At 71.7% G+C, this 57,671-nt stretch carries 49 protein-coding genes and 1 riboswitch (1 of these 50 running past the window's edge); of the genes, 27 read left to right on the forward strand and 22 right to left on the reverse strand.

Annotated features, from left to right (window positions below; translation table 11 throughout):
- The first annotated feature begins 139 nt into the window (after nt 1-139).
- From MSA03_RS06750 to MSA03_RS06770, 5 genes are read left to right on the forward strand one after another with little or no spacing between them, the layout of a single operon-like run.
- Nucleotides 140-481: a hypothetical protein gene (locus MSA03_RS06750; RefSeq protein ID WP_028496904.1), complete on the forward strand. Its 342-nt coding sequence runs from the start codon at nt 140-142 to the stop codon at nt 479-481.
- Between the two features lie 19 nt (nt 482-500).
- Nucleotides 501-1,721 carry a hypothetical protein gene (locus MSA03_RS06755; RefSeq protein ID WP_147050123.1) on the forward strand — a complete coding sequence of 407 codons (1,221 nt, stop codon included), beginning with the start codon at nt 501-503 and terminating at the stop codon, nt 1,719-1,721.
- Nucleotides 1,718-2,380, forward strand: coding sequence for a hypothetical protein (locus MSA03_RS06760; protein ID WP_147050124.1), 663 nt, complete (start codon nt 1,718-1,720; stop codon nt 2,378-2,380). The genes MSA03_RS06755 and MSA03_RS06760 overlap by 4 nt, the downstream gene beginning before the upstream one ends.
- Entirely contained in the window at nt 2,377-3,183 is an 807-nt protein-coding gene (locus MSA03_RS06765; protein WP_028496901.1) for a hypothetical protein, read from the forward strand. The genes MSA03_RS06760 and MSA03_RS06765 overlap by 4 nt, the downstream gene beginning before the upstream one ends.
- A 10-nt stretch (nt 3,184-3,193) precedes the next feature.
- On the forward strand, nt 3,194-3,868 hold the full coding sequence (locus MSA03_RS06770; protein WP_147050125.1) for a protein TPRXL: 675 nt from the start codon (nt 3,194-3,196) through the stop codon (nt 3,866-3,868).
- Here the strand turns inward: MSA03_RS06770 and MSA03_RS06775 are convergent.
- The gene (locus MSA03_RS06775) at nt 3,847-5,271 is read right to left on the reverse strand and encodes a dihydrolipoyl dehydrogenase family protein (protein WP_147050126.1); all 1,425 of its coding nucleotides are present in this window, start codon (nt 5,269-5,271) and stop codon (nt 3,847-3,849) included. The genes MSA03_RS06770 and MSA03_RS06775 overlap by 22 nt on opposite strands.
- Before the next feature lie 200 nt (nt 5,272-5,471).
- Here MSA03_RS06775 and MSA03_RS06780 point away from each other — a divergent pair, with 200 nt between their 5' ends.
- From MSA03_RS06780 to MSA03_RS06820, 9 genes are all read left to right on the forward strand, one after another.
- The gene (locus MSA03_RS06780) at nt 5,472-6,758 is read left to right on the forward strand and encodes an extracellular solute-binding protein (RefSeq protein ID WP_147050127.1); all 1,287 of its coding nucleotides are present in this window, start codon (nt 5,472-5,474) and stop codon (nt 6,756-6,758) included.
- Between the two features lies 1 nt (nt 6,759).
- Nucleotides 6,760-7,743 (forward strand): carbohydrate ABC transporter permease, encoded by a 984-nt coding sequence (locus MSA03_RS06785; protein WP_147050128.1) that lies wholly within the window; start codon nt 6,760-6,762, stop codon nt 7,741-7,743.
- Complete coding sequence (locus MSA03_RS06790; protein ID WP_147050129.1) at nt 7,740-8,579, forward strand: carbohydrate ABC transporter permease; 840 nt, start codon at nt 7,740-7,742, stop codon at nt 8,577-8,579. The genes MSA03_RS06785 and MSA03_RS06790 overlap by 4 nt, the downstream gene beginning before the upstream one ends.
- 1 nt (nt 8,580) lies before the next feature.
- Nucleotides 8,581-9,645 (forward strand): glycoside hydrolase family 130 protein, encoded by a 1,065-nt coding sequence (locus MSA03_RS06795; RefSeq protein WP_147050130.1) that lies wholly within the window; start codon nt 8,581-8,583, stop codon nt 9,643-9,645.
- 34 nt (nt 9,646-9,679) lie between these two features.
- On the forward strand, nt 9,680-11,737 hold the full coding sequence (locus MSA03_RS06800) for a hypothetical protein (RefSeq protein ID WP_147050131.1): 2,058 nt from the start codon (nt 9,680-9,682) through the stop codon (nt 11,735-11,737).
- A 102-nt stretch (nt 11,738-11,839) separates the two neighbouring features.
- The gene (locus tag MSA03_RS06805) at nt 11,840-13,363 is read left to right on the forward strand and encodes an AlkA N-terminal domain-containing protein (RefSeq protein WP_147050132.1); all 1,524 of its coding nucleotides are present in this window, start codon (nt 11,840-11,842) and stop codon (nt 13,361-13,363) included.
- Complete coding sequence (locus MSA03_RS06810) at nt 13,360-13,842, forward strand: methylated-DNA--[protein]-cysteine S-methyltransferase (protein ID WP_147050133.1); 483 nt, start codon at nt 13,360-13,362, stop codon at nt 13,840-13,842. The genes MSA03_RS06805 and MSA03_RS06810 overlap by 4 nt, the downstream gene beginning before the upstream one ends.
- Nucleotides 13,843-14,155: 313 nt before the next feature.
- On the forward strand, nt 14,156-15,964 hold the full coding sequence (locus MSA03_RS06815) for an ABC transporter ATP-binding protein (RefSeq protein ID WP_147050134.1): 1,809 nt from the start codon (nt 14,156-14,158) through the stop codon (nt 15,962-15,964).
- Nucleotides 15,961-17,778 (forward strand): ABC transporter ATP-binding protein, encoded by a 1,818-nt coding sequence (locus MSA03_RS06820; RefSeq protein WP_147050135.1) that lies wholly within the window; start codon nt 15,961-15,963, stop codon nt 17,776-17,778. The genes MSA03_RS06815 and MSA03_RS06820 overlap by 4 nt, the downstream gene beginning before the upstream one ends.
- A 388-nt stretch (nt 17,779-18,166) precedes the next feature.
- On the opposite strand, the gene MSA03_RS06825 is transcribed toward MSA03_RS06820, so the two are convergent.
- Nucleotides 18,167-18,619 carry a GNAT family N-acetyltransferase gene (locus tag MSA03_RS06825; RefSeq protein WP_147050136.1) on the reverse strand — a complete coding sequence of 151 codons (453 nt, stop codon included), beginning with the start codon at nt 18,617-18,619 and terminating at the stop codon, nt 18,167-18,169.
- Between the two features lie 116 nt (nt 18,620-18,735).
- Between MSA03_RS06825 and MSA03_RS06830 the strand changes: the two genes are divergently transcribed.
- Nucleotides 18,736-20,955: an NADP-dependent isocitrate dehydrogenase gene (locus MSA03_RS06830; protein WP_147050137.1), complete on the forward strand. Its 2,220-nt coding sequence runs from the start codon at nt 18,736-18,738 to the stop codon at nt 20,953-20,955.
- Between the two features lie 270 nt (nt 20,956-21,225).
- On the opposite strand, the gene MSA03_RS06835 is transcribed toward MSA03_RS06830, so the two are convergent.
- Both MSA03_RS06835 and MSA03_RS06840 read right to left on the reverse strand, forming a co-directional pair.
- Nucleotides 21,226-22,194 carry an acetylxylan esterase gene (locus tag MSA03_RS06835; protein WP_147050138.1) on the reverse strand — a complete coding sequence of 323 codons (969 nt, stop codon included), beginning with the start codon at nt 22,192-22,194 and terminating at the stop codon, nt 21,226-21,228.
- 26 nt (nt 22,195-22,220) lie between these two features.
- Nucleotides 22,221-23,693: a L,D-transpeptidase family protein gene (locus MSA03_RS06840; protein WP_244946350.1), complete on the reverse strand. Its 1,473-nt coding sequence runs from the start codon at nt 23,691-23,693 to the stop codon at nt 22,221-22,223.
- A gap of 223 nt (nt 23,694-23,916) precedes the next feature.
- Between MSA03_RS06840 and MSA03_RS06845 the strand changes: the two genes are divergently transcribed.
- From MSA03_RS06845 to MSA03_RS06870, 6 genes are all read left to right on the forward strand, one after another.
- Entirely contained in the window at nt 23,917-25,056 is a 1,140-nt protein-coding gene (locus MSA03_RS06845; protein ID WP_036273001.1) for an ROK family transcriptional regulator, read from the forward strand.
- 59 nt (nt 25,057-25,115) lie between these two features.
- The gene (locus MSA03_RS06850; RefSeq protein ID WP_147050141.1) at nt 25,116-26,396 is read left to right on the forward strand and encodes an extracellular solute-binding protein; all 1,281 of its coding nucleotides are present in this window, start codon (nt 25,116-25,118) and stop codon (nt 26,394-26,396) included.
- A gap of 62 nt (nt 26,397-26,458) precedes the next feature.
- The gene (locus MSA03_RS06855; RefSeq protein WP_147050142.1) at nt 26,459-27,424 is read left to right on the forward strand and encodes a carbohydrate ABC transporter permease; all 966 of its coding nucleotides are present in this window, start codon (nt 26,459-26,461) and stop codon (nt 27,422-27,424) included.
- A 68-nt stretch (nt 27,425-27,492) separates the two neighbouring features.
- A complete protein-coding gene (locus MSA03_RS06860; protein WP_371863084.1) occupies nt 27,493-28,377 on the forward strand; it encodes a carbohydrate ABC transporter permease in 885 nt (294 codons plus the stop codon).
- Nucleotides 28,377-29,306 (forward strand): ROK family protein, encoded by a 930-nt coding sequence (locus tag MSA03_RS06865; protein WP_147050144.1) that lies wholly within the window; start codon nt 28,377-28,379, stop codon nt 29,304-29,306. Before MSA03_RS06860 ends, MSA03_RS06865 begins: the two co-directional genes overlap by 1 nt.
- Nucleotides 29,299-30,078 carry a glucosamine-6-phosphate deaminase gene (locus MSA03_RS06870; protein ID WP_147050145.1) on the forward strand — a complete coding sequence of 260 codons (780 nt, stop codon included), beginning with the start codon at nt 29,299-29,301 and terminating at the stop codon, nt 30,076-30,078. The genes MSA03_RS06865 and MSA03_RS06870 overlap by 8 nt, the downstream gene beginning before the upstream one ends.
- A gap of 680 nt (nt 30,079-30,758) precedes the next feature.
- Here the strand turns inward: MSA03_RS06870 and MSA03_RS06875 are convergent.
- From MSA03_RS06875 to MSA03_RS06890, 4 genes are read right to left on the reverse strand one after another with little or no spacing between them, the layout of a single operon-like run.
- Nucleotides 30,759-32,126, reverse strand: a complete 1,368-nt coding sequence (locus MSA03_RS06875) for an FAD-binding oxidoreductase (RefSeq protein ID WP_147050146.1) — start codon at nt 32,124-32,126, stop codon at nt 30,759-30,761.
- Nucleotides 32,123-32,518, reverse strand: a complete 396-nt coding sequence (locus MSA03_RS06880; RefSeq protein WP_147050147.1) for a YrdB family protein — start codon at nt 32,516-32,518, stop codon at nt 32,123-32,125. Before MSA03_RS06880 ends, MSA03_RS06875 begins: the two co-directional genes overlap by 4 nt.
- A gap of 36 nt (nt 32,519-32,554) precedes the next feature.
- Nucleotides 32,555-33,697, reverse strand: a complete 1,143-nt coding sequence (nagA, locus tag MSA03_RS06885) for an N-acetylglucosamine-6-phosphate deacetylase (protein WP_147050148.1) — start codon at nt 33,695-33,697, stop codon at nt 32,555-32,557.
- Nucleotides 33,694-35,214, reverse strand: a complete 1,521-nt coding sequence (locus tag MSA03_RS06890; protein WP_244946351.1) for a beta-N-acetylhexosaminidase — start codon at nt 35,212-35,214, stop codon at nt 33,694-33,696. The genes nagA and MSA03_RS06890 overlap by 4 nt, the downstream gene beginning before the upstream one ends.
- Before the next feature lie 86 nt (nt 35,215-35,300).
- A riboswitch (ZMP/ZTP riboswitch) is annotated at nt 35,301-35,384 on the forward strand.
- A 33-nt stretch (nt 35,385-35,417) separates the two neighbouring features.
- Here MSA03_RS06890 and glyA point away from each other — a divergent pair.
- Nucleotides 35,418-36,692, forward strand: a complete 1,275-nt coding sequence (gene glyA / locus MSA03_RS06895) for a serine hydroxymethyltransferase (RefSeq protein WP_028496866.1) — start codon at nt 35,418-35,420, stop codon at nt 36,690-36,692.
- Nucleotides 36,689-37,570, forward strand: coding sequence for a bifunctional methylenetetrahydrofolate dehydrogenase/methenyltetrahydrofolate cyclohydrolase (locus MSA03_RS06900; RefSeq protein WP_147050150.1), 882 nt, complete (start codon nt 36,689-36,691; stop codon nt 37,568-37,570). Before glyA ends, MSA03_RS06900 begins: the two co-directional genes overlap by 4 nt.
- Before the next feature lie 22 nt (nt 37,571-37,592).
- On the opposite strand, the gene MSA03_RS06905 is transcribed toward MSA03_RS06900, so the two are convergent.
- From MSA03_RS06905 to MSA03_RS06955, 11 genes are all read right to left on the reverse strand, one after another.
- The gene (locus MSA03_RS06905) at nt 37,593-38,327 is read right to left on the reverse strand and encodes an amino acid ABC transporter ATP-binding protein (RefSeq protein ID WP_028496864.1); all 735 of its coding nucleotides are present in this window, start codon (nt 38,325-38,327) and stop codon (nt 37,593-37,595) included.
- Entirely contained in the window at nt 38,324-39,175 is an 852-nt protein-coding gene (locus tag MSA03_RS06910; protein ID WP_244946352.1) for an amino acid ABC transporter permease, read from the reverse strand. The genes MSA03_RS06905 and MSA03_RS06910 overlap by 4 nt, the downstream gene beginning before the upstream one ends.
- A gap of 22 nt (nt 39,176-39,197) precedes the next feature.
- Nucleotides 39,198-40,052, reverse strand: coding sequence for an ABC transporter substrate-binding protein (locus tag MSA03_RS06915; protein ID WP_147050151.1), 855 nt, complete (start codon nt 40,050-40,052; stop codon nt 39,198-39,200).
- A gap of 128 nt (nt 40,053-40,180) precedes the next feature.
- Nucleotides 40,181-40,735: a hypothetical protein gene (locus tag MSA03_RS06920; protein WP_147050152.1), complete on the reverse strand. Its 555-nt coding sequence runs from the start codon at nt 40,733-40,735 to the stop codon at nt 40,181-40,183.
- 49 nt (nt 40,736-40,784) lie between these two features.
- Nucleotides 40,785-41,579, reverse strand: coding sequence for a transglutaminase-like domain-containing protein (locus MSA03_RS06925; protein WP_147050153.1), 795 nt, complete (start codon nt 41,577-41,579; stop codon nt 40,785-40,787).
- Nucleotides 41,580-41,649: 70 nt separating this feature from the next.
- The gene (locus MSA03_RS06930; RefSeq protein ID WP_147050154.1) at nt 41,650-42,450 is read right to left on the reverse strand and encodes an aldolase/citrate lyase family protein; all 801 of its coding nucleotides are present in this window, start codon (nt 42,448-42,450) and stop codon (nt 41,650-41,652) included.
- Nucleotides 42,435-43,220: a 2-oxo-hept-4-ene-1,7-dioate hydratase gene (gene hpaH / locus MSA03_RS06935; RefSeq protein WP_028496858.1), complete on the reverse strand. Its 786-nt coding sequence runs from the start codon at nt 43,218-43,220 to the stop codon at nt 42,435-42,437. The genes MSA03_RS06930 and hpaH overlap by 16 nt, the downstream gene beginning before the upstream one ends.
- 41 nt (nt 43,221-43,261) lie before the next feature.
- Nucleotides 43,262-44,428: a 3,4-dihydroxyphenylacetate 2,3-dioxygenase gene (hpaD, locus tag MSA03_RS06940; protein WP_147050155.1), complete on the reverse strand. Its 1,167-nt coding sequence runs from the start codon at nt 44,426-44,428 to the stop codon at nt 43,262-43,264.
- Between the two features lie 39 nt (nt 44,429-44,467).
- Nucleotides 44,468-46,030, reverse strand: coding sequence for a 5-carboxymethyl-2-hydroxymuconate semialdehyde dehydrogenase (hpaE, locus tag MSA03_RS06945; RefSeq protein ID WP_028496856.1), 1,563 nt, complete (start codon nt 46,028-46,030; stop codon nt 44,468-44,470).
- A 21-nt stretch (nt 46,031-46,051) separates the two neighbouring features.
- Nucleotides 46,052-46,741: a GntR family transcriptional regulator gene (locus tag MSA03_RS06950; protein WP_028496855.1), complete on the reverse strand. Its 690-nt coding sequence runs from the start codon at nt 46,739-46,741 to the stop codon at nt 46,052-46,054.
- On the reverse strand, nt 46,738-48,234 hold the full coding sequence (locus MSA03_RS06955; protein ID WP_147050156.1) for a fumarylacetoacetate hydrolase family protein: 1,497 nt from the start codon (nt 48,232-48,234) through the stop codon (nt 46,738-46,740). Before MSA03_RS06955 ends, MSA03_RS06950 begins: the two co-directional genes overlap by 4 nt.
- Before the next feature lie 119 nt (nt 48,235-48,353).
- On the opposite strand from MSA03_RS06955, the gene MSA03_RS06960 reads away from it, so the two are divergent.
- The gene (locus tag MSA03_RS06960; RefSeq protein WP_028496853.1) at nt 48,354-49,748 is read left to right on the forward strand and encodes an MFS transporter; all 1,395 of its coding nucleotides are present in this window, start codon (nt 48,354-48,356) and stop codon (nt 49,746-49,748) included.
- A 56-nt stretch (nt 49,749-49,804) separates the two neighbouring features.
- On the opposite strand, the gene MSA03_RS06965 is transcribed toward MSA03_RS06960, so the two are convergent.
- The gene (locus tag MSA03_RS06965; RefSeq protein WP_028496852.1) at nt 49,805-50,530 is read right to left on the reverse strand and encodes an IclR family transcriptional regulator; all 726 of its coding nucleotides are present in this window, start codon (nt 50,528-50,530) and stop codon (nt 49,805-49,807) included.
- Nucleotides 50,531-50,678: 148 nt separating this feature from the next.
- Between MSA03_RS06965 and MSA03_RS06970 the strand changes: the two genes are divergently transcribed.
- Nucleotides 50,679-52,562: an FAD-binding monooxygenase gene (locus tag MSA03_RS06970; protein WP_147050157.1), complete on the forward strand. Its 1,884-nt coding sequence runs from the start codon at nt 50,679-50,681 to the stop codon at nt 52,560-52,562.
- A gap of 43 nt (nt 52,563-52,605) precedes the next feature.
- Here the strand turns inward: MSA03_RS06970 and MSA03_RS06975 are convergent, their stop codons facing one another.
- Entirely contained in the window at nt 52,606-54,258 is a 1,653-nt protein-coding gene (locus MSA03_RS06975) for a thiamine pyrophosphate-binding protein (RefSeq protein ID WP_028496850.1), read from the reverse strand.
- A 291-nt stretch (nt 54,259-54,549) separates the two neighbouring features.
- Here MSA03_RS06975 and MSA03_RS06980 point away from each other — a divergent pair, with 291 nt between their 5' ends.
- Nucleotides 54,550-56,022: an NAD-dependent succinate-semialdehyde dehydrogenase gene (locus MSA03_RS06980; protein WP_147050158.1), complete on the forward strand. Its 1,473-nt coding sequence runs from the start codon at nt 54,550-54,552 to the stop codon at nt 56,020-56,022.
- A 74-nt stretch (nt 56,023-56,096) separates the two neighbouring features.
- Entirely contained in the window at nt 56,097-57,176 is a 1,080-nt protein-coding gene (locus tag MSA03_RS06985; protein ID WP_147050159.1) for a winged helix DNA-binding domain-containing protein, read from the forward strand.
- A 16-nt stretch (nt 57,177-57,192) separates the two neighbouring features.
- Here the strand turns inward: MSA03_RS06985 and MSA03_RS06990 are convergent, their stop codons facing one another.
- Nucleotides 57,193-57,671, reverse strand: partial view of an XRE family transcriptional regulator gene (locus MSA03_RS06990; RefSeq protein WP_147050160.1) — the 3' end only. It continues 961 nt past the right edge of the window; the window shows 479 of its 1,440 coding nt (coding positions 962-1,440); its start codon lies beyond the right edge, outside the window; it ends in the stop codon at nt 57,193-57,195.

Genomic DNA, 57,671 nt, shown 5'->3' on the forward strand with positions numbered 1-57,671 from the left:
TCGCTTTCGAACGGGGGTCGACCACGCGGTCGGCCCCCGTTCCGTGCGTCCGGGGCGATGGGCAGTGCTCCCCATCGACGCCCCGGCCCGCGTGTCGTTAGCGTGAGGGAACCGCCGCACGACGAGGAAGGGACCGCGCATGGCCGACGACGCCGTCTGGATCAACTACGCGACGCTGCGCCGCACGAGCGGCCGCCTCGCCCGGATCCTCGACGAGCTCGAGGAAGCCGGGAGCCTCTCCGACGAGCTGCGCGACGCGATCGGCACCCCCTTCGGGAAGGACCGGCTTCGCGACAAGGTCGGCGATTTCGAGTCGCGCTGGGACAACCGGCGCGGTGACCTCATCCGCGACATCACGAAGATCCACGAGCACGTCGTCGGCGTCGTCGACGGCTTCGCCGAGTGGGATGCCGAGACCGCCGCGGGCATGGATGTCGACGCCTCCGGACTCAGCGACGCGACCCGGCCGACCCCGGCCTGACACGGAGAGGACCATACGCATGGAACGTTCCCCGGCCGGCCGGCACATCGAGGAGCTCGAGGGCGACGGCGCCACGATCACGCGACGCGGCCGTCGCATCGAGTCGATCGGGCGGCAGATGGTCCAGAGCGCGGACGTGCTGCAGGATCTCGTCGACGGCGACGACCAGCGCGGCAAGGCGATCGAGAAGATCCGCGAGATCGTCGGCGACACGTATGTCGAGCTGCGCCGCGCGGGGGAGATGTACGAGCCGACCGGCCCGGTCCTGGTCGACTACGGCCGGGCCGTCAGCGAGGTTCAGCCGCTCATCCGCACGGCGGTCTCCGCGTGCCGGCAGGCCTGGGCCGACTACGCGGCGGCCCCGCACCACCCCACGGCGCTGCTGTCCCTGGAGGCCTTCCCGGACCTCGCGGAGAGCCGCCAGGAGGACAACGAGCGCAAGGAGGAGCTCTACGACGACTGGGTCCTCGAGGCGCGCGCCTTCGACCGGCACTACGACACGTGGGAGGACGCGTTCGACGCGGCCGTCACCGGCATCGGCGACGTCCTCGACGGCGCGATCAAGGACAGCTTCTGGGACAACGTCGACGGTGTCGTCGCCGTCGTGCTCGAGGTCCTCGGCTGGGTCTCCCTCGTCATCGCGATCGCCGGGATCATCATCGGCGGCCCGATCTTCGCGCTCATCGGCGCGGTTCTCGGGGTCGCGACGCTGTTGCTGACCGCCTATCAGGTGCTCCGGGACGACGCCGGCATGGACAAGCTCATCATCGCGATCGTCGGCGTCATCCCGTTCGGGAAGGTCGGCAAGCTCTTCCAGGGGCGCACCGGCCTCATCTCCTTCGGCGGTGACATGGTCACCGCCTTCCGCCCGTCCGCGTGGTCGGCGGCCGGCGGGCAGCTGCGCAACATGTCGATCCTGTCCCGCTTCGCCGGCGGCGGTCTGAACGGGGCGTCGGCCGCGTTCCGGGGGCTGTGGAGCATGAACAACCCCGCCGGGGCGGGCGACATCATGTGCCGGTTCATGTTCGGCCGGAACTCTGCGGGCCTCACCGACCTGGCCGAGACCGTCGGCGGGTCGATCAACGGCTGGTGCACCTCCAGCACGCTGTCCGCGGCCTGGGAGGGCGGCTACATGATGATCTCCGGCGCGTGGGGCGTCGGCGACAAGATCGCGACCTGGACCGGCAACAAGGACCAGAAGCCCAGCAGCATGTTCCCGTGGGTCGGGGCGCTGCTGTGACGCACGCGAGCACCGTGGGGGCCGATGCCCCCCTGGCGCCGCCGCCCGGATGGGGCGACGGCCTCTGGCGGCTGTCCGGCCGCAGCGAGACCGCCGGCTGGCTCCTGCAGCCGCACCGCGTCGAGGATGCCGAGGCCTGGGTCGACGCGCAGACCGCGGAGCTGCAGGAGGCCTGGGGGGCGCGCTGGCGTTCTGAGACGGAGCCGTCCGTGCGGGCGCTGCTGCGTCTCGGGCTCGACGCGCGCCCCGTCGACGCGGCGCTCGCCTTCCAGCTGTGGCCGGTCCCGGCGCCCCTCGTCGCCCACGTGCACGCCGCCTTCGGCGCCGCGCCGGAGGTCGCTCCCGGTCCCGGCGCCGGGAACCTGTACGAGGCCGAGGGGCTCGGTGTCGGCGTGCAGGTCGTGCGCCGCGTCCGCGCGGAGGAGGTCGATCTCGTGGGCCTGGACATCGCCTTCGTCGCCGGCGAGTCCGCCGTCGTCGCCTCGTTCGAGCCCACGGTCCCGGAACTGTTCGCCCTGCTGATCGGGCAGTTCCACGCGTTCGTCCAGACCCTCGAGTTCATCGCCCCGGACGGGACCCCCGTGCGCGCGTCGGCGCCGGCCGGGTTCCTGGACGCCTCCGCGGATGCGGACTGGGCTGATACCGTGCCGACACGATGAGTTTCCGTCACGCGAGCGCCCGGGAGTGGGCGCAGGAGCACTCGCTGGCCGCCCCCGTGCGTTTCGGGCTCCTGGAGGTCATGGCGTTCCAGCGCCATCCGGACATCTACGCCCTCTTCGGCGCCGACGGGGCGGCGCTCGCCGCGCGCGAGACGGCACGCCGCCCTTCGCCGGTGCGCCGCGCGGGCACGGCGCTGGCGGTCGTCCTCGCCATCGTCGCCGCCGCCGCCCCCGTGGTCGCCGTCGCCGCGATGGGCGGGGACCGGTTCAACTTCTTCCGGATGGATGCCTCGGCATCCGTGCCCCTCGCGGGTGTCATGTTCATCGTCGCCGCCGTCGCCCAGCTGGTCCTGCTCATCGGCTGGCTGCGGGGCGGCGCCCGCTACGACGGGCTCCTCCTCGGGATCGTGCTGGTCGCCGTCGTCTTCTCCGGGTTCGCCGTCGTGGGGATGCCGAACACCGCCGCCGCGGACGGCTTCGACGCGTGGGCGGCCTGGTACCCGCCTGTCCTCGCGTGTCTCGCGATCGCCGTCGTGACCGCGATCGCGATGCTGCTCCGGTTCCGCACGCGCGCCCCGGAGACCGTCGCCGCGGCCCCGGAGACCATGCCGTCGACGGTCGCCGTCGCCCAGATCCGTGCGAAGACGGCGGCGCTGCCGTACGAGGAGCGCATCGCCATCACGGCCGACCGTGACGCCGCCCTCGCCGTCCTGCACGAACGGGGCGTCATCGAATCCGGGCTCCTCGAGCGCGCCCGCACCGCCCAGCCCGGCACCCTGTTCGTGCTGGACGACGAGTCATGAGGAGGCCCCGGTGAACGACGCCACCACGCACGACGCCCTGCAGCGCACGCCGGAGCGGGTCAGCCTGCGCGCGCGTCTCGGGGCGGCCGACCCGGCCTTCTCCCTCGCCCTGCCGACCGGGTGGGTGCGCCGCGACGCCTCGGCCGCCCAGCGCGACGAGATGGTCGACGCCGTGCGCGGCCGGCTCCTGCAGGCGCACCGCCCCGATCTGTTCGCCCGCGTCCGCCCGATGCTGGACGACGCGTTCCAGCAGATGGCGTCGGCCTCGGTCATCGCGTTCTTCACCCCGGCGACGGGAGACGACGAGGCCCTCGCCCTGCCGGCCTCGCTCGTGGCGTCCCTGCGCACCCCGGCGTCGCCCGGCGGCACGCTCGATCCGCTCGTGCAGGCGCTCATCCGGGAGGCCGGCGCGACGCCGCTCCTCGGCGACAAGCGTTTCCTCCGGTTCGAGCGCGAGTCGCGTCAACGGCTCGACGACGCCGAGTTCCTCAGCACGCAGATCGTGTACCTCACGCCGATCCCCGGCACCGGGCGACGCCGCGGTCTGCAGCTCACGGCCACGATCGCCCGGCCGGTCGACGTGCCCGCCGACGACCGTCCCCTCGTCCTCATCCGGACGCTGCTGGATCTCTCCGTCTCGTCCCTGACCTGGACGGCGCCGGCTCAGCCGGCCGGTCGGCCGTAGTCCTCCAGCCAGCGCAGCCACAGCTCGCTGACCGTCGGGTACGGCGGCACGGCATGCCAGAGGCGCTGCAGGGGCACTTCTCCGACGATCGCGATCGTCGCCGCGTGCAGCAGCTCGGCGACATCGGGGCCGACGAACGTCGCCCCGATGAGCACATGCCGGTCGGTGTCGACCACCGCCCGGGCCTGTCCCCGGTAGGCGTCGGAGTAGGTGCTCGACCCGGCCAGCTCGGCGAGGTCGACATCCAGCACCCGCACCGGCCGGCCCTCGTCCGCGGCCTTCGTCGAGCTGATCCCGACGGAGGCCACCTCCGGGTCGGCGAAGACCACCTGCGGCACCGCGGCGTGGTCGGCGGTCGCGGCATGCGTGCCCCACGGGCCGTCGTCGACCGCCGCGCCGCGCGCCCGCGCCGCGATGACGTCGCCGGCGGCGCGGGCCTGGTACTTCCCCTGGTGCGTCAGCAGGGCGCGGTGGTTGACGTCGCCCACGGCGTACAGCCAGTCCGTCCCCGGCACGCGCAGCGTGTCGTCGACATCGAGCCACTCGCCGGGCATGAGCCCCACGGTCTCCAACCCGATGCGCATCGTGCGCGGGACGCGCCCGGTCGCCACGAGCACGCGCTCGGCCGCGACCCGGCCGCCGTCGGAGAGCACGACGACCGCACCGTCATCGGTGCCGTGCACCGCGGATGCCGTCGCTCCGAGGCGCACCGTGACCCCCATGGCCTCCAGGCCCTGGCGCACGGCGTCCCCCGCGAAGTCCTCCACACCGGAGAGCAGTCCCGATCGCGCCACGATCGTCACGTCGGTGCCGAAACCCGCATAGGCGGTCGCCATCTCCACGGCGACCACCCCGCCGCCCAGGATGACGAGCGACACCGGCGCGGACGGCGACGACGTCGCATCCCGGCTCGTCCACGGCTCGACCTCGAGAAGCCCCGGGACGTCGGGCATCAGCGCGGCCGAGCCGGTGCAGACCGCCACGGCATGCCGGGCGACGAGCCGCGTCTCCCCGCCCTCCGGTGAGGTCACCGTGACCTTCTTCGGCCCCGTCAGCGCGCCGTGTCCGCGGACCAGATCGATGCCCGCGCCCTCCAGCCACCGCACCTGCCCGCCGTCGTCCCAGTCGTGCACGATCCGGTCCCGGCGCGCGAACACGGCGGCGACGTCGAGCTCTCCCGTGACCGCCTGTCGCGCGCCGTCGACGCTCCGCGCCCCGCGCAGGCTCGCCGCGCTCCGCAGCAGCGTCTTCGACGGCATGCACGCCCAATAGGAGCAGTCCCCGCCCGCGAGCTCGGATTCGACGATGACCGTGGACAGGCCGCCCTGCACGGCACGGTCCGCCACGTTCTCGCCGACCGCGCCGGCGCCGATCACGATGAGGTCGTACTCGCGTGAAGTCATGCGCACACGCTACCCACGCGGGGGCCGTCGCAACACCGGACTGGTGTGCGGGTATACACCCGGTTCCCCGTCCGCACAACCGGCTTGTCGTGCACCGACGGGCCGACGAGCGTGGGCACCAGCATCGGTCGAGACCACCGTCGGTCCCAGCCAACGGTGTCCCGCGGCCTGAGCCGCGACGCACATGGAGGAGCACGACAATGCAACGACGCACACTGGTCATCGCCGCAGCAGCGGCATCCACCCTCGCCCTCACCGCCTGCGGCGGCGGAGGCGGCGATCAGGCCGCCGACCCGGAGGGTCGTGGCGACATCACCATCTGGTACTCCAACAACGAGCAGGAGATCACCTGGGGCAAGCAGATGGTCGAGGCGTGGAACAAGGACAACCCCGACGAGCAGGTCAAGGCGCAGGAGATCCCCGCCGGGTCCTCCAGCGAGGAGGTCATCGGCGCCGCCATCACGGCCGGCAACGCCCCGTGCCTCATCTTCAACACCGCCCCCGCCGCCGTCCCGCAGTTCCAGAAGCAGGGCGGCCTGGTCAACCTGTCGGACTTCCCCGACGGCGACGACTACATCACGGAGCGCAGCGGGGACCTCGCCGACCAGTACCGGTCCGAGGACGGCTCGTTCTATCAGATGCCGTGGAAGTCCAACCCGGTCATGATCTTCTACAACAAGGACATGTTCCAGCAGGCCGGCCTCGACCCGGAGAACCCGTCGCTGTCGACCTACGACGAGTTCCTCCAGACCGCGCGGACGCTGAAGGAGAAGGGCGTCGCGCAGTACGCGATCAACCCGGCTCCCACGAGCGAGTTCTTCCAGTCGTGGTTCGACTTCTACCCGCTGTACGCGGCCCAGACCGGCGGCACCCTGCTGCTCGAGGACGGCAAGGCGACGTTCGACAGCGAAGAGGGCAAGGCGGTCGCCGAGTTCTGGCGCACGCTGTACGAGGAGAAGCTGGCGGGCCAGGAGCAGTACCAGGGCGACGCGTTCGCCGACGGGTACGCCGCGATGTCGATCGTCGGCCCGTGGGCCATCTCGGTGTACGGCGACGGCGTGAACTGGGGGTCGGTCCCGATCCCGACGAAGGACGGCACGGACCCCGCCGACACGTGGACCTTCAGCGACGCGAAGAACGTCGGGATGTTCACGGCCTGCGAGAACCAGGCCACCGCGTGGGACGTGCTGAAGTTCGCCACGAGCGAGGAGCAGGACGGTCAGTGGCTCGAGGCCACGGGGCAGATGCCGTTGCGGCAGGACCTCACCGGCACCTTCCCGGACTACTTCACCGCCAACCCCGCGTACGAGGTCTTCGGCGACCAGGCTGCGCGCACCGTCGAGGTGCCGAACGTGCCGAACTCGGTCGAGATCTGGCAGGCGTTCCGCGACGGCTACTCGAAGGCGATCATCTTCGGCGAGGGGGACGTGGACTCCTTCCTCTCCGACACGGCCGCCAAGGTCGACGAGCTCGCGGCGGGGAACTGACATGACCGCCGGCGTCACCGGCGCGCCGGACCGGGAGGGCGCCGCGCAGCCCTCCCGGCCGGCCGCGTCGGCCGCCCCGCCCGCCCCCGAGAAGAAGCGCCGCCGGGGAAGCATCCTCGGCTCGCAGCCGCTCGGGATGGTGTTCATCGCCCCGTACCTGGTCTTCCTCGGGATCGTCTTCGCGTACCCGATCGTCTTCGCGGTATGGATGTCGTTCCACGACTACTTCTTCGCCGCTCCCGGCGCCGTCGTCGACCGCCCGTTCGTCGGGTTCGACAACTTCGCGAAGGTGCTCTCCGACCCCGCCGTCTGGCGCTCGTTCCTCAACGTCGGGATCTTCCTCCTCATCAACGTGCCGCTGACGGTCGTGCTCTCGATCGTGCTCGCCACGGCGCTGAACCGTGTCGTGCACGCCCGTACCTTCTTCCGGGTCGCCTACTACGTGCCGTACGTCACGGCATCCGTCGCCGTCGTGGCGGTGTGGCTCTTCCTCTTCGCCGAGAACGGCCTCGTCAACAACGTGCTCGGGCCGCTGGCACCCACCCCGTCGTGGGTCATCAATTCGTGGCTCGCGATGCCGACGATCGCGTTCTTCGTCACGTGGAAGGGCTTGGGCTTCTACATCCTGCTCTACCTCGCCGCGCTGCAGAACGTCCCCAACGAGCTGTACGAGTCGGTGTCGGTGGACGGGGGCGGGCGGATGCGCCAGTTCTTCTCCGTCGTCGTCCCGGGCGTCCGCCCCGCGACGCTGCTCGTCGTGCTGCTGGCGACCATCACCGGCGCGAACCTCTTCACCGAGCCCTATCTGCTGACCGGCGGCGGCGGGCCGAACGGAGCATCCACCTCGCCCGTGCTGCTGATCTACCAGCGCGGCATCGAGCAGGGCAATCCCGACATCGCGGCGGCGATCGGGGTCATCCTGATCATCTTCGTGCTCGTGATAGCCGCCATCCAGCGCAAGCTCGTGGGAGGTGAGGAATCGTGAAACGCGCACTCGGAAGCAAGATCGCGCTGTACGTCGTGCTGAGTCTCGGCGCGCTGTTCTTCCTGTTCCCCTTCTACTACATGATCGTGGGATCGCTGCAGACGAAGGTCGACCCGTCGATCGGTGGCGCCTTCCCGAACCCGGCCAACCTGTCCGTCGACAACTACGTCGCCATCAACGACCGGATCAACCTGCTGCAGGGCCTCGCGAACTCGGGCATCTTCACCGGCGGCGTGCTGCTCGGGACGGTCGTGTTCGGCGTCCTCGCCGGGTACGCGCTCGCCGTGCTGCACTGGCGCGGCCGGGGCGTCGCGTTCGGTCTCGTGCTGCTGGTGCAGGTCATCCCGTTCCAGCTGCTGATGATCCCGCTGTACGTCATGATCGCGCGCGACTTCGGGATGGCCGACAGCTACCTCGGCATGATCCTGCCGTTCTTCATCAACTCCACGGCGGTGCTGATCTTCCGGCAGTACTTCCTGCAGCTGCCGAAGGAGATGTTCGACGCGGCCCGCATCGACGGGGCGGGCGAGTTCCGGCTGCTGTGGAGCGTCGCGCTGCCGCTCGTGCGGCCGGCGCTGCTGACCGCGGTGCTGCTGACCTTCATCGGTCCGTGGAACGAGTTCCTCTGGCCGTTCCTCATCACGAAGGAAGCGTCGATGCAGCCCCTGGCGGTGTCGCTCGCGAACTTCATCTCGAACATCGCCGCGTCCGCGGCGAACCCGTTCGGCGCCATGATGGCCGGCGCGGTCGTGCTCGCCGTCCCGGCCGTCGTGCTGTTCCTGCTGTCGCAGCGCTACTTCACGTCGAACGACATCGGCTCCGGAGTGAAAGGCTGACATGACCGCGTTCCCCTACCGTCTGTCCCGCGTCGGCGTCGTGATGACGCCGGACCCCGACGACCCGCACGAGGCGGAAGGCGTGCTCAACCCCGGCTCCGGCCGGGGGCCCGACGGCGAGGTGTATCTGCTGCCGCGGCTCGTCGCCGCCGGCAACGTCTCACGGGTGGGGCTCGCCCGCGTCCTCGTCGAGGACGGCGTCCCGGTCGGCGTCGAGCGCCGCGGCGTCGTCCTGGAACCGGATCGCGGATGGGAGCGCGGGGTCGGCAACGCCGGCGTCGAAGACCCCCGGGTCACGTGGATCGAGGCGCTCGGACTCCACGTCATGACCTATGTCGCGTTCGGGCCGCTGGGGCCGCGGACGGCGGTCGCGGTGTCGGAGGACCTCACGCAGTGGCGGCGGCTCGGCCCCGCCCTGTTCCGTTTCGACGACCAGCTGGACATGGACCTCAACCTGTTCCACAACAAGGACACCGTCTTCTTCCCCGAGCCGGTCACCGCGCCGGACGGCAGGGAGGCGCTCGCCGTGCTGCACCGGCCGATGTGGAACCTCGGCGAGACGAAGCCGGGGGAGGGCGTCCGGGTGCCCGCCGGCGTCACCGACGAGCGGCAGTCGATCTGGATCGCCTACATCCCGCTCGACGCCGTCCGCGCGGACCTCTCCGCCCTGGTCCTGTGGGAGCAGAGCCGCATGCTCGCGGGTCCGAAGTACGCGTTCGAGGAGCTCAAGATCGGCGGCGGACCTGCGCCGCTGCGCGTGCCGGAGGGCTGGCTCGTAATCCATCACGGGGTCACGGGCGTCATCGACAACGCCTTCGCGCAGCAGCAGAACGTCAACTACGCCGCCGGCGCGATGATCCTGGATGCCGACGACCCCACCCGCGTCCTGGACCGGACGAGCGAGCCGCTCCTCGCCCCGGAGACCGACGACGAACGCAGCGGCATCGTCCCGAACGTGGTCTTCCCGACCGCCATCGAGGAGATCGACGGTCGCCACTACGTCTTCTACGGCATGGCGGACTCGAAGATCGGCGTCGCCCTGCTGGAGCGGACCGACCAGACCTGAACGGGCGACGACGCCCGGAACCATCGGAGGAATCATGAACCAGCAGCCCCGACGGCGAGGGCGCGTGCTCGGCGCCGTGCTCGCCATCGTCACCGCCACGGCGCTCGCCGTGCCGACGGCGGCAGCCGCGGCCCCCGCCCCTGCGGCGGCACCCGCCCGGTCCGCTCCGGCGGCCACGGCAGCCATGCCCCCGCTGACCAACCTCGCGCACCTGGACTTCCTCCTCGACGGGGCGACCCCGCCGGCGGATGTCCCCGGTCACACGACGTACCGGCTCGCGGAGGAGCCGACGCTCGTGATGCCGTGGACCTACGCCGATGCGCGCGACGGCGGCACCTTCGAACGGGTCGGCGGAGGCCCGCTCGACCCCGCGACAGGCTACTGGGGGCAGGGCGCGTACAACGCGGACGACATCTCCCGCGCGGCCGTCGTGTACCTGCGGCACTGGGAGCTCACGGGGGAGGCGAGCAGCCGCGACAGCGCGTACGAGCTGCTGCGCGCCCTCGCCTACCTGCAGACCACCGAGGGTCCGAACGCCGGCAACGTCGTCCTGTGGATGCAGCCGGACGGGACCCTGAACCCCTCGCCCGAACCCGTCGAACTCCCCGACCCGTCCGACTCCGGCCCCAGCTACTGGCTCGCCCGCACGATCTGGGCGTTCGGCGAGGGCTACGCGGCCTTCGCGGGCGCCGATCCCGCGTTCGCGGCCTTCCTGGATGAACGGCTCACCCTCGCGGTGGATGCCGTCGCGCGGCAGGAGCTCGTCGACTACGGCGTCTGGACGCAGGCCGACGGCATGCGCGTGCCGGCGTGGCTCATCGTCGACGGCGCCGACGCGTCCGCGGAAGCCGTCCTCGGCCTCGCGGCCCGCGTCGAGGCCGGCGGTGCCGGGGCGCAGGTGCAGGACGCCCTGAGCAAGCTCGCGGAGGGGATCGCGGCGATGGGCGCCGACGATCAGCAGTCCTGGCCGTACGGGGCGGTGCTTCCGTGGGCGCTCTCGCGCAGCATGTGGCACGCGTGGGGTTCGCAGATGCCGGCGGCGCTCGCCGTCGCATCGGAGACGCTGAGCGCCCCGAGTCTCCTGGCTCCGGCCGTCCGCGACGCCGCGAGCTTCACGACGACGCTGCTGACCGCGGGCGGACCGGACAACGGATGGTTCCCGACGCCCGCCGACCGTGTGCAGATCGCGTACGGCGCGGACTCCCGCGTGCAATCGCTGCTCGCCGTCGCGGACGCCACCGGCTCGACGGGCTTCGATCAGCTGGCCGCCGTGCAGGCAGCCTGGTTCTTCGGCGCGAATCGCGCGGGCGTCGACATGTACATCCCCGCCACCGGCGTCACCTACGACGGGCTGCAGCCCGACGGCTCGGTCAACCGCAACAGCGGCGCGGAGAGCACGATCCACGGCCTCCTCACGATGATCGCGCTGGACGCGCACCCGGCGCTCGCCGCCCGGGCGACATCGGTCACGGACGTCGCCGACCGGGATGGGCTGCGCGTCGTCGAAGCGGAGACCGCGACGACCGACGGCACCGTGATCACCCCGGAGGCGTGGACGGGTGAGTCGCTGTGGTCCGGCGGCGGGCTGGCCCTGGCCACGGGGCAGCACGCCTCCTTCACGATCGGCGTCCACCCGCAGGACCGCATCGTCCAGCCGGTCGTCTGGTCGGCACCGGACCGCGCCAGCAGCTCGACGTGGCGCGCGGAACGGCAGCGGCTCGGCGAGCTGCGCGAGACGGCACCCGCGCAGGGGATCTCCCCGACTCCCGGCGTGCTGCTGCCGCGGAGTCTGGAGCGCACCGTCCGCGGGAAGCAGCCCACCGTGCAGGTCGAGGTCACCAGTGGGACGCTGCAGCTGGACGCCCTGCTCATCCGCCCCGTCGTCTCCCGCCTCGTGCTGACCGGCGAGGGGCGCACGGAGCTCGTGCACTCCGCATCGACGCGCCGGGAGCCGGTCGTCGTGGGGGTGCACGGCGAGCGCGCCGTGGCGTACATCTACGATGCGCAGGGCCGGCTCACGGACACGAAGCAGCTCCGCGGTGACCGCATGATCGTGCTGCCCGCCGGCGGGTTCGCCCTCCTGGAGCGGTGACGCGCGGCCCCGCCCGCCCTTCCTGCGGAGGCCGGGCGGGGCCCGAACAGCCGTGTCCGATTTCCGCGAGACCGGACCCGTCGGGCGTGCCAGAGTAGAGGCATGCCGATGAGCATGACCTTCGACGAGCGGTACCGTGCGATCGACGCGCGGGACACCCGCTTCGACGGCCAGTTCGTGACCGCGGTGCGCACGACCGGCATCTACTGCCGGCCCAGCTGCCCGGCCCGCACCCCGAAGCCCGGCAACGTCACCTTCTACCCGACCTCCGCGGCGGCGCACGAGGCCGGCTACCGTGCGTGCCGTCGCTGTCTCCCCGAGGCGGCGCCGGGTTCGCCGGAGTGGGACCTCCGCGGCGATGTCGCGGCCCGCGCCATGCGCCTCATCGCCGACGGCGTCGTCGAACGCGAGGGGGTGTCCGGTCTCGCCGCGCGCCTCGGCTACTCGCCGCGCCACCTCACACGGATGCTGTCCGCGGAGCTCGGCGCCGGACCGCTCGCGCTGGCCCGCGCACATCGCGCGCACACGGCGCGGATGCTGCTCGTGGGCACCGACCTTCCCGCGTCCGAGGTCGCGTTCTCCGCCGGCTTCGCGAGCGTCCGTCAGTTCAACGACACGGTCCGCGAGGTGTTCGGCATGCCGCCGCTCGCGCTGCGCGCCCGCCGGCACCGCAACGGTGCGGCCGGCGAGCCCGGCACGATCGACCTCGTGCTGCCGCACCGCGCGCCGCTGGACACCGAGGGGCTCTTCGCGTGGATGGCCGCGCGCGCGATCCCGGGCGTCGAGGTCGCCACGGCCACCTCGTTCGCCCGCTCGCTGCGGCTGGACGGCGGTCCGGCCTGGTTCGAGCTCCGCGCGGACGAGGGGGGACGGATGCGGCTCCGCACGCGCCTCACCCAGTTGCGCGACCTGCCGACCGTCGTCGCGCGGGCGCGTCGGCTGTTCGATCTCGACGCCGACCCCGTCGCCGTGGACGCGGCGCTCGGCGGCCGCCCCGAGCTGGCGCCGCTCGTCGCCGCGGTTCCCGGCATCCGCGTGCCCGGCGCCGCCGACCCGCACGAGATGCTCATCCGGGCGATGGTCGGCCAGCAGATCACCGTCGGCGCCGCCCGCACCGCGCTGACCGCGCTGTCCGAGGCGCTCGGCGAGCCCGCGCCCGGCCTCGTGGAGACCCCGCTGCTCTTCCCCACCATGGCCGCGATCGCCGAGCGCGGCCACGAGGTGCTGCGGGGCCCGGGCGCGCGCATCCGCGCGCTGACCGGCGCCGCGGCCGCCCTCGCGGACGGCAGCCTGACCCTCACCGCCGGCGACGACGGCCCCGCCCAGCGGTCGGCCTTGCTCGCGATGCCCGGGATCGGCCCGTGGACGGCGGACTACGTCCGGATGCGCGTGCTCGGCGATCCCGACGTCTCGCTGCCCGGCGACGTCGCCGTCCGCACCGGCGCCGCGGCGGCCGGCATCCCGGCGGACCCCCGCGGGCTCGAGGAGTGGTCCGCGGGTGTCGCCCCGTGGCGCAGCTACCTCACGGCCCACCTCTGGCGCGCCGCATCCACCGCACCACGCCCGCGCCGGACGACACGACCGACCCCGCCGACCCGCACCGACATCAGCCAGGAGCAGACATGACCGCCGTGATCCAGACCCTCGACACGCCGGACGGCCCCTTCACCCTGCTCGCCGACGAGGCGGGACGCGTCCTCGCCTCCGGGTGGACCGCGGACGCCGAGGCGATCCTCGGTCGACTGCGCGTGCTGCCCGACGGCGTGCAGGCGGGGGAGACCGCGGCCGCCGACGCCGTCCGCCGCTACTACGACGGCGACCTCGCGGCGATCGACGCCGTCGAGGTCGTCCAGAGCGGGACGCCGCTGCAGACCGCCGGCTGGGCCGCCCTCCGCCGTATCGCTCCCGGGCGGCCGCTCACCTACACCGAGCTGGCCGCCGTGATCGGGCAGCCCCGCGCGGTGCGCGCGGCCGCCTCGATCTGTGCGCGCAACGCCCCCGCCCTCTTCATCCCGTGCCACCGCGTCCTCCGCTCCGACGGGTCCCTCGGCGGCTTCGCGTGGGGGACCGACGTCAAGCGCGCGCTCCTCGTCCGCGAGGCCTGAGCACATCGGAGGTTGCGCTCAGCGAACTCCCAGACATAGTCTGGAGGGCTGTCGCGTCGCCTCGGCGCGCGACAGCCCCACTCACCGGACCAGGAGGACGCCATGTATCAGGCCATCGTCACCACGAAGCCCGTGCTCCTCGCCGTCGGTGGGTTCGGGACTTTCGAGGGTTAACGCGGCGATCCGCACCTCCTCGGCGGCATAGACCCGCCGCACCCCGCGTTCACTCCGTCAGGGCATCGCACCTGCCGCGCCGCTGCGCGCTCCCACGACCTGTCGCCTCCGCGATCCGCCACCACCCCTCCCAAGGACCATGACCCCTCCGGAACGTCTCTCCACCCTGCGGGCCCTCGCCCGCATCCTCGCCTTCGCCAAGCCCGTCATGGGCCGGCTGTTCGCCGGGCTCCTCAGCGCGCTCGGCGCCGCGGTCGTCTCGCTGATGATCCCGCTCGTCCTGCAGGCGACCGTCGACGGCCCGATCGCCTCCGGCGACCTCACGGTCATCGTCTGGGCGTCGATCGGCGTGCTCGTCCTCGGCTCGCTCGAGGCCCTCTTCGTGTACCTGCGGCGTGCTTTCGTGCTCTCCCCGGCCACGGGCGTCGAGTACGAGATCCGCCAGCAGTTCTACCGGCGCCTGCAGCGTCTGCCGGTCGCGTTCCACGACCGCTGGCAGTCGGGTCAGCTGCTCAGCCGCATGATGCAGGACATCAACCTCGTCCGCCGCTGGCTGGCCTTCGGCTCCATCCTGCTGGTCGTCAACGTCCTGACGATCATCATCGGCGCCGTCCTGCTGTTCCGCTGGCACTGGGCGCTCGGCGCCACGTTCCTCGTCGTGTCCATCCCGCTGTGGTTCTTCGGCTACCGCTTCGAGCGGCACTACAACGTGCTGGCCCGGCAGAGCCAGGATCAGGCCGGCGACCTCGCGACGTCCGTCGAGGAGAGCGTGCACGGCATCCGGGTCCTCAAGGCGTTCGGTCGCGGCAAGCACGCGCTGCAGAAGTTCACCCGCCAGGTGGAGACGCTCCGCCAGACCGAACTCGGCAAGGCCAAGGAAGTCGGCCTGCTGTGGTTCTGGCTCGAAGTCGTGCCCATGATCGCGTTCGCGCTGTGCCTCCTCATCGGCATCTGGCTGACGACGCAGGGGCAGCTCACCGTCGGTGAGATGCTCGGCTTCTTCGCCATGGCGACCGCCCTGCGCTGGCCGCTGGAATCGCTGGGGTTCCTCTTCTCGTTCCTCGTCGACACCCGCACCGCCACCGACCGCATCTACGAGGTCATGGACGAGGAGAACGCGATCGTCGACGCGCCGGACCCGAAGACGATCGCCGAGCCGCGCGGCGAGCTCGCGTTCCGCGGCGTGCACTTCCGGTATCAGGATGCCGCGGCCACCGAGCGCGACCTGCTCGACGGCATCGACCTCGTGCTCGAGCCCGGCGAGACCATGGCGCTCGTGGGCCTCACCGGCTCCGGGAAGACGACCCTGACGACCCTGCCCACGCGCCTGTACGACGTCACGGAGGGCGCCGTCGAGCTCGACGGCGTCGATGTGCGCGACCTGACGCTCGACGACCTCCGCCGCAACATCGCGATGGCGTTCGAAGACGCGACGCTGTTCTCCGCGACCGTACGGGAGAACGTGCTGCTCGGCCGCGACGACCTCGATCTGCGCAGCCCCGAGGCCGACGCCGTGCTGGCCGAGGCGCTGCAGATCGCGCAGGCGCAGTTCGTGCACGACCTGCCCAACGGCGTCGACACGACGGTGGGCGAGGAGGGTCTGAGCCTCTCCGGTGGCCAGCGCCAGCGCCTCGCGCTCGCGCGCGCCGTCGCCGCGCGGCCGACCGTGCTGGTCCTCGACGACCCGCTGTCGGCGCTCGACGTCGACACCGAGGCGCTCGTGGAGGCCGCGCTGCGCCGCGTCTTGGCCACCACGACCGCGCTCATCGTCGCGCACCGTCCGTCGACGGTCGCGCTGGCGGACCGCGTCGCGGTGCTCGAGTCCGGTCGCATCACGGCCGTCGGCACCCACGTCGAGCTGCTCCGCACCAGCGAGCACTACCGCCACGTCATCTCGAGCCTGGAGGCCGAGGATACGCGTCACCGAGAGATGGAGGTGAACCTGTGAGCGAGGAGACCGTCCAGGGAACCCGCGGCGAAGACCGCAGCGACTACACGAAGAACGAGAGCCGGGCGATCCGCCGCCGGTCGCTCCGCCTGCTGGGCTCGCTCGTGTCCAACATGCGCGGACTGCTGGCCCTCACCGCCTCGGTCATCGTCGTCTCCACGGCGTTCCGCGTGCTGGGCCCCGCGCTCATCGCCTACGGCATCGACACGGCGCTCCCGCGCGCGGTCGACCAGATGGACTGGATGCCGGCCTTCGGCGTCACGGCCCTCTACCTCGTCACCGGCATCGCCGGCGCGGGCCTCATCGGCTGGTATGTCGTGCTCTCCGCGCGCCTGACGCAGGCGATCCTCATGGATCTGCGGACACGCATCTTCCGGCACACGCAGCGGCTCAGCCTGGAGTTCCACGAGACATACACGTCGGGACGCATCATCTCGCGGCAGACCAGCGACCTGGAGTCGATCCGCGAGCTCCTCGACGGCGGCCTCAACCAGCTCGTCCAGGGCGCGCTGTACGGCGTCTTCACGCTCGTGGCGCTGTTCCTCCTCGACTGGCAGAGCGGCGTGGTCCTGCTCGTCATGGGTGTTCCGCTCGCGCTCCTCATGCGCTGGTTCTACATCGAGTCGCAGAAGGGCTTCCGCGTCTCCCGCGTGGTGAGCGCGAAGCTCATCGTCCAGTTCGTGGAGACGATGACCGGCATCCGGGCCGTCAAGGCGTTCCGCAAGGAGAAGCGCAACGACGAGGAGTTCGGCGAGATCTCCGCGGAGTACCGCCGCGTGAACCTCAAGCTCGTGAAGCTGTACGGCATCCTCGACCCGGGTCTCATCCTGCTCGCGAACGTGACGATGGCGATCGTGCTGCTGTGGGGCGCGTTCCGCGTCGTCGACGACACTCTCGCGCTCGGCGCACTGCTGGCGGCGGTCATGTACGTGCGCAACTTCTTCAGCCCGCTCGAAGAGGTCGCGATGTTCCTGAACTCCTACCAGTCGGCCACCGCCGCGCTGGAGAAGGTGTCCGGCGTCCTGGAGGAGTCCCCGACCGTGCCCGACCCGGCGAAGCCCGTGGACCTGTGGACGGCGAAGGGACACATCGAGTTCCGGGACGTGCAGTTCGGCTACGCGAACGACCGCGTCATCCTGCCGGACTTCTCGCTGGACATCCCGGCCGGCCGGACCGTCGCGCTCGTCGGCACGACCGGAGCGGGCAAGTCGACGCTGGCGAAGCTCGTCTCGCGGTTCTACGACCCGTCACGCGGCGCCGTCACGCTGGACGGCGTCGACCTGCGCTCGATGCACCCGAAGGACCTGCGCCGCGCCATCGTGATGGTGACGCAGGAGGCGTACCTCTTCAGTGGCACGGTCGCCGACAACATCGCGCTCGGCAAGCCCGAGGCGACGCTCGACGAGATCAAGGCCGCCGCTCGCGCCGTGGGCGCGGACGAGTTCATCTCGAAGCTCCCCGACGGGTACGCCACCGACGTCAACAAGCGCGGCGGCCGCGTCTCGGCGGGTCAGCGTCAGCTGATCTCCTTCGCGCGGGCCTTCCTCGCCGACCCCGCGGTGCTGATCCTCGACGAGGCGACGGCATCCCTCGACATGCCCAGCGAGCGCCAGATCCAGGACGCCCTGCAGACGCTGCTCGCCGACCGCACCGCGATCATCATCGCGCACCGGCTGTCGACGGTCGCGATCGCCGACCGCGTACTCGTCATGGAGCACGGTCGCATCATCGAGGACGACGAGCCGGACGCGCTCATCGCGGGGACCGGCAAGTTCGCGCAGCTGCACGCCGCATGGCGGGAGTCGCTCGTCTGACCGCAGACCGGGACGCCTCGGGAGGCGGCCGCGAACCGGGGCGCCCCGGGCGCGGACGCGGACGCCTCGGGAGGAGATGGCATCCGCGGAGGATGGATGCCGGGATGCCATCCTCCCGAGGCGTCATCTCCTCCCGGGGCGCACGCCTCGGCGTCCCGACGCGCGCGCCGCGGGAGCCGGCCGCGAACCAGGGGCCCGCGGGAGCCGGCCGCGGACGCGGACGCCTCGGGAGGAGATGGCATCTGCGGAGGATGGATGCCGGGATGCCATCCTCCCGAGGCGTCATCTCCTCCCGGGACGCACGCCTCGGCTTCCCGACTCGCACGCCGCGGGCGTCCCGTGGCGCATCCCGACGTGCCGGCCGGGCCTCCCGACGAGCCCTCCGGGGCTACAGGCGGATCTCGGCGACGACCTCGCCGAACTCGGTCTCGTCGACCGGGGTGAAGCCGACGCGGCGGAAGAAGGCCTCCGGGCCGCCCTCGCCGCCCTCGAAGATGACGTTCACGTGGTCCATGCCCCGGGCGCGGGCCTCCTCGAGAAGCTGCTGGACGGCGAAGCGTCCCACGCCGCGGCCCTGGTCGTCCGCGTCGACGTTGATGCGCCACAGCACGGAGCGGAAGTGCTCCTGCGGGGCCTCCTGGTCGAAGTTCGCGCTCACGAACCCGACGACCTCGTCGCCGTCCAGGACGACGCGCTGCCACGCGGTGGCGGGGTTCACGACGGCGCCGGCGACGGCGTAGCTCGTCGGCGCGAGGTACTGCTCCTGACCGGGCTTGAGGGACATGTTGTTCACCGCGACGATGGTCGATGCGGACAGCTCCACTACTCGCAGCTCAGACATGTCCCCAGGCTAGCGGGCGAACGCGACCCGGGCACATCTGTTTCCGCGTCGTTCATGCGGGGCCTCGGGTATCTTGATATCGAGACAACTCCGCTCGCGAACGAAAGAGACGACACGTGCCCGAGCCCACCATCATCTACACGTACACCGACGAAGCCCCGGCCCTGGCGACCGCTTCGTTCCTGCCCATCGTGCAGGCCTACACAGGACAGGCAGGGGTGTCCGTCGAGACGCGGGACATCTCGCTGGCCGGTCGCATCCTCGCGGCCTTCCCGCAGCGCCTCACCCCGGAGCAGCAGGTCGGCGACGCGCTCGCCGAACTCGGCGGCCTCGCCACGCTGCCCGAGGCGAACATCATCAAGCTGCCGAACATCTCCGCCTCCATCCCGCAGCTGAAGGCCGCGGTCGCGGAGCTGCAGGCCCAGGGGTACGACATCCCGGACTACCCCGACGAGGCCACAACGGTCGAGGAGAAGGACGTCCGCGCCCGCTACGACCGCATCAAGGGGTCGGCCGTGAACCCGGTGCTCCGCGAGGGCAACAGCGACCGCCGCGCGCCCCTGTCGGTGAAGAACTACGCCCGCAAGCACCCGCACCTGAACAAGCCGTTCCCGGCCGGGTCGAAGACCCGCGTCGCCACGATGGGGCACGACGACTTCAAGGCGAACGAGAAGTCCTGGGTCGCCGCCCACGACGACGTGCTCAGCATCCGGCACACGGCGACCGACGGCACCGTGACGGTTCTCAAGGAGGGCCTGAAGGTCCTGCCCCGCGAGATCATCGACGCCACGTTCCTCTCCGCCGCGGCGCTGGACGCGTTCCTGGCCGACACCCTCGCGCAGGCCAAGGCCGACGACGTGCTGTACTCCGTGCATCTGAAGGCCACGATGATGAAGGTCAGCGACCCGATCATCTTCGGCCACGTCGTGCGCGCGTTCTTCGCCGACGTCTTCGCGACCTACGGCGACCAGCTCGCCGCCGCCGGCCTGACCGCCAACGACGGTCTCGGCGCGATCCTCTCCGGGCTCTCGGAGGTCGCCGACGGCGACGAGATCGCCGCGGCGTTCACGGCGGCCCTTGAGAACGGTCCTCGCCTGTCGTATACGAACAGCGACAAGGGCATCACGAACCTCCACGTGCCCAGCGACGTCATCGTGGATGCCTCGATGCCCGCGCTCGTGCGCAACGGCGGCAAGCTCTGGGGCGTCGACGGCGCCGAGGACGACACCCTCGCGGTGATCCCCGACTCCTCGTACGCCGGTGTCTACCAGGCGGTCCTCGACGACGTCGTCGCGAACGGCCCGCTCGACCCGACCACGATCGGCACCGTGCCGAACGTGGGCCTCATGGCGCAGGCCGCCGAGGAGTACGGCAGCCACGACAAGACCTTCGAGATCCCGTCCGCCGGCGTCGTGCAGGTGCTGGACGGCGAGGGGGCCGTGCTCATCGAGCACGAGGTCGGCGCCGGCGACATCTGGCGCGCCACGCAGACGAAGCACATCGCTGTCATGGACTGGGTGAAGCTCGCCGTGAGCCGCGCCCGCGCCACCGGTTCGCCCGCCGTGTTCTGGCTCGACGTGAACCGCGCGCACGACGCGCAGCTGATCGCCAAGGTGCACCAGGGTCTCGCGACCCTCGACACCGCCGGCATCCAGATCACGATCCTGCCCCCTGCCGAGGCGACCCGCTACACGCTGGCGCGGCTGCGTCAGGGCCTGGACACCATCTCGGTGACCGGCAACGTGCTGCGCGACTACCTCACCGACCTGTTCCCGATCCTCGAGGTGGGCACGAGCGCCAAGATGCTCTCGATCGTGCCGCTCCTCGCCGGTGGCGGCCTGTTCGAGACCGGCGCCGGCGGCTCGGCGCCCAAGCACGTGCAGCAGCTCGTCGCGGAGAACTACCTGCGCTGGGACTCGCTCGGCGAGTTCTTCGCCCTCGCCGCGTCGCTCGAGCACCTGGGCGAGCGCAACGACAACCCCAAGGCGAAGGTCCTCGCCGACACGCTGGATGCCGCGACCGGCACGTTCCTGGAGAACGACAAGTCGCCGGGCCGCAAGCTCGGCACGACCGACAACCGTGGCAGCCACTTCTACCTCGCCCTGTACTGGGCGCAGGAGCTGGCCCAGCAGACCGCGGACGCCGATCTGGCCGCCGCGTTCGCACCTGTCGCGGAGGCGCTCGCCGCGCACGAGGAGCAGATCGTCGCGGAGCTGATCGCCGTGCAGGGTTCGCCCGCCGAGATCGGCGGCTACTACCGCCCCGACGCCGAGCTGGTCACCGCGGTCATGCGCCCGTCGGCCACCTTCAACGAGGTCATCGACGGCCTGAGCTGACCTTCGAGGGAAGCGGGGGCGGTGCCGCGCGGCATCCGCCCCCTTTTCCGTCCTCTCGCCGGATGCCGTCGCACGCGGCCGCGCGTCACGCTTCGCGCGGATGGTGGCGCGGCCGACCCGCGCGCGTCGTGACACGACCAAGGGGCGTGTCACGCTTCGCGGGGGCTGCAGCACGGCCCGGTCGCACGATGTGGGACGTCGTCACGCCGGTGCACGCCGGTGCACGCCGGCACGGCCAGATCGAGGTGGCGTCGGCCTAGACCGCGGGGCTCAGACGCGCGCGCCGAGGAAAGCGGTCTGCGCGAGCCACTGGTAGGCCTGGCCGCCCTCGTGCTCGTTGTGCGCGTACACCTCGATGGCCTTGTCGGCGCCGCCGAAGTGGTTGAACGCGGCGTACACCGTCGACGGGGGGCAGACCGGGTCGAGCAGCCCCACGGAAAACAGCGCGGCCGTGCGGGCGCGCCGGGCGAAGTTCACGCCGTCGAAGTACGACAGGGTCTCGAAGACGCGATCCTCGGCGCCGCGATGGGTCGAGAGGTAGCGCACGAACTCCTGGTAGGGGTCGCGGTCGGTGAGGCCGACGGCGCGCTCGAAATGGCACAGGAACGGCACGTCCGGCATGGCCGCGACAAGGCCCTCCGACAGCCCCGCGGCGGCGAGCGCGATGCCGCCGCCCTGACTGCCGCCGGCCACCGCCACCCGGGCGGCGTCCACGGTATCGAGCGAGCGGACGGCGTCGACGGCCAGCACGGCATCCGTGAAGACCCGGCGGTAGTAGTACTCGGCGGGGTCGTCGATCCCGCGGGTCATGAAACCGGATGCCGAGGGGCCGCTGCCGTGCGGGTCGGGGGTCGCGCCACCGGTTCCCCACGTCGATCCCTGGCCGCGGGTGTCCATGAAGAGGTGCGCGTACCCCGAAGACGCCCAGCCGATCCGCTCGAACGGGAGGCCCCGCCCGCCGCCGTAGCCGTTGTATTCGACGACAGCCGGCAGGGGACCCTCGATGCCGCGCGGGACGGTCAGCCAGGCGCGGATCGGGTCGCCCGCGAACCCGGAGAACGTGACGTCGAAGACGTCGAGGGTGCGCAGCGGCGAGGGCGCCGCGCTGACGACCGGCGGCCGCGCGACGGCGCGGGAGGCGGCGAGGGTCTCCTGCCAGAACGCGTCGAAGTCCGCGGGCTCGCGGATGTCCGGGAGGTAGGTCTCGAGATCGGCGGGGGAGAGGTCGAAGCGGGGCACGGCCCCAGACTACTGAGCGGCGAGGATCAGGCGTGGATCCACACGTCGACGCCGTTCGGCGCCCAGTTGTAGATCTGCTGGGCGCGCCAGTTCGGCATCCCGACGCAGCCATGGCTCATCTTGTTGCCGAAGTTGTTGTGCCAGTACACGCCGTGGAACGCCTGGTCGCCGTTGAAGTACATGACCCACTCGACGTTCTCGACCTCGTAGTTCCAGTACGGGTTGTCGGGGTTGCTGGCGGTCATGGTCTGCGAACGGACGTGCCAGTTGACCATGTAGCGGCCCTGGTAGGTGGGGGAGACGTCGAGCCCGCTGGAGATCGGCCAGCTCTCGACGACGGCGTCGTTCTCCTTGAGGTAAAGGCGCTGCTGGCTGAGGTCGACCTCGAGCAGGCGCACGATCTCGGTCGTCGTGTGGGGCGCGACCTCGACGGGCAGCGCGTAGACGCCGTCGCCGCCGGCGAGCTGGTCCGCGAAGTCCTTCGCGACGCCGGAGGTGTCGCCGAGGGTGCGCCCCTCCTGGCCTTCGACGGCGGTCCGCAGCACGGTTCCTGCGGAGTTGACGAGCACGGTCGCGTTGGCGGGCGCCTGGTCGACCTGGCTCTTCAGCGTGTCGACGAACGTCTGGATCTTCGCGGGGTCGGCGGTGATCGAGAACGCACCGGTCTCATCGGCCTCGACCGTGAGCCAGTCGGCCGCCGTCGCAGCAGGCACGGGCACCGTGCGCTCCTCGCCGACATAGAAGCCGATCTTCTCGAGCATGGCGTTGAGGGAGGCGGCCGTGCCCTGCGCGATCTCGGTGGTCGTCGCAGCCTCGATGAGGGCGGGCTCCGCGGCGACGGTCACGGTGGACTCGCCGGAGGCGAAGGCATCCTCGAGGGCGCCGCGGATGCTCTCCACATCGATGCCCTCGCCCGGGATGGCAGGCGTCACGGCATACGCGGTGCCGTCGAACGCGATGGTCGCCCCCACCGGGTCGGTGAACATCGTGGGGGCGGCGTCGCGGAGCGCGGCGATCGCCGTGTCGGTGTCGATGGTGAGCGGCACCTCGTAGCCGTCGCCGAACCACTGCGTGACATTCCACATCGGGCGCTCGCCGAACGCCGTCGAGGCGGCGGCCTCCGCGTCGATGGCTGCGCCGAGGTCGGCGCCGGACAGGGTCGGGCCGCCGTCGCCCAGGGTGACGGTGGTCTCCGCGAGGCGGCTCTGGATGGCGTCGGTCGCGGCGCCGGGCGTCAGGAAACCCACCGGGACGCCGGCGACGGCCGTACCCGGGGCGATGAGGACGAGGGAGGCGGCAACGGCGCCGGCCACGACGAGGCCGGCGGGGATGCCGATCCAGAGGCCGAGATGGCGCTTGCGGCGCGCGGGTTCCGGGGTCGCCCACTGTGCGGCGGGAGCCGTCTCGGTCGGGGCCCAGTCCGCGGCGGGGAGAACCGTCGTCGTCTCAGCCGTCGACGGAGAGTCCTCCGCCCCGTTCTTCGTGGCTACATCCGTCACGTGACACCCCGTCATCCCGCGCGCGTTTCGCGTCCTGCCTATGGTACGCGACGGCCCCCATCCACCTCACGTCACACTTCGGACACGAATGCCGGTCGTCCTCGTCGGCCCGCGCCGAATGTAACGACTTTGTAAACACGCCTCACAAATTGCTGCTCCTGGGTTGCGCGACCCTAATTCGTAAGCTCTACTAACAAACATGCGACGACGCACGAGCGAGACGATGACCGTCGCCCACCGATCCTTCGGTGGCGGGCGGACGCTGCGCCACGGCGCAAAGGTCCTCCCGGAGCACGCCCGGGCGCACAACCGCTCCCTCGTCCTGCAGACCCTCTTCCACCAGGGTGCCATGAGCCGGGCAGACCTCTCCCGGGAGACCGGACTCACCCGCGTCACCATCTCCGACCTCGTCGCCGAGCTCATCGCCGACGGCTACGTCGCCGAGCGCGGGATGCGGGAGGTCACCGGCCCCGGAAAGCCCGCCATCCTCGTCGACCTCGACCGGGAAGGCCACCGGATCGTCGGCCTCGACCTCTCCGGCACGGACACGTTCCTGGGCGCAGTCCTCACGCTCGACGGGGAGATCGTCGCCCGTCACGAGGCCGCCGTGCCGGACGCGCCGGCCGACCTGATCGACGTCGTGACGGCGTTGGCCCGCGCCCTCGTCGCCGACGCGCACGCGCCCGTGCTGGGCGTCGGCGTCGGAACGCCCGGCGTCGTCGACGACCACGGCGTCGTGCTCGCCGCACCGAACTTCGGCTGGGTCGGCCTGGACCTGCAGGGCATCCTGTCCGACGCGCTCGCGCTGCCGGTGCTCGTCGCCAACGACGCCAACGCGGCGGTCCTCGCGGAGTACACGTTCGGTGGCGCCGGCGACGACCTGATGCTCGTCAAGGTCGGCCGCGGTGTGGGTTCCGCCCTCCTCTCCGGCGGACAGCCGATGCGCGGCAGCCGCTTCGCGGCAGGCGAGATCGGCCATGTCACGGTCGGCACCGACGGGGGACCGGTGTGCGTGTGCGGGAAGATCGGCTGCCTCGAGGCGTGGCTCTCCGCGCCCTCCCTGACGGCGCGGCTGCGCGACTCCGGCGCGGACCGCGTCGAGGTGCTCCGCGACGCGGGCGAGCGCCTCGGCATCGCCCTCGCACCGGTCGTCGGCGCCCTCGACCTGTCGGAGATCGTGCTCTCCGGCCCCTCTGATCTTCTCGACGGACCACTCGCGCAGGCGACCGTCGAGACGTTGCGCACCCGGACCCTCGCCGAGTTCCACGACGGCGTCCAGGTGCGGATGACGGAGCAAGGCGAGGACATCGTCCTCCGCGGCGCCGCCGTCATGGTCCTGTCCGGACAGCTCGGGGTGTCCTGACGCCAGCGCTCCCGGGCCGCACGCCCGGAGCATCCCACCGTGAACAGAAGGAAGACACCATGAACACCAAGCTCGGAGCCCCCGCGCTTCTCGGCGCTTCGGCTGTCGTGCTCGCCGGCTGCGCAGCGAGCGGCACCTCCGCTCCGGAGCAGTCGGATGCGGCCACCGGTGAACTCACCGTATGGCTCGTCGGAGCGGACACGCCGCAGACCGCACGCGACTACCTGAAGGAGACGTTCGAGGACGAGAACGAAGGCTGGACCCTGACGATCGAGCAGAAGACGTGGGATGACGTGTCCAACACGTACACCGCCGCACTCTCGTCCAACAGCGCCCCCGACGTCGTGGAGGTGGGCAACACGCAGGCCCTCGGCTTCGCCGACGCCGGCCTGTTCGCCGACCTGAGCGACATCGAGGGCGACCTGGGCGAGATGGTCGCCGGCCTCGTGGATGCCGGCACGCTCGACGGGACGCTCTACGCGGCGCCGTACTACGCGGGCGGACGCGTCGTCTTCTACACGCCCCAGATCGTCGGCGACACCCTGCCCCAGACCCTCGAGCAGTACGTCGAGCGGGGCAAGGAGCTCACGACCGCGACGGTCTCCGGCATCTACGCGCCCGGCAAGGACTGGTACAACGCGTTGCCCTACATCTGGTCGGCCGGCGGCGAGATCGCCGTGCAGGACGGCGACACGTGGGACGCGCAGCTGTCCAGCCCGGAGAGCATCGAGGGCCTCGAGATGCTGCAGGACGTCTACGAGAATGCGACCAACGCTCCCGTGGACGGCAACGAGAAGGCCGCGAACATCGCCTTCTGCGCCGGCGAGGTCGGATTCCTCTCGACCCCCGCCTGGGCCGAGGGCAACCTCAACGGCTCCTGGCCGTGGGAGGTCGAAGGCGAGGAGACCTCCGAGGGCTGCCCTGACACGTTCGCCAAGGACCTCGGCGCCATGCCGCTGCCGGGCGCGACCGCCGGTGAGCCTGCGCCGATCTTCGCCGGCGGCTCGAACATCGCCGTCGCCTTCAAGAGCGACGCGCAGGGCAAGGCCAAGGCGGCCCTGAAGATCATGCTCTCCGCCGGCTACCAGGAGCTCCTCGCCGCGCAGAGCCTCATCCCGGGCCTCGTCGAGGCGGCCTCGGCGCTCCCGGACACCGCATCCGCGCAGGCGCAGGCAGCCGCGCTCGTCAACTCGAAGGGGACGCCCGCGAGCCCGCAGTGGGGTGAGGTCGAGGCCGCGCAGCTGATCCCGGACGCGCTCGTGAAGATCGCGCAGGGCGGGGACGTCACCGAGATCGCCACCGAGCTGGACACCGCGATCGAGGCGATCCTCAACAAGTGACGGCCCGCGGGGGTTCCGCCCGGCTCCGGGCCGGGACCCCCGCGACGTCGAAGGAGACGAGCATGACCGCGATCACGACGCGAGGTGCGACGGCCCGCCGCACCCCGCCGCCGCCGACGCCGCGGGAGCGGGCCAAACGCCGCCGCGACGCACGCAGCGCCTGGACACTGCTGGCCCCGGCCCTCGTCATCCTCGGGGTGATGGTCGGCTACCCCGCCGTCCTGATGGTGATCCAGTCCTTCACCGACTACACGGTCAAGAACAAGGTCCAGGGCACGGCGCCGAACTTCGTCGGCCTCGACAACTACGTCGGCCTGTTCACGCAGTCCGACTTCCCCGCGGTCCTGGTCCGCAGCCTCGCGCTCATGGTGGTCCTGACGGCGCTCATCGTCGTGATCGGCGTGCTCGTCGCGCTGCTGATGACCCGTCTCACCCGGCCCTGGCGCGTCCTCGTGTCGGTGGGCCTGCTGCTCGCGTGGGCGATGCCGCCGCTGACGGCGACCGTCGTCTGGGGCTGGATCTTCGACACCGAGTACGGCGTCGTGAACTGGCTCCTCAACACGGTCACCGCCTCGGGGGAGTGGTCGAACCACTCCTGGCTCCTCGACCCGCTCTCCTTCGCCCTCGTCCTCACGATCATCGTCGTGTGGCAGGGCATCCCGTTCGTCGCGTTCACGACCTTCGCGGGACTCGGTCAGGTCCCCGCTGAAGTTCTCGAGGCGAGCTCCCTGGACGGCGCGACCGGCTGGAGCCGCTTCCGGCTCGTCGTCTTCCCGTACCTGCGCAGCATCCTGACCGTCGTGCTGGTGCTGCAGATCATCTGGAACCTGCGGATCTTCACGCAGGTGTACGCCCTGCAGAGCCGCGGCGGGATCGCCGCCGACACCAACGTGCTCGGCACCTACCTGTTCCGGCAGGGCGTCGGCGAGTTCGGCGAGACCGCCGCCATCGGCGTGTTCATGGTCATCCTGCTGCTCATCCTCTCCTGGGGGTATGTCCGCACGACGCTGAGGGAGGAGGAGCTGTGAGCACGCAGGTCACGCCCGTCACCCAGCTCGGCACCGTCGGGGTGGACGAGGTCGCCGCCGCCCCGGCCGTGCCGGCCGCGGGCGGCCCGCGCCGGTCCTCCGGCCGGAAGGTCGCCTCGCGCTGGCTGCTGAACGCGGCGGCCCTCCTCGTGTTCGTCTGCTCCGTCTTCCCCGTCTACTGGATGGTCAACCTCGCGTTCACACCCAACGCGAAGATCATCAGCCGCTCGCCGAGCTTCTTCCCCGCCGATTTCACCGTCGCGAACTTCCTCACCGCGTGGAACCGCGAGGCCGCCCCCGGGCAGACGGACTTCCCGCACGCGCTCGGCACGACCCTCACGGTGACCGCCGGCGTCCTCGTGGTGACCCTGCTGTTCGCGTTCCTGGCATCCGTCGCCGTCGCCCGCTTCCACTTCCGGGGGCGGCGGGGGTTCATCGTGTCGGTCCTCATCGTCCAGATGATCCCCGGCGAGGCGATGATGTTCACGATCTACGGGATGATCGACGACTGGCAGCTGATGAACACCGTGCTGGGACTCGGGATCGTCTACACGGCATCCGTCATCCCGTTCACGATCTGGACGCTCCGGGGCTTCGTCGCCGGCGTCCCCGCCGACCTCGAGGAGGCGGCGATGATCGATGGCTGCACGAAGGCGCAGGCGTTCTGGAAGGTCACCTTCCCGCTGCTGGCCCCCGGCCTCGTCTCCACCGGCATCTTCGCCTTCATCCAGGCGTGGAACGAGTTCACGATGGCGCTGCTGCTCATGAGCGGGTACAACCTGACCCTCATGCCGTGGCTCAACGCCTTCCAGGCCTCGTCCGTCGGCGGAGGGGTGAACTGGGGCGCCGTCATGGCCGGCTCGACGATGATCGCCCTTCCCGTGATGATCTTCTTCCTCATCGTCCAGGGGCGGATGACGGACGGCCTCGTCTCGGGAGCAGTGAAGGGCTGATGCGCGTCGGACTGGACGTCGGCGGATCCAAGACCGACGCGGTGGCCGTCGCGCCGGACGGCGCCATCCTCGCGCGCGTGCGCCGCGCGACCGGGTGGGGTCCGGATGCCGTCACGCAGACGATCGTGGAGGCCGTCGCCGAGCTCGCCGCGGCGGCCGGCGCCGCACCGGGGGACGCCGTGTCGATCGGCATCGGGACACCGGGCCAGGTGGTCGACGGGGCGACGGTGACCCACGCCGTGAACCTCGGGGTCGAGCGGCTCGATCTCGCCGCCGCGATCACGCCGGTCTTCGGCGTGCCGGTGCGTGTCGAGAACGACGTCAAGGCCGCCGCGCGCGGCGCGTACGCGCTGCACGGCGGCGACGGGACGGTCGCGTACCTCAATCTGGGCACCGGCGTCGCCGCCGGCTTCGTCCGTGACGGACGGCTGTGGCGCGGGGCACGCGGCACGGCGGGAGAGGTCGGGCACATCTCGATCGACCCCGCCGGACCGCTCTGCCGGTGCGGGCAGCGCGGCTGCATCGAGGTGTTCGCCGGCGGCGGGGCGATCGCCGAGCGCTGGGGCCGGGGCGGTGCGCTGCCGGTGCGGGACGTGTTCGACGCCGCCGACGCCGGCGACGCGGAGGCCACCGGGCTGCGCGCCGGCCTCGCGTTCGGCGTGGCCGCCGCGGTGCGCCTCCTGGTCCTCACCGTCGACGTCGACGCCGTCGTGCTGGGGGGAGGCGTGTCGGCGCTCGGCGACCGTATGCTGAGCCTCGTGGTCGCAGAGTTGGAGGCGGGAGCCGTGGCATCCGCTTTCGTCCGCTCGCTGGCGCTCGCCGAGCGCGTGGAGCTGCTGCCGGCCGGGTCGCCCGCCGCGGCCCTCGGAGCGGCGCTGATCGGCTCCGATGCCGTACCCGTCGAACAGGAGGCCGTCGCGCATGGCTGAAGTGGTCATCGTCCCCACCGCCGCGGATGCCGGCGCGCTCGTCGCCGACGAGATCGCGGCGCTCATCGCCCGGCGCCCCGACGCCGTGCTCGGCCTCGCAACCGGATCGACGCCCGAGCCCGTGTACGCGGCGCTGCGGTCGCGCCTGTCCGGAGTCGACGTGTCTCAGGTGCGCGGCTTCGCCCTGGACGAGTACGTCGGCATCGATCCGCAGCATCCGGAGAGCTACCGCACCGTCATCACGCGGCAGGTCGTCGAGCCGCTCGGTCTCGACCCGGCGCGCATCCAGACCCCCAACGGGGCGCTGGAGACCATCGAGCACGCCGGCGAGGACTACGAGCGCGCGATCGCCGCGGCCGGCGGCATCGACCTGCAGATCCTCGGCATCGGCACGTCGGGGCACATCGGGTTCAACGAGCCCGGGTCGTCGTTCGCCTCGCGCACCCGCGTGAAGACGCTCATCCAGCAGACCCGGCAGGACAACGCGCGGTTCTTCGACTCCGTGGACGACGTGCCGATGCACTGCATCACGCAGGGCCTCGGGACGATCCTGGATGCCCGGCACCTCTTCCTCCTCGCCTTCGGCGCCGGCAAGGCGCACGCGATCGCCGGGGCCGTGGAGGGCCCCGTGACCTCGTCGCTGCCGGGCTCCGCGATCCAGCTGCACGAGCACGTCACGGTCGTCGTCGACGAGGAAGCGGCATCCGAGCTCACCCACGCCGACTACTACCGCTACGCCTTCGCGAACAAGCCGGCCTGGCAAGGGCTGTAGGCCGCCGGGGGCCTGGGGCTCGCGCCTCGCCGGCGCGGGGATTCATCCGCGCCGAAGTGCGGGTGGAGGCGCGGTGCACCCACGTTTCGGCGCGGGCGAACCAGGTGGCCGGGGTGCATCCGCGCCGAACTGCGGGTCGAGGCGGGGTGCACCCACCTCTTGGCGCGGGCGAACGAGGTGCCCTCAGGGCATCCGCGCCGAACTGCGGGTGCCGGGGCGGCACACCCACCATTCGGCGCGAGCGAGCAAGGTGCCCTCGGGGCGAGCCATGTGGCCTCGGTTCATCCGCGCCGAACTGCGGGTGCCGGGGCGGCACACCCACCATTCGGCGCGGGCAAACGAGGTGGCCGGGATTCATCCGCGCCGAACTGCGGGTCGAGGCGGGGTGCACCCACCTTTTGGCGCGGATGAACAATGTGCCCCTGCGGGGAACGAGGTGGCCCCGGTTCATCCGCGCCGAACTGCGGGTCCCGGGGCGGCACACCCACCATTCGGCGCGGGCGAACGAGGCGGCCTCGGTTCATCCGCGCCGAAGTGCGGGTCCAGCGGCGACGCACCCACGTTTCGGCGCGGGCGAACGAGATCGGGGTGGGCGAACGAGGCCGGCGCGGGCGAACGAGGTCGGCGCGGGCGAACGAGGTCGGCGCGGGTGAGCGAAGCCCGGGGGAGCCGACGCCGACTCAGGGCGCGAAGACCTTGCCGGGGTTGAGGATGCCGGTCGGGTCGAAGACGCGGGTGATCTGCCGCTGCAGCTCCCACTGGTCCGCACCGAGCTCGTCGGCGAGCCAGCGGCGCTTGAGCACGCCGATGCCGTGCTCGCCGGTGAGCGTGCCGCCGAGGCGGAGCGCCGCGCGGAACAGGTCGTCCGCGGCCGCCCAGATCTCCGGCGGCACCTCGGTGCCCTGGAAGATGAAGTTCGGGTGCAGGTTGCCGTCGCCCGCGTGGCAGACCGTCGGGATCCGCAGTCCGTGCTCCCGCTCGACCCGCGCGATCTCGTCGAACATCTCCGGCAGGCGGCTGCGGGGCACCGCGACGTCCTCGATGAGCGCCGTGCCGAGGCTCTCCATGGCGGGATGCATCGAGCGGCGCACGGTGAGGAGGTGCTCGGCCTCCCCGTCGTCTGCGGCCAGCCGGACGACGGCGCCCAGTGCGCCGAGCGTCGACGCGATCGACTCCGCCTCGTCGATCGCCGCCGGGCCGTCGGTCTGGATCGTCAGCTGCGCGGCGCCCGGTGCGGGAGCCGGCAGGCCCAGCAGCGCGTGAGCGGCGCCGAGCGACGCGGCATCCATCAGTTCCATGATGGCCGGCTGCACACCGGATGCCGTCACGGCGGCGGCGCCCACCGCGGCGGCGCGCACGTCGGGGAACGTCGCCGTGATGGTGCGGCGGTGCCCCGGGACGAGGCGGCGCAGCTTGAGCGTCGCGCCGACGATCACTCCGAGCGTGCCCTCCGAGCCGATCACGAGCGACGTGAGGTCGAGCCCCGTGACGCCCTTCACCGACCGGTGCCCGAGGGTCAGCAGGCGCCCGTCGGCGAGGACCAGATCGACGCCCAGCACCGCGTCGCGGACGACGCCGTACTTCGCGCAGAGGAGGCCCCCGGCGCCCGTGGCGATGTTGCCGCCGACCGTCGAGATCGCCCGACTCGCCGGGTCCGGCGCCCACCAGAGGCCGTCGGCGGCGAGGGCGTCGTTGAGGTCGGCGTTGAGGATGCCGGGTTCGACGACGGCGAGGAGGTCATCGGGCCGCACCTCGAGGATGCGATCCATCCGGCGCACCGACAGCGCGATCTCGCCGGGGCCCGCGTTCGCGGCGCCCGCGAGTCCCGTGCCGGCGCCGCGCGTGACGACGGGCGTGCCGGTGCGATGCGCGATCCGGAGGGTCGCCTGCACATCGGCGACGGATGCCGCGTGCACGACGGCGAGCGGCGGCCCCGCGGAGGCGTGCCCGGACTTGTCGCTGCGGGCGTCCTCGAGGGCTGCGGGGGAGAGGTCGACGCGGTCGCCGAGTTCGGCGTGCAGCAGGGCGACGACCTCGGCGGCGGTCATGCGAGCCGGCGACGTCCTGCGACGAGTCCGGCGGCGACGGCGACGACACCGAACGCGAGGCCGATGAGCGCCTGGCCGGCGCTCCACCACACGATGGTCGCGGCGGCGTAGATCAGCAGCTCGACGAGCGCTCGGATGAACGGGTGCACCGTGAGGACGGCGCGCGGTGAGATGAACAGGGCCCAGAGCAGGATGGCGATGACCGGCGCGCCGACGCCCACCAGGATGTTCCACGGGGCGTCCCAGGCCGTGAAGCCCCAGACCGCGAGCGTCCCCACGGCGAACAGGGCGCACAGGTAGGAGACGATGTCGACGACGGAGAGCGCCGGGCGGGTGCCCGCGGCGAGCGGTTCGGCCGGCTTTTCGGGGCGCACAGGGGGCAGTTCGGCCATGCCGTCAGTCTATCCGCCGCCTGCAGCGGCCCCGGTTCACGCGGTCGCGCGGACGCCGCTCACCCAGACCCCGGTGACGGACAGCGCGTCATCGAGCAGCACGGCATCCGCTTCCATGCCGACACGCAGCGACCCGAACCGGCGGCCCAGCCCGAGCGCGCGAGCCGGCACGGTCGAGACGGCGGCGACGGCATCGGGAAGCGAGACGCCGCAGCGGACGGCGAGGCGGAGCGCGGCATCCTGCGTCAGCGTCGACCCGGCGATCGCGCCGTTGGAGTCCAGCCGGGCGACGCCGTCGGTGACGGTGACGGCGAGTCCGCCGAGCTCGTACCGCCCGTCGACGGTCCCGGCCGCCGCCATCGCGTCGGTCACGAGAGCGATGCGGCCGGGCGCGCCGGCGAACGCGAGCGTGATGACGTCGGGATGCACGTGGATGCCGTCGGCGATGAGCTCGAGGGTCACCCGGTCATCGCGCATGGCGGCCACGACGGGTCCCGGTGCGCGGTGATGGATCCCGCGCATCGTGTTGAACGCGTGCGTCAGCAGCGTCGCCCCGGCATCGAAGGCGGCTGCGGCCTGCTCAGCGGTCGCGTCGGTGTGCCCGACGGCGACGGCGATCCCGGCATCGACGAGGCGCGCGACGGCGGCGAGGCCGCCGGGCAGCTCGGGGGCGAGCGTGATCTGGCGGATCGTCCCGCGCCCGGCATCGATGAGCCGGTCGACGGAGGCGGGATCGGGGTCGCGGAGCAGCTCGACCGTGTGGGCGCCCTTGTGCAGGACGCTCAGGAACGGTCCCTCCAGGTGCGAACCGAGGATCGTGGCATCCTGCTCGGCGAGGTCGGCGACCATCGCGGCGCGCGCGGCGAGGTCGTCGACCGACGCGGTCACGAGGGAGATGACGGCGCGGGTCGTGCCGTGCGCGCGATGCACCGCCCGGCCCGTCGCGATCGCGTCGGGCCCGTCGTCGAACGTGGCTCCGCCGGCGCCGTGCCCGTGCAGGTCGATGAACCCGGGGGCGAGGTAGGCGCCCGCGGCATCCACCACGTCACCCGCGGGAAGGTCCCGCCACGTGTCTCCGACGCCTGCCTGCGTCACGACGCCGTCGCTGAACGCCACCCACGCGTCGTCGGTCACCGCCCCGTCGTCGATGAGCCGGGCGCTGTGCAGGATGGTCGTCATTCGCGGGTCCAATCGACCTCGGGGAGCGGGGTGAAACCGATGCCCTGGCGGGTCCAGAGCGGGGCGAGCTGCGCGACGCGCTCGCGGAAGGATTCCCACGTGCGGCGCTCGTCGGCGCCGGGGGCGGGCGACCACGCGGCTTCGGCCGCCGCCGCGATGCGGGGGAAGGCGAGCGCGTCGAGGTCGGCGAGGTCGCGGACGGTCTCGGTCCACAGCGGCGCTTCGACGCCGAGGATCTCGTCGTCGCCGACCCCGGCGATCACCGCCGCCGGGTCCCAGTCGTAGGCGCGGGGGAGGCTCGTGGGGCCGTTCGCCCAGGTGAGGCCGAGCGGGAAGTCCGCATCCGGCTTCATGTCCAGGTAGACCACATCGGCGGGAGAGAGGATCAGCTGCCCGCCGCCGCGGACGAACGCGCGCGCATGGTCGTCCATGCCGTCCGTGGGAACCCGGAAGCCCCAGTACTGGCCGATCGTGCCCGGCGCGAGGCCGGCGGCTGCACCCGCCTCGTGCCACGCGATCGGCGTCTTGCCGAGATCGGCGACGACGCGGGTGGCGCGCTCCATGAACAGCGCGAGGTCGGCGGGCGGCGTGCCGAGCGCTTCATCGCCGCCGACGTGCAGGTAGGGGCCGGGGGTCATCTCCGCGATGTCGGCGAGCACGTCGCTGAGCAGGGCGTACGTCGCGTCGTCGTGGATGCGCAGCGACGAGAAGCCGACGGCGATGCCCTCGTAGGGGATGCCGCTGGCCGGCAGGTCCTCGCCGCGCTGGCGGGCCTCCTCGCGGAGGTGGTCGGAGATGGTCGGCGCCGCGCACGCCTCGGGGTACGCGAGGTTCACGGCGTGGGTGTGGCCGGGGACGTCGATCTCGGGGACGACCGTCATGTGGTGTGCGGCCGCGTGCACCACGATGGCGCGGTAGTCGGCGCGGCTGAAGAACCCGCCGGGGTCGCCGCCGACCGCGGAGGCCGACGCCCGTGCGGTGAGCTCGGGGCGGGAGGGCACCTCGATGCGCCAGCCCTGGTCGTCCGTGAGGTGCAGGTGCAGGACGTTGAACTTCAATGCCGCCGCGCGCTCGATGTACGCCTTCACGGTCTCGGCGCCGTGGAAGTGTCGCGCGACGTCGAGCATGACCCCGCGGTAGGCGAATCGGGGGGCGTCGTCGACGTGCACGGCGGGGAGGACCCAGCCGCTCTCGTCCTGAGCGAGGAGCTGCACGAGCGTGTGCACCCCGTAGAAGAGTCCTGCCGCGTCGGCCGCGCGGAGCCGGACGGATGCGGCATCCACATCCAGCACGTACGACTCGGCGGCTCCGGTTTCGGGGTCGATCGCGAGCGTCACGGCGGCGTCCGTCGCTGCGGCGGCGGCAAGGTCGAGGCCCGTGCGGCGTCGCACGGCTTCGCGCAGCGTCCGCACCGCATCCGGCGGGCCGGAGACGGCGGCATCCGGCGTCACGGCGAACGGCGGCGTCGACCCCGCGCGCAGCAGGCGCGCGGTGGGGACGAGGGAGGGTTCGGACACGGTGCCCCTATTGTGCGTGGATCGGCCCATGTTAGGAGCCCTAACAAATAGACGGGGCCAGCCTATCAGCGCGGCATCCGTTATGCTCAGACAGTCGCGACTGGCGTTGAGGTGGGCCACCACCGGGGAGCGACCGATACGGCATTCGACCGCACGCCTGGGCCGATGCGAGATTCCATCCGCCGCCGTCCCAGGAGATCGCCATGACCGATTCTGTCTTCAATGCCCCCCTTTCCGAGGTCGATCCCGAGATCGCCCAGGTGCTCGAGCGGGAGCTCGACCGCCAGCGCGGCTTCCTCGAGATGATCGCCTCGGAGAACTTCGTCCCCGTCTCCGTGCTGCAGTCGCAGGGCTCCGTGCTCACGAACAAGTACGCCGAGGGTTACCCGGGCCGCCGCTACTACGGCGGCTGCGAGGAAGTCGACGTCGCGGAGGAGCTCGCGATCCAGCGGGCGAAGGATCTCTTCGGCGCCGAGTTCGCCAACGTCCAGCCGCACTCCGGCGCATCCGCGAATGCCGCCGTGCTGCACGCCATCGCGCGTCCGGGCGACACCCTGCTCGGTCTCTCGCTCGACCAGGGCGGTCACCTCACGCACGGCATGAAGATCAACTTCTCCGGCCGCCTGTACAACATCGTCGCCTACGGCGTCGACCCGGAGACGTCGATCATCGACATGGATGAGGTCCGCCGCCTCGCCGTCGAGCACAAGCCGAAGGTCATCATCGCCGGGTGGTCGGCGTACCCCCGCCAGCTCGACTTCGCGGCGTTCCGCGCCATCGCCGACGAGGTCGGTGCCCTCCTGTGGGTCGATATGGCGCACTTCGCCGGTCTCGTCGCGGCCGGGCTGCACCCCTCGCCGGTGCCGTACGCGCACGTCGTCTCCTCCACCGTGCACAAGACCATCGGCGGCCCGCGCTCCGGGTTCATCCTCAGCAACGACCCCGAGATCGCGAAGAAGATCAACTCCGCCGTCTTCCCGGGCCAGCAGGGCGGCCCGCTCATGCACGTCATCGCCGCGAAGGCCACGGCGTTCAAGCTCGCGGCGACGCCGGAGTTCAAGGAGCGCCAGGAGCGCGTGCTCCGCGGCGCGTCGATCCTCGCCGAGCGCCTGACGCAGCAGGACGTGAAGGATGCCGGCATCGCGGTGCGCTCCGGCGGCACCGACGTGCACCTCGTCCTCGTCGACCTCCGGGACGCGGCGATCGACGGCAAGCAGGCCGAAGACCTGCTGCACGAGATCCGCATCACGGTGAACCGCAACGCCGTCCCGAACGACCCGCGCCCGCCGATGGTGACCTCGGGCCTCCGCATCGGCACGCCCGCTCTCGCGACGCGGGGGTTCGGCGACGCCGAGTTCACCGAGGTCGCCGACATCATCGCCCTCGCGCTGCAGCCCGGCGCCGACGTCGAGGCGCTGCGCGCCCGCGTCGCCGTGCTCACTGAGGCGTTCCCGCTCTACCCGGGGCTGCAGCAGTGACGGCGCTCCGGCTCGACGGCAAGGCCGCCGCGGCGGAGATCAAGGCCGAGCTGGCGGAGCGGGTCGCGGCGCTGAAGGCACGCGGCATCACGCCCGGCATCGCGACGGTGCTGGTCGGGGCCGACCCGGCATCCCAGCTGTACGTCGGGATGAAGCACCGCCAGTCCGAGGCCATCGGGATGAACTCGATCCAGCGCGAGCTGCCTGCCGGCGCGACGCAGGCCGAGGTCGAGGCACTGATCGACGAGCTCAACGCCGACCCCGCCTGCCACGGGTACATCGTGCAGCTGCCGCTGCCGAAGCACCTCGACACCGACGCGATCCTCGAGCGCATCGACCCCGCGAAGGATGCCGACGGCCTGCACCCGACGAACCTCGGCCGGCTCGTGCTCAACGTCAACGCCCCGATCACGACCCCGCTGCCGTGCACGCCGCGCGGCGTCATCGAGCTGCTGCTGCGCAACGACTACGACCTCCAGGGCAAGCACGTCGTGGTCGTCGGACGCGGCGTCACGATCGGCCGCTCCATCGGGCTGCTGCTGACGCGCCGCGAGATCAACGCGACCGTGACCCTCACCCACACCGGGACCGTCGACCTGGCAGAGCACCTGCGCCGGGCCGACGTCATCGTCGCGGCGGCGGGCGTCAAGCACATCGTCCGCGCCGAGGACGTGAAGCCCGGCGCCGCTGTGCTCGATGTCGGCGTGACGCGCGAGACCGACCCGGAGACCGGCAAGAGCACGGTCCACGGCGACGTGCACCCCGACGTGGTCGAGGTCGCCGGCTACCTCTCGCCGAATCCCGGCGGCGTCGGCCCGATGACCGTCGCGCTCCTGATGACGAACGTGATCGAGGCGGCCGAGCGCCAGCTCGCCTGACCTCGCCGGACCCCGCCCCGGCTCAGGCGGTGAAGCGCGCCAGGAAGGCGCGGGTGCGGGCCTCGCGCGCGGCCCCGAAGAGCTGCGACGGCGGACCCTGCTCGATGATCGTGCCGGCGTCGAGGAACACGACGCGGTGCGCGACGTCACGGGCGAACGCCATCTCGTGCGTGGCCATGAGGATCGTCGCGCCGTCCTGGGCGAGCTGCCGGACGAGCTCGAGCACCTCGCCGACGAGCTCGGGGTCGAGGGCCGAGGTGATCTCGTCGAGGAGCAGCACCTCAGGGTCCGTCGCGATGGCGCGGACGATCGCGGCGCGCTGCTGCTGCCCGCCGGAGAGCCGGTCGGGGTGGTCCTTCGCCTTGTCTGCCAGGCCGATGCGCTCCAGCAGCGCCATGGCGCGTTCCTCGGCCGCGTGCCGCGGCATCCGGTGCACGATGCGGGAGGACAGCGTCACGTTGTCGAGCACGGACAGGTGCGGGAACAGGTTGTAGCTCTGGAAGACGGCCCCGAACCGGGCGCGCACACGGTTCGCGTCGATGCGCGGGTCGGAGATGTCCTCCTCGCCGAGGAAGATCTGCCCGTCGTCGATGGGCTCCAGCAGGTTCAGGCAGCGCAGCAGCGTCGACTTGCCCGACCCGCTCGCGCCGATGAGGGCGACGACCTCGTGCCGGTCGAGCGTGAGATCGATGCCCCGGAGCACCTCCTTGTCCCCGAACGCCTTCCACACGCCGTCCGCGCGGAGCACCGTGCTCATACGATCGACCCCATCTGCTCGCGTTCCCGCAGCCGCGCGGTGTACCAGTCGGCGAGGCGGATCGTGGGGATCGCCAGCAGCACGAACAGCACGGCCGCGACGACATACGGCGTGAAGTTGTAGGTCAGCGACGTCTCGATCTGCGCGGCGCGCACGGCATCCACCGCGCCGAGGATCGAGATGAGGCCCACGTCCTTCTGCATCGACACGAAGTCGTTCATGAGCGGCGGGGTCATCTTCCGCAGGGCCTGCGGCAGCACGACGCGGCGCAGCGTCTGCGCGTAGCCGAGGCCGAGCGCGCGGGCGGCGAGGCGCTGCGACGGGTGCACGGCCTCGATGCCGGCGCGGATCACCTCGCTGACGTACGCCGAATACGTCAGGGTGATCGCGACCGTCCCGAGCAGCACGACGGAGATGCGCTGGTCCAGCAGGGCCGGCACGCCGAGCCCGATGAGGTACAGCACGATGATGAGGGGGATGCCGCGGAAGATGTCGGTGTACCCGGCGGCGAGGGCGCGGAGCGGGAAGAACACCGGTCCGCGGAGGGTCCGCAGCAGCGCGATGAGCAGGGCGACGACCGACACGGTCACGACCGACAGAGCGAGCACCTGCAGGTTCAGCAGGAACCCGTCCCAGACGCGCGGCAGTGACGCGGCGAATGTGGCCGGGTCGAAGAAGCGCTGCTGCACCTGAGCCCAGCCGGGCGTGCCCAGGACCGTGACCCAGACGATCCCGGCGAACGCGAGCGTCGACGCGATCGCGACCAGCACCGACTGCCGCGAGCGGCGGGTGCGGTACGCGCGACGCTCGAGCTCGAGTTCGCTCGGCCGGAAGGACGGGTCGGTCACGACACGACGCTACCGGACAGCGTCACTTCAGCTGGGTGGCGCCCGCGCTGAGCACCGACAGCCACTCCTCCTCGAGGGCGTCGAGCGTGCCGTCCTCGCGCAGGGCGTCGACGGCAGCGGTCACGCGCTCGGTGAGCGGCGACTCGTTCGCGAGGAGGAGGCCCCACTGGTCGGGCACGCCGGCGGCGGGCAGCTCGCCGACGAGGAACGCGTTCTCGATGTAGAAGTTGGCCGCGACGTACGCGGTGGGCAGGTCGAGGACGAGGCCGTCGATCTGACCGGCCTCGAGCGCTGCGCGCGCATCCTCGTTGCTGTTGAAGAGCAGCTGCGGGGTGTTCGGCTCGATCGCCTCGTCGACGGTCGTCGCGCTCGTCGACCCCGCCATGGCGCCGAGCAGCAGCTCCTTCGCGCCCGCGAGGTCGGTCACGCCGTCGGCCTTGCCGCCCTTGATCGCGACGATGGCCTGGCTGGCCTCGTAGTACGGCGAGGAGAAGTCGACGGCCTTCTCTCGGTCCTCGGTGATCGTGTACTGCTGGATGTTGAAGTCGAAGTCCTTCGGGCCCGGTGCGATGGCCGACTCGAAGGTCGTGCGCACCCAGACGACGTCCTCCTTCGCGAAGCCGAGCTCCTCCGCGACGGCGTAGGCGACCGCGGACTCGAAGCCCTCACCGGACTCCGGAGCGTTGTCGAAGACGTACGGCTCGTAGGCGGGCTCGCCCGTGCCGATCGTCAGCTTGCCGGGCGTGATGTAGCCCTCCTCGGCGGCGGGCGCGTCGGATGCCGTCGGCTGGGCGCCGCCGGAGGCGCAGCCGGAGACGAGCAGGGCGACGGCCGCGACGGACGCGACGAGGGCGGAACGCAGGACGGTGCGCGACATGGAGGCCTCCGGGGATTCGGGTGCGGCCTCGCGCGTGCTGTGCTGCGACGACCGCCTGCATCCATCTTCGTCGCCCGTCGAGGATCCCGGGTCGCCGAGCGACGCTTTGTTACAGCAACTTCATGCGGTCAGCTCTCGCCGAGGTCGTCCAGCATCCGCCGCTGCTCGGGGGTCAGGCCGTCGCGCAGCTCCTCCCGCCCGATCGCCTCCTCGCGCGACGGCGCCGCGGGGGTGGCGGACGTCCCAGAACCGCGGATGCCGGCGTGCGCGCGGTCGTACAGGCGGCCCGTGCGCGCCTCGAGGGCGTCGTCGACGCGGTCGTAGACGATCCACGCGACGAGCAGCAGCAGCGGCGGCACGAGCCAGCCCCAGAAGAAGCCGCCCACTTCCACACCGGATGCGAGCACGACGAGGGCCCAGACGAGGAGCTCGACGACGAAGACGATGCCGTACTGCACGAGCTTCTCGCCGGTCCGCGTCCGCTGCCCGGCGGACTTCGCCGCAGAGCGCGTGAAGAACCGCGTGACGAGGGGCTTCAGCCAGATGGTCGCAGCCGTCAGGACGACGGCGGCCCACAGGGCCGCCCAGCCGACCTGCACCGACGGCAGCAGGAATCCGATCAGCAGCAGGACGAGCACGTTGAACACGTAGAGCGAGGCGAACCGCACGATCCAGGACTTCATGCCCCCAGCGTGCCACGCCACGCCGGCCGGGACCACCGGCCCCCGCCGATCAGGCGAGGGAGACGAGCCGCGTCAGGTCGTCGTCCGGCAGCACGTCGGCGACGGCGCCCACCTGCATGGAGGCGATGTCGGCGCGGCCGGAGAGGACGTTGAGGAACGCCGTGTCCGAGGCGTCCCGCCCCGTCGCGATCCGGACGAGTGTCGACCGCGGCGCGAGGGTCGTCGCATCCACGGCGCGCCACGCCCCGTCGACCCAGCCCTCCGCGACGGCGTGGAAGTCCATCGGCGAGAGCCCGGGCGCGTAGACGGCGACCACGCGGGCGGGGATGCCGGAGGCGCGCAGCAGCGCGACGCACAGGTGAGCGTAGTCCCGGCAGACGCCCTGGCGGTTCAGCAGCGTCCGGATCGCGCCGTCGGTCGGGAGCGAGGAGCCGGACACGTAGGCGAGCTGTGTGCCGACCCACGCCGCGACCGACGTCAGAACGGATGCCGCGTCGGGCGCCGCGCTGAACTCCGCCGCCGCGGTGGGGGCGAGGGAGTCGGACTCGGCGTACCGGCTCGGCCGGCGGTAGATCAGCAGCTCCGTCTCGCCGGTCTGCAGCGGCGCGGCTTCCCCGTCGATCGACGCCGTGTAGCTCACGACGAGTTCGCCGGGGCCGCTGCGGATGCGGTGCAGGCGACCGCCGTGCGCGTCGGGGAGTTCGGACACGTCCACCGGCTCCCCGTCCAGCGTCGCGGTGAACGACTCGGTCGCGCGGTACAGGCTGCTCACCGCGATGGCGAACACGAGGTCGGCCGTCTCGGTGACGGTCAGGACGATGCGGCTGGAGACATCCCTCTTCATCGGCCCAGCCTGACAGACGGATGCGTCACGCGGGTGACGCGCCGATGACGCTCATGCGGCGGGGCGAGGGTCAGTACGACGCGCGCTCGTCGGTCGCGCCCGCGGAGCCGACCCACCGCGCCGCGAGCGCCTCGGATCCCCGTGCCAGCAGGGCGACGTCCGCCCCGACCAGGACGAAGGACGCGCCCGCGTCGAGGTAGCCCTGGGCGACGGCGGGATCGAAGGCGTTGACGCCGGCCGGCTTCCCGGCCGCGCGTACGGCGTCGAACGTGCGGATGACCGCGGCGGTGACATCCGGATGGGACTGCTGCCCGAGGAGCCCCATGGATGCGGCGAGGTCGGACGGTCCGACGAACACCCCATCGACGCCGTCCACGGCGGCGATCTCCCCGGCGGCCTCGACGGCCGCGGCGGTCTCGACCTGGACGAACAGCGACACGTAGGCGTCGGCGTTCTGCAGGTAGTCCTCGACACGGTTCCACCGCGCCGAGCGCGCGAGCGCCGAGCCGACGCCGCGGCGACCCCGTGGCGGATACCGGATGGCCGCGACCACGGCCTCGGCCTCGGCGGCCGAGGAGATCATCGGCACCAGGAGGTTCTGCGCACCGAGGTCGAGCACCTGCTTGATCGTGACGGTGTCGCCGGACGGCACGCGCACGAGGGGTGTCGTGGCGGAGGCGGCGATGGCCTGCAGCTGCGCGAGCGTGGACTCCAGCGCGTTGGGGGAGTGCTCCATGTCGATGAGCATCCAGTCCATCCCGGCGCCTGCGAGGATCTCGGCGACGAGCGGGGATCCCGAGCACGCCCATACCCCCGCGAGGGGGCGGGATGCCGTGGCGAGCGCGTCGCGGAAGGTCAGGGGAAGCGGCACGTGATGGTTCCCATCGGTCCGTAATCGCACAGCACGGTGTCGCCCGGGGAGACCCACATGGGCCGCGTGAACGACCCGGCGAGGATGATCTCCCCGGCCTCGAGCCGGTCGCCGTGCTGGTGCATCTTGTTGGCGAGCCACGCGACGCCGGTCGCGGGGTGGTTGAGCACGCCCGCGGCGACGCCGGTCTCCTCGATCGTCTCGTTGCGGTAGAGCAGGGCCGACACCCAGCGCAGGTCGATCTGGTCGGGGCGCATCGGGATGCCGCCGAGCACCATCCCGCCGTACGCGGCGTTGTCGCTGATCGTGTCGACGATCGTCCGGCCCTCGAGCTCGATGTGCGAGTTCAGCACCTCGAGGGCGGGAGTGACGTACTCCGTGGCGCGCAGCACGTCGAACACGGAGCAGTGCGGCCCCTCCAACGGCGCGTTCAGGACGAAGGCGAGCTCGACCTCGATGCGCACGTTCGAGAACGCGGAGTGCGGGATGACGGCGCCGCTCTGCCAGACCGTGTCGTCGAACATGACGCCGTAGTCGGGCTCGGTGATGCCGGTCGCCTGCTGCATGGCCTTCGAGGTCAGCCCGATCTTCCGGCCCACGAGGCGCCGGCCGTCGGCGATCATTCGGTCGCGCCAGACGCCCTGGATCGCGTACGAATCCTCCACCGTGGCATCCGGGTACCGGGCAGTGATCCTCGGGATCACGCCGTGCGTGCGGTCGGCTTCGGCGAGCTCGTCGGCGATCGCCGCGATCGTGGCGGCATCCAGCATCCGTCCTCCTTCGTCGTGTCCAGGCTAGGGGTGGGGCGGGGTCAGAGCTGGTTGCCGAGCTTGTACTCGCCCTGCTTCCACTCCGGCATCGACGCCTCGCCCTCTTCGGGGCGCGTGTAGGAGAAGCCGTCGGCGCCGATCGTGACCGCCATCTCGGACGCGTCGGTGCGGGCGACGACCTCCTTCGGGTTGCCGTCGAGGTCCAGGACGAGCGAGGCCTCGGTGTACCAGGACGGCACGACGGGCGTGCCCCACCAGTCGCGGCGCTGGTTGTCGTGCACGTCCCACGTGACGACCGGGTTGTCGGGGTCGCCGGTGTAGTAGTCCTGCGTGTAGATCTCCACGCGGTGGCCGTCGGGGTCGCGCAGGTACAGGTAGAACGCGTTCGACACGCCGTGCCGGCCGGGGCCGCGCTCGATGCGGTCCGACATCCGGAGCGCGCCGAGCTTGTCGCAGATCGCGAGGATGTTGTGCTTCTCGTGGGTGGCGAATGCGACGTGGTGCATGCGGGGCCCGTCGCCGCCGGTCATGGCGGTGTCGTGCACGGTGGGCTTGCGGCGCATCCAGGCGGCGTAGACCGTGCCGCCCTCGTCCTGGATGTCCTCCGTCACGCGGAAGCCGAGGCTCTGCATGAAGTTGACGGCGCGGGGCACGTCCGGGGTCACCTGGTTGAAGTGGTCCAGGCGCACCAGCTCGCCGGGGGTGTGCAGGTCGTAGCGCCAGGACAGGCGCTCGACGTGCTCGGTCTGGAAGAAGAACTCGTACGGGAAGCCGAGCGGGTCCTCGACGCGGACGGAGTCGCCGATGCCCTTCGTGTAGCCGTCCGCCCGGCGCTCGACGCGGCAGCCGAGCTCGGTGTAGAACGCGACGGCCTTGTCGAGGTCCTCCGGTGTGCGGACGCGGTACGAGAACGCGGCGACGGCCGCGACGGGGCCCTTCCGCAGCACGAGGTTGTGGTGGATGAACTCCTCCGTCGAGCGGAGGTAGACGGCGTCCGCGTCCTCCTCGGTCACGTGCAGTCCCAGCACGTCGACGTAGAACGCGCGGGAGACCGCGAGGTCGGTGACGACGAGCTCCATGTACGCGCAGCGCAGGATGTCCGGCGCCGGCGCGGTGGGCGTGGGGATGGGGTTGTCGCTGTGGATCGGCGCCTCCTGCGAGACGTAGAAGCCGGAGGAGGTCAGGGTGCGGTCATCGATGTGGGTCATGTCAGCGTCCTTGCTTGTGGGTCTGTCGTGGGGTGCGGGTCAGCGCGGGTCCGGGTCGTCGAGGTCCGGCTCGGCGGGAGCCGCCTGCTTGCCGAAGGTCGGGTTGTGCACGGCCCCGAGGGTGATGTGCACGGCCTGCTGGTCGGTGTAGAAGTCGATCGACCGGTAGCCGCCTTCGTGGCCGAGGCCGGAGGCCTTCACGCCGCCGAAGGGGGTGCGGAGGTCGCGCACGTTGTTGGAGTTCAGCCACACCATCCCGGCCTCGATGTTCTGCGCGAAGTTGTGGGCGCGCTTGAGGTCGTTCGTCCAGACGTAGGCGGCGAGCCCGTACTTCGTGTTGTTCGCGAGTGCGAGGGCCTCCTCGTCGGTGTCGAACGGCGTGATCGCGACGACGGGGCCGAAGATCTCCTCCTGGAAGATGCGGGCATCGGGGGAGACGTCGGCGAACGCCGTCGGGGCGACGAAGTTGCCGAACTCGAAGCCTTCCGGCTGCCCGCCTCCGGCGATGAGCCGGCCCTCGGTCTTGCCGATCTCGACGTAGCCCATGACCTTCTCGAAGTGCTCCGGGTGCACGAGCGCACCGACCTCGGTCGCCGGGTCGTGGGGGTAGCCGACCTTGACGCGCTTCGCCTGCGCGCCATAGCGCTCGACGAACTCGTCGTACACGTCGCGCTGGACGAGGATGCGGCTGCCCGCCGTGCAGCGCTCGCCGTTGAGGGAGAAGACGCCGAAGATCGTGGCGTCCACGGCGGCGTCGAGGTCGGCGTCGGCGAAGACGATCGCCGGCGACTTCCCGCCGAGCTCCATCGACAGCCCCTTCAGGAACGGGGCGGCGTTGCCGAAGATGATCTGGCCGGTGCGGCTCTCGCCCGTGAAGGAGATGAGCGGCACGTCGGGGTGCTTCACGAGCGCGTCGCCGGCATCCTCGCCGAGACCGTGCACGAGGTTGAACACGCCCTGCGGGAGGCCCGCCTCCTCGAAGATCTCCGCCCACAGGGATGCCGACAGCGGCGTGAACTCGGCGGGCTTGAGGACGACGGTGTTCCCGGTCGCGAGTGCGGGGCCGAGCTTCCACGACTCCAGCATGAACGGGGTGTTCCACGGCGTGATGAGGCCCGCGACGCCGATCGGCTTGCGGTTGACGTAGTTGATCTGACGCCCGGGGACCTTGAACGTGTCGTCGGCCTGCGCGACGATCAGGTCGGCGAAGAAGCGGAAGTTCTCCGCCGCGCGCCGCGCCTGTCCGAGGGCCTGCGTGATGGGGAGGCCGGAGTCGAAGGACTCGAGCTCGGCGAGCCGCGCGTCGCGCGACTCGACGATGTCGGCGATCCGGTGCAGGATGCGGGAGCGTTCGCGGGGGAGCATCTTCGGCCACGGGCCGTCGGTGAAGGCGCGTCGGGCGGCGGCGACGGCGAGCTCGATGTCGGCCTTCTTGCCGGCCGCGGCCTGCACGTACACCTCGTTGGACACGGGCTCGAGCACGTCGAACGTGTCGCCGTCCACGGAGTCGACGAACTGCCCGTCGATGTAGTGCTGGATGCGCGCGGGCAGGTCGGCCGGGACGTGACGCCGGTCGAGGGCGGGGGCGGTGGTGTCGGTCATGGGGTTCCTCCAGGGACGGGGTCAGACGGCCGGGAGACCGAGGGTCTCGTCGGGGTGCTCGTGGATGAGGTAGGCGTCGAGGGTCGCCGAGCGGTGCCGGCGGGCGGCCTTCTCGATGTCGCCGAGGGGTGCGCCGTTCTCGATGAGCTGCAGGATGTTCTCGTGCTCGCGGACCGACTCCTGGGCGCGGCCAGGGACGAAGCTGAACGTGGAGTCGCGCAGGTGACCGAGGCGCGCCCACTCCGCCTCGACGAGCTCGAGCATGCGCGGGTTCGCGCACTTGGCGAACAGGACGGCGTGGAACTGCTGGTTCAGGGCGGTGAACGCGCGCGGATCGAAGTGCTCGAGCCGCTCGATCATGAGCTCGTTGATCTGCCGGGCGTTGCGGACGTCGTCGGAGGTCAGGCGACGCGACGCCAGCGCCGTCGCCGCGCCCTCCAGGATCGACAGGGCCTGCATGCTGAAGCGGTACTGCGAATCGTCCACCATCGACACGTGCGCGCCGACGTTCCGCTCGAAGGTCACGAGCCCCTCGGCCTCGAGCTGGCGGATCGCCTCCCGGACGGGCACGACGCTCATGCCGAGCTCGTTCGCGATCGTGCCGAGCACGAGACGGTAGCCGGGCGTGAACTCCTGTCCCGAGATGCGGGCACGGATCCAGTCGTAGGCGCGCTGCGACTTGCTCTGCGACGCCTGCGCCGTGTCGGTCATCGGGTCTGCTCCCGAGCCTCGAAGCGGGCCCGCCACTCCGCGTTCATCGGGAAGAGCCCGTTCACGGGGTGGCCGGCTGCGACCTGCTCCGCGATCCACGCGTCCTCCTCCTCCTGGGCGAGGGCCGCGTCGGCGACCTCCTCGGCCAGCGCGGGCGGGATGACGATGACGCCGTCGGCGTCGCCGACGATGATGTCGCCGGGCTGCACCGTCGTGCCGCCGCACGCGATCGTGACGTCGAGGTCCCACGGCACGTGCTTGCGTCCGAGGACCGCGGGGTGCGCACCGGCGGAGTACACCGGGATGCCGACGGCCGCGACGGCGTCGGCGTCGCGCACCCCGCCGTCGGTGACGATGCCGGCGGCGCGCTGCGCGTGCGCGCGGATCGCCAGGACGTCGCCGAGCGTGCCGGAGCCGGACTCGCCGCGCGCTTCGATGACGATGACCTCGCCCTCCTGCACGGCGTCGAACGCGCGCTTCTGCGCGTTGTAGCCGCCGCCGTGGCTGTCGAAGAGGTCTTCGCGGTTCGGGACGAACCGCAGGGTCTTCGCCGTGCCGACGATCTTCCGGTCGGGGTGGTTGCCGCGGATGCCGTCAATCGTGACGTTGTTCAGGCCCCGCTTGCGGAGCTGCTGCGACAGTCCTGCGACGGGCGTGCGCTCCAGCTTGTCCCGCAGTTCGGGGGAGAGGGCGGGCGCGGCCGCGGGCAGTCCCGCGGCGACGCGCGATCCCCACGCCTCTTCGCGCTGCGTGTCGTCGACGGCGGGGAGCGAGCCGAGGGCGGCGTCGAACGCGGCGCCCTCGCCCTGCGTCACGGTCGTCACGAGCCGCCCCGAGGTCGCGCCGGTCGCGGGGGAGTCCACCTCCACCTCGACGACGTCGCCCGGCACGATGACCGAGGACCCGGCCGGGGTGCCGGTGAGGATGACGTCGCCGGTCTCGAGCGTGAAGTGCTGGGAGAGGTCGGCGACGAACTGCGCGAGGGGGAAGATGAGCCCCGCCGTGTCGTCGTCCTGGACGAGGCGTCCGTTGACCCACGTGCGCACGCGGAGGCCGGCGGGATCGACGGTGCGCGCGTCGATGAGATCGGGACCGATCGGGGTGAACCCGTCGCCGCCCTTCGACCGCACGTTGGAGCCCTTGTCGTTCGCGCGCAGGTCGTACAGGCCCAGGTCGTTCGCGGCCGTGACCCAGGCCACGTGGTCCCACGCGTCGGCGAGCGACACCTGCCGGGCGGGTGCACCGATGACGAGCGCGATCTCGCCCTCGAAGGCGAGGAGCTCCGTTCCGGCGGGCCGCTCGACGGTCCCGCCGGTCGCGGCGACGGAGCTGGAGGCCTTGAAGAAATAGGACGGCGCCGCCGGGCGGCGACCGCGCTGGTCGGCGCGCGAGCTGTAGCTCAGGTGCACCGCGACGATCTTGCCCGGGCGGGCGGGGAGAGCGGCGAAACGGGGGTCCGCGGCATCCGTGCGGGTGTCGTTCTCGGTGGTCATGAGCTCCCTCGCTCTTGCGTCGTATCCGAAATCGTATATGATCGACACCATCGAGGCAAGCACGACTCGATCGCCCACACCAGACAACGTCGTCGACACTGACACAGGAGTCACCCGAAATGAGCGCAACCCCGTCCGTCCCCCGATCCGAGGGATTCACCCCGACCGGCACGATCGCCAGTCACGGCGACCGCCGTCGCGTCGTCTTCGCGACCGTCGTCGGCACGACCGTCGAGTGGTACGACTTCTTCCTGTACGCCTCCGCCGCGGGCCTCGTCTTCGGGGCGCTGTTCTTCGAGCCGGCCGGCAAGGAGTTCGGCCAGATCCTGTCGTTCCTCACGGTCGGCATCAGCTTCCTGTTCCGGCCGCTCGGCGCGTTCCTGGCCGGCCACCTCGGCGACCGCTACGGCCGCCGCCTCGTCCTCATGCTGACGCTCATCCTCATGGGCGTCGCGACGACCCTCGTGGGCCTCCTGCCCACGTATGCCGCGATCGGCATCGCCGCGCCGATCCTCCTCGTCTTCCTGCGCATCCTGCAGGGCATCTCGGCCGGTGGCGAGTGGGGCGGCGCCGTCCTGATGGCCGTCGAACACGCCCCCAAGAACAAGCGCAGCCTCTTCGGTGCGTCGCCGCAGCTCGGCGTGCCCCTCGGTCTGCTCCTCGCCAGCGGAATGCTCGGCCTCATGGCCCTCATCGCCCCGGGCGACGCCTTCCTCGAGTGGGGCTGGCGCGTGCCGTTCCTGCTGAGCTTCGTCCTCATCATCATCGGCTACTACGTGCGCCGGAAGGTCGAGGAGAGCCCCGTCTTCCTCGAGCTCGCCGAGCGCAAGGAGAAGAGCCGGATGCCGATCGTGCAGCTCTTCCGCAAGCACGCGCTGCTCGTGATCATCGCCGCCTTCGTCTTCGCGGGCAACAACGCCGCCGGCTACATGACGACCGGCGGATACATCCAGCGCTACTCCACCGACCCCGAGGGTCCGGTGGGCCTCGCGACCGCCGACGTCCTCGGCGCCGTGACCATCTCCGCGGTGTCGTGGCTCGTCTTCACGTGGCTCGCGGGCTGGATCGGCGACAAGATCGGCCGGCGCAACACGTACATCATCGGCTGGGTCCTGCAGCTCGTCGGCGTCATCGCGCTGTTCCCGCTCGTGAACACCGGCAGCATCGTCCTGCTCGCACTGGGCCTGGTCATCCTCACGGCCGGCCTCGGCTTCACCTACGGGCCGCAGGCGGCGCTGTACGCGGAGCTCTTCCCCGCCAGCATCCGCTTCTCCGGCGTCTCGATCTCGTACGCGATCGGCGCGATCCTCGGTGGCGCGTTCGCCCCCACGATCGCGACGGCGCTCGTGCAGGCGACCGGGACGACCACCTCGGTCACCTGGTACCTGGTCGGCATGACGCTGCTCGGGCTCATCGCGACGCTGCTGCTGCGGGACCGCAGCGGCATCCCGCTCGGCCCGGACCACGAGGAGGAGCAGGCGAAGAGCCCCATCTACGGGGTTTCCCACGCCTGATCCGCGGACGGATCGGAAGGACCGCGACGCGACCGGCGTCGCGGTCCTTCCGCGTCTCAGCCCTCGAGGGCCTCACGGATGGCGGCGGCCGAGCGGTGCAGGCGTGCCGCGATGTCGGCGGAGGCCGGAGCGCCGCCGACATGCACGACGGCGATCGCGGCGGGCCGGCTGCCGCCGCGCAGGCGCAGCGGCACCGAGACGGCCTGCACGGTCGGGATGACCTCGTCGTGACTCGTCGCGTAGCCGCGGATCGCAGCCTCCGCGATCTCGTCGCGCAGAGCGTCGCCCACCGCCACGACCGGCCAGTCGCGCGGCGGCAGGGCCGACAGGATCGCCTTGCTGGGGGCGCCGACGGTGATGGGATGCCGTGCGCCGGGGCGCTGCGCGACGGAGGCCACCGCGTGCCGCGGCTCGACGCTGGCAAGGGTGATGCACTCGTCGCGGTCGAGGATGGCGAGGAAGCACGTCATGCCGAGCTCGTTCGCGACGGCGGTGAGCTCGGGGAGGGCCTCGGACTGCAGGTCGGGCGCGACGCCGGCCGCGAGGGCCGCCATCCGCGCGCCGAGCGCGAGTCGTCCCGCGGAGTCGCGGGATACGAGGGCATGACCCTCGAGCGTCCGCACGAGGCGGTAGGCGATGGAGCGGTGGACGCCCATGAGCCGGGCGACCTCGTCGATCGTGAGCGGCTCGCGGGCGTCGGCGAGGATCTCCAGGATCCGGATGCCACGGCTGAGGGTCTGGGACGCCGGGGCCTCGGTCGGCGGGCGGCGGTCGTCGGCCATCGGCATCCCTTCGCTCCCGCTCACCCTTGCGGGCGGGGAGGCGGTCGTATACGATCTGTTCAATAGTAGAACGGTGCGTTCGAATATAGAACACGCCGATCGAAACCACAACCCTCGACGCCGCAGTCCGAGGAAAGGATCGACGACGATGCAGTTCCACCACCACGGGTACATCTCCGCGGACCCCCGCCACCTCCCCGCAGCCGGCACCGGCATCGACCGTCCCGCCGACCTGCCCGACGAGATCGACGTGCTCATCGTCGGTTCGGGCCCCGCCGGCATGCTCCTGGCGGCCCAGATGTCGCAGTACCCGACGGTCACCACGCGGCTCATCGAGCGCCGGGAGGGACGTCTCGCGATCGGCCAGGCCGACGGCATCCAGGCGCGGAGCGTCGAGACCTTCCAGGCGTTCGGGTTCGCCGAGCGGATCATCGCCGAGGCGTACCGGATCACCGAGATGAACTTCTGGGCGCCCGACGCCGCCGACCCGTCGAAGATCGTCCGTACGGCGCGCGCCGACGACGACCCGGCCGGCATCAGCGAGTTCCCCCACCTCATCGTCAACCAGGCGCGCGTGCTCGACTACTTCGCCGAGGTCGCCGTCGACTCCCCGGGACGCATCACGCCCGACTACGGCATCGAGTTCGTCGGTCTCACGGTCGGCGAGGGGGAGTTCCCCGTCGAGGTCGTCGTCCGCTACGTCGCCGGCGATCGGGCCGGCCAGGAGCGGACGGTCCGCGCCAAGTACGTCGTCGGCTGCGACGGCGCCCGCAGCCGGGTGCGCGAGGCGATCGGCCGCAAGCACATCGGCGGACAGTCCCAGCACGCGTGGGGCGTCATGGACGTCCTCGCCGTCACCGACTTCCCCGACATCCGCACGAAGTGCGCGATCACCTCACAGGCGGGCAGCATCCTGCACATCCCGCGCGAGGGCGGCTATCTCTTCCGCATGTACGTCGACCTGGGCGAGGTGCCGGAGGGGGACAACGGGCGCGTGCGCGCGACGCCGCTGGACACGATCATCGCGAAGGCGAACGACATCCTCTCGCCGTACACGCTCGACGTGAAGGACGTCGCGTGGTGGTCGGTGTACGAGGTCGGCCACCGCGTGACGGACAAGTTCGACGACGTCGAGCCCGGCGCCGACCACGCGCCGCACGTCTTCATCTGCGGCGACGCCTGCCACACCCACTCGGCCAAGGCAGGTCAGGGCATGAACGTGTCGATGCAGGACGGCTTCAACCTCGGCTGGAAGCTCGGCGCGGTGCTCACCGGCCGGGCGCCGGAGAAGCTGCTGGAGACGTACTCCGCCGAGCGGCAGGTCATCGCGCAGAACCTCATCGACTTCGACAAGGAGTGGTCGACCCTCATGGCCAAGAAGCCGGAGGAGTTCTCCAGCCCCGAGGAGCTCGCGGAGTTCTACACCTCCACCGCGGAGTTCCCCGCGGGGTTCATGACGCAGTACACGCCGTCGATGATCATCGGCGAGGCGTCGCAGCAGGACCTCGCGACCGGGTACCCGGTGGGCAAGCGGTTCAAGTCGCACGCCGTCGTCCGCATCGCCGACACCGTCCCGGCCCAGCTCGGGCACCATGCCCGCGCCGACGGGCGCTGGCGCATCTACGCCTTCGCCGACCGCGACGCCACCGCACTGCGCTCCTGGGCGGAATGGATGGGCACGGCACCGGAATCGCCGCTGCAGACCTTCACGCCCGCCGGCACCGACCCGGACAGCGTGTTCGACGTGAAGGCGATCTACCAGCAGGACCACGCCGAGGTCGAGATGGGCGACATCCCGGCCGTCTTCCTGCCGCGGGTGGGGCCCTTCGAGCTCATCGACTACGAGAAGATCTACGCCGCAGACCCCCGCGACGACATCTTCGAGGCCCGCGGCATCGACCGGGGCGGGGCCGTGGTCGTCGTCCGCCCGGACCAGTATGTGGCGCACGTGCTGCCGCTGTCGGCGACGCAGGACCTGGCCGCGTTCTTCGCGCAGAACATGCTCCCCGCGCACGCTCCCGCGACGGTCTGACACCGCGCGCGCCGCGCCCGGCGGCGCGCGCCGGCGTCCCCGGTCAGGAGTTCACGCGGATGATCTCCTGCTGGTACGGCGCGACGACCGACGTCGAGACGCGGCAGTCCAGCAGCAGGAACGGGCGGTCGGATGCCGGCTGCTCCGCCCACCGCGCGAGCGCATCGAGGTCGTCGAGCGTGCGCACGACGACACCCTCGGCCCCGACCGCCTGGGCGAGCCCGGCGAAGTCGACCTCGGGGATGAGCATCGGCTCGCGCGCCAGACCCTGCAACCCGTACAGGTTCACCTCGGCGCCGTAGGCGGCGTCGTTCCAGACGACCGCGACCCCCCGGCCGCCCGCGACGCGGACGGCCGACTCGAGGTCGGCGAGGGCCATGAGCCCGCCGCCGTCGCCCGTCGTCAGGACGACGGTCGACGCCGGCTTGGCGAGCGCGGCGCCGGGCACCGACGGGAATCCCAGTCCGATGGACTGGTACGCCGTGCCGACCATGAGCATCCGGTCCGGCGACGCGACGGGCCAGTACATGTTCGCCCAGCCGATGAAGTGCCCGCCGTCCGAGACGACGACGCGGTCCTCGGGGAGGAGCTCGCCGATCCGGGCGGCGACGGCGCGCGGGTCGAGGCGACCGTCGGCGGCGAGCTCGTCGCCGCGCTCCTGCGCCCGCAGCGGACCGAGGTCGACGCTCTCCCGCCAGCCGCTGGGCTGCGCGTCCAGATCGCCCAGGGCGTCGACGAGGGCGCGGGCTGCGACGGCGGCATCGGCGCGGAGGAACCGTCCGACGTGCGCGTGCGTCGCCGCGGGGGCGGTGTCGATCTGCACGACGAGCGTGCCCGGGGCGAAGAGGTCGCCGAAGCGCATCGTGAACTGGTTCAGCGAGGCCCCGAACACCACCGCGACGTCCGCCTCGCGGACCAGCTCCATCGCCCCCTCGGCGCCGAACCCGCCCGTGACCCCGAGGTCGAACTCGGTGCGCGGGAAGACGCCGCGTCCGAGCGCCGTCGACGCCGTCACGGCGCCCGTCAGGTCGGCGAGTGCGCCGAGCGCCTCGCCGGCGCCCGAGATCCAGGCGCCGTGCCCGGCGAGCAGGAACGGGCGTCGCGCGCCGGCGAGCGCGCGTGCGAGGTCGGCGACGGCGGCACGCGCGAACGGGGTCGTCGGGGCGAGCGGCGCGGGCCGCTGCGGCTCCGGGGCGGGGGGCACCGGCCCGGCGTCGAGCTTCGCGACGTCGTACGGGATCGCGAGGACGGTCGGCACGCGGTAGCTCAGCGCGTGCTCGATCGCGATGACCGTGGTGGCCGCGGCATCCGCCCGCCCCACCGTGTAGGTGCGCGCGCCGACGGCCGACGCGAGCGCGATCTGGTCGACGTCCCACGGGCGGGGGCCCGAGGTCGGCTCGTCGCCGACCACGAGGATGAGCGGCACGTGCGCCTGCACCGCCTCGGCGAGCGCCGTGAGCGTGTTCGTGAAGCCGGCGCCGTACGTCGCGGTCGCGGCGGCGAGCCCGCCGCCGGCGCGGTGATACGCGTCCGCCGCGACGACACCGCCGGCCTCGTGGCGCATCGCGGTGAAGGAGACGTCGGTGGAGCGCTCGAGCGCATCGAGGAGATACGCGTTGCCGTTGCCCATCACGCCGAACACGTGATCGATGTGGCGGGCGAGGGTGTGGGCGACGTGCGCGGAGACGGTGGGCACGGAAGGACCTCCGGAAGACGGGACGGATGCGGGGGAGCCGTATGTGTCTCGCGCGCCCGGTCCCGTGCGGATGCGGCGTCGCATCGCGCGAGCCGGGACGGCTGCGTGCCCATTTTTCGAGCACCGGCGGGCAGAAGCGCCGCCGGACGGTCCGAGTATACGGGCGGGCCGGGGGACTCCCCGCTCGGGGGTCCGGGCCGTGCGCCCGCTCGACGGACGCGCCCGGGGCGGCTAGGATCGTATACGATCTACGTGGATGCGGAACGGCATCCCATCGACGAGGGAGTCACCGTGAGCGAGAACCGCGAGACCGCACTGCTGGCGAACGTGCCGGACGGACTGTTCATCGGAGGCCAGTGGCGTCCGGCCGAAGGCGGCGCGACGCTGTCCGTGTCCGACCCCGCCACCGGCGCCGTTGTCAAGGAGATCGCGAGCGCCTCCGTCGCCGACGGGAAGGCGGCGCTCGATGCCGCCGTCGCGGCCCAGGACGCGTGGGCGGCCACGCCCGCCCGCCAGCGCGGCGAGCTGCTGCGTCGGGCGTTCGACCTCCTGCAGGAGCGCAAGGAGGACTTCGCTCTCCTGATGACGATCGAGATGGGCAAGCCGCTCGCCGAGGCGCGCGGCGAGGTCGCCTACGGCGGCGAGTTCCTCCGCTGGTTCGGCGAGGAGGCGCCCCGAATCCAGGGCCGGTACGGCGCCAACCCCGAGGGCACCGGCCGCATGATCGTCACGCAGCACCCGGTCGGGCCGTGCTTCCTCATCACCCCGTGGAACTTCCCGCTCGCGATGGCCACCCGCAAGATCGCGCCCGCGCTCGCCGCCGGGTGCACCGTCGTGATCAAGCCGGCCGCCCTGACCCCGCTCACGACCCTCGCGTTCGTCCAGCTGCTGGAGGATGCCGGGCTTCCGGCCGGCGTCGTCAACGTCGTCACGACGGCCTCCTCGGGACCCATGTCCGAGGCGATCATCCGCGACCCGCGGCTGCGCAAGCTCTCCTTCACCGGCTCGACCCCCGTCGGGCAGAAGCTTCTCGAGCAGGCCGCCCACGGCGTGCTCCGCACCTCGATGGAACTCGGCGGCAACGCCCCGTTCGTCGTGTTCGAGGACGCCGATCTCGACAAGGCCGTCGACGGCGCGATCGCGGCGAAGTTCCGCAACATCGGGCAGGCCTGCACGGCGGCGAACCGGTTCATCGTGCACCGCTCCGTCGCCGACGAGTTCGCCCGCCGCGTCACGGAGCGGGTGCAGGGCTTCCGCTCGGGCCGCGGCACGGAGGACGGCGTCGTGATCGGCCCCCTCATCGACGACAAGGCGGTCGCGAAGGCCGACCAGCTCGTCCAGGATGCCGTCCAGCGCGGCGCGACCCTCCGCACCGGGGGCGCCGAGATCCCCGGCGACGGCTCGTTCTACCAGGCCACGGTGCTCTCCGACGTGCGGCCGGGCAGCGACATCCTGCGCGAGGAGATCTTCGGACCCGTGCTCGCCATCATCCCGTTCGACGACGAGGACGAGGGCGTCCGCATCGCCAACGACACCGAGTACGGCCTCGTCTCGTACGTCTACACCGAGAGCCTCACGCGCGGTCAGCGCATGATCGAGCGCCTCGCGACCGGGATGATGGGCCTGAACGTCGGCGTCGTCTCGAACGCGGCCGCACCGTTCGGCGGCTGGAAGTTCTCCGGTCTCGGCCGTGAGGGCGGCGCGGAGGGCATCCACGAGTACCTGCAGACGAAGTACACGCTGACGCCTGACCCGTTCGCCTGAGTCGCCCGGCGACGGCGACGGCGCCGGCGACGAGACGGATGCCGGATGTCCGCGCCACGGGGCAGGATGGCGGCATGGACGTCGTCCGCATCCGGGCCGAGCGGCTGCGCTCGCACCGCCTGAGCGCTCCGGTGGCCTCCGTTTCGGAGGCCGCCGGTCACATGCTGGCGACGCAGGCGCAGGAGTTCTGGGGCGGGCGGTGGGCGCTGGCCGCCCGCACGCGCGGGCAGCCGCGACTGTCCGACGTGGATGCCGCCTTCGACCGAGGCGAGATCGTCCGGTCGTGGACCATGCGCGGCACGATCCACGTCATCCCGGGCCGCGACCTCGGCTGGGTCCTGTCGCTCACCGCCGAGCGGCAGCGCCGCCAGGCGGCGGCCGTGCACCGCCGCGAGGGGATCGACCTCGACGAGCGAGGACGGGCGGAGGTCGCGGCGCGCGCGGCGCTCCGCGGCGGAAACCGTCTGACCCGCAGGGAGCTGTTCGCGATCTGGGACGCGGCCGGCGTCTCGACGGCCGGGCAGCGCGGGTACCACCTCCTCGTCGCGCTGTCGCTCAGCGGCATCCTGTGTCAGGGTCCGGTCGTCCCGCGCGACACCGGTCCGACACGGGAGCAGTACTTCGTCCTCGTCGATGACTGGGTGACGGATGCCGTGACGCCCGCGGACCCGCTCGCCGAGTTCTTCGTGCGGTTCATCGCCTCGCACGGGCCGGCCGGCCCGCGCGATTTCGCGTGGTGGTCGGCGCTGCCCCTCGGTGACGCACGTCACGCGGCCGAAGCGGCCGGCGACCGCCTCCGCGTCGTGGCCGACGAGCCGGAGCCGCAGTACGTCGTCGCCGCACCCGCCCCGCGGCGGGGGACGGGCATGCCGGAAGTCATCGCCCTGCCGCCGTTCGAGGAGTACTACCTGTCCTACGTCGACCGCACGGTCCCGTGCGCGCCGGAGTTCCTCGCGGCGATCGGGCCGAGCATGAACGGCATCGTCCGGCCGATCCTCGTCGCAGGTGGCGAGGTCGTCGGCGTCTGGACCCATTCGGTCGCCGTCGGCCGGCACACCGACGACCCGGTGCCGGAACTGTTCGTCCCGGGTGCCGCGAGCGCGGCGCAGGTCGCGGCGGCGCTGGACCGCTACCGTCGGTTCATCACCGGCTGACCGCGCGGCCGGCGGCTCACCCCTCGGCGTGACGGTCGAGGAACGCGTAGACCTCGCCGTCATCCACCCCCGGGAAGGCGCCGCGCGGCAGCGGCGAGAACATCTGCATGTGCACGCGGGCGCTCGGCCACGCCTTGTCCTCCCAGCGCGCCGTGAGGTCGGCGGGGGGACGTCGGCAGCAGGCCTCGTCGGGGCAGGTCGAGACGGCGCGCTTCGGGGTCTCGCGGCCGCGGAACCAGCGCGCGTCGTCGAACGGCACGCCGACCGTGATGGAGTACTCGCCCTCCGCCGTCGAACCCGTCTGGCTCGAGCACCAGAACGTGCCCGCAGGGGTGTCGGTGTACTGGTAGTGCTCCGTCGTCCGGTTCTGCTCGCCGAAGGCCGAGCGGGCGGCGAACTTGCGGCACACGATCTGGCCCTCCACGGCGCCGGTGACGTCCATCGGCAGCGGGAGTTCGTCGTTCTCGTAGACGCGGTTGATCGCGCCGGCGCCGT

Origin of the sequence: Microbacterium saccharophilum (assembly GCF_007992455.1) — a bacterium.
Classification (GTDB): Bacteria; Actinomycetota; Actinomycetes; order Actinomycetales; family Microbacteriaceae; genus Microbacterium; species Microbacterium saccharophilum.

Excerpts from the sequence above, each read along its gene's own strand:
- MSA03_RS06750 (WP_028496904.1), top strand. The coding sequence starts at position 140 with ATGGCCGACGACGCCGTCTGGATCAACTACGCGACGCTGCGCCGCACG.
- MSA03_RS06755 (WP_147050123.1), top strand. The coding sequence starts at position 501 with ATGGAACGTTCCCCGGCCGGCCGGCACATCGAGGAGCTCGAGGGCGAC.
- MSA03_RS06765 (WP_028496901.1), top strand. The coding sequence starts at position 2,377 with ATGAGTTTCCGTCACGCGAGCGCCCGGGAGTGGGCGCAGGAGCACTCG.
- MSA03_RS06775 (WP_147050126.1), bottom strand. The coding sequence starts at position 5,271 with ATGACTTCACGCGAGTACGACCTCATCGTGATCGGCGCCGGCGCGGTC.
- MSA03_RS06780 (WP_147050127.1), top strand. The coding sequence starts at position 5,472 with ATGCAACGACGCACACTGGTCATCGCCGCAGCAGCGGCATCCACCCTC.
- MSA03_RS06785 (WP_147050128.1), top strand. The coding sequence starts at position 6,760 with ATGACCGCCGGCGTCACCGGCGCGCCGGACCGGGAGGGCGCCGCGCAG.
- MSA03_RS06795 (WP_147050130.1), top strand. The coding sequence starts at position 8,581 with ATGACCGCGTTCCCCTACCGTCTGTCCCGCGTCGGCGTCGTGATGACG.
- MSA03_RS06800 (WP_147050131.1), top strand. The coding sequence starts at position 9,680 with ATGAACCAGCAGCCCCGACGGCGAGGGCGCGTGCTCGGCGCCGTGCTC.
- MSA03_RS06805 (WP_147050132.1), top strand. The coding sequence starts at position 11,840 with ATGCCGATGAGCATGACCTTCGACGAGCGGTACCGTGCGATCGACGCG.
- MSA03_RS06810 (WP_147050133.1), top strand. The coding sequence starts at position 13,360 with ATGACCGCCGTGATCCAGACCCTCGACACGCCGGACGGCCCCTTCACC.
- MSA03_RS06815 (WP_147050134.1), top strand. The coding sequence starts at position 14,156 with ATGACCCCTCCGGAACGTCTCTCCACCCTGCGGGCCCTCGCCCGCATC.
- MSA03_RS06825 (WP_147050136.1), bottom strand. The coding sequence starts at position 18,619 with ATGTCTGAGCTGCGAGTAGTGGAGCTGTCCGCATCGACCATCGTCGCG.
- MSA03_RS06845 (WP_036273001.1), top strand. The coding sequence starts at position 23,917 with ATGACCGTCGCCCACCGATCCTTCGGTGGCGGGCGGACGCTGCGCCAC.
- MSA03_RS06850 (WP_147050141.1), top strand. The coding sequence starts at position 25,116 with ATGAACACCAAGCTCGGAGCCCCCGCGCTTCTCGGCGCTTCGGCTGTC.
- MSA03_RS06855 (WP_147050142.1), top strand. The coding sequence starts at position 26,459 with ATGACCGCGATCACGACGCGAGGTGCGACGGCCCGCCGCACCCCGCCG.
- MSA03_RS06865 (WP_147050144.1), top strand. The coding sequence starts at position 28,377 with ATGCGCGTCGGACTGGACGTCGGCGGATCCAAGACCGACGCGGTGGCC.
- MSA03_RS06870 (WP_147050145.1), top strand. The coding sequence starts at position 29,299 with ATGGCTGAAGTGGTCATCGTCCCCACCGCCGCGGATGCCGGCGCGCTC.
- MSA03_RS06875 (WP_147050146.1), bottom strand. The coding sequence starts at position 32,126 with ATGACCGCCGCCGAGGTCGTCGCCCTGCTGCACGCCGAACTCGGCGAC.
- MSA03_RS06880 (WP_147050147.1), bottom strand. The coding sequence starts at position 32,518 with ATGGCCGAACTGCCCCCTGTGCGCCCCGAAAAGCCGGCCGAACCGCTC.
- nagA (WP_147050148.1), bottom strand. The coding sequence starts at position 33,697 with ATGACGACCATCCTGCACAGCGCCCGGCTCATCGACGACGGGGCGGTG.
- glyA (WP_028496866.1), top strand. The coding sequence starts at position 35,418 with ATGACCGATTCTGTCTTCAATGCCCCCCTTTCCGAGGTCGATCCCGAG.
- MSA03_RS06905 (WP_028496864.1), bottom strand. The coding sequence starts at position 38,327 with ATGAGCACGGTGCTCCGCGCGGACGGCGTGTGGAAGGCGTTCGGGGAC.
- MSA03_RS06915 (WP_147050151.1), bottom strand. The coding sequence starts at position 40,052 with ATGTCGCGCACCGTCCTGCGTTCCGCCCTCGTCGCGTCCGTCGCGGCC.
- MSA03_RS06920 (WP_147050152.1), bottom strand. The coding sequence starts at position 40,735 with ATGAAGTCCTGGATCGTGCGGTTCGCCTCGCTCTACGTGTTCAACGTG.
- MSA03_RS06925 (WP_147050153.1), bottom strand. The coding sequence starts at position 41,579 with ATGAAGAGGGATGTCTCCAGCCGCATCGTCCTGACCGTCACCGAGACG.
- hpaH (WP_028496858.1), bottom strand. The coding sequence starts at position 43,220 with ATGCTGGATGCCGCCACGATCGCGGCGATCGCCGACGAGCTCGCCGAA.
- hpaD (WP_147050155.1), bottom strand. The coding sequence starts at position 44,428 with ATGACCCACATCGATGACCGCACCCTGACCTCCTCCGGCTTCTACGTC.
- hpaE (WP_028496856.1), bottom strand. The coding sequence starts at position 46,030 with ATGACCGACACCACCGCCCCCGCCCTCGACCGGCGTCACGTCCCGGCC.
- MSA03_RS06950 (WP_028496855.1), bottom strand. The coding sequence starts at position 46,741 with ATGACCGACACGGCGCAGGCGTCGCAGAGCAAGTCGCAGCGCGCCTAC.
- MSA03_RS06955 (WP_147050156.1), bottom strand. The coding sequence starts at position 48,234 with ATGACCACCGAGAACGACACCCGCACGGATGCCGCGGACCCCCGTTTC.
- MSA03_RS06960 (WP_028496853.1), top strand. The coding sequence starts at position 48,354 with ATGAGCGCAACCCCGTCCGTCCCCCGATCCGAGGGATTCACCCCGACC.
- MSA03_RS06965 (WP_028496852.1), bottom strand. The coding sequence starts at position 50,530 with ATGGCCGACGACCGCCGCCCGCCGACCGAGGCCCCGGCGTCCCAGACC.
- MSA03_RS06970 (WP_147050157.1), top strand. The coding sequence starts at position 50,679 with ATGCAGTTCCACCACCACGGGTACATCTCCGCGGACCCCCGCCACCTC.
- MSA03_RS06985 (WP_147050159.1), top strand. The coding sequence starts at position 56,097 with ATGGACGTCGTCCGCATCCGGGCCGAGCGGCTGCGCTCGCACCGCCTG.